Here is a 57671-nt window from a genome sequence, read left to right as displayed (position 1 = left end):
TTGAATTAGGCAGAGTGCTTGACCGCGCGAACAATTCCTTTAGTCATTCAAATGAATTTTGCAGAAATGAGTTTGTATGATCACTCGGGTTCGGACAGTGGCCTTTCAGGGTGTTGAGGCCATTGCAGTTGATGTTGAAGTCATGATCGCGCCCGGCAGGGTCGGGGTGCAGATTGTCGGGCTTGCCGACAAAGCGGTTACCGAAAGTCGTGAGCGGGTGCAGGCTGCTCTGCATGCATCCGGGCTGGCGATGCCGCCCAAACGGGTCACCATCAATCTGGCGCCAGCGGATTTGCCCAAAGAAGGCAGCCACTATGATCTGCCCATCGCACTTGGTTTGATGGCAGCGCTCGGGGCAATTCCCAAAGAGGCATTGGTGGGCAATGTCGTGCTGGGTGAATTGTCGCTGGACGGCAGCGTCATGCCGGTCAGCGGGGTTCTGTCTGCTGCGATGGCTGCCAATGCCAATTCCGAAGGCCTTGTCTGCCCGCATGCCTGCGGCGCGGAAGCAGCCTGGGCCAGCATCGATATGCCAATTGTTGCGGCGAAAAACCTGATTCAACTGGCCAATCATTTTCGAGGTACGCAAATTCTGGCACGGCCGGAACCTGCCATGCGCAAGCAGATTGAGACTTTGCCTGACCTTGCCGATATCAAGGGGCAAAGCAGCGCCAAGCGAGCATTGGAAATTGCCGCGTCCGGCGGGCACAATCTTCTGTTCTGCGGGCCACCGGGTTCGGGGAAATCCATGCTGGCGCAGCGCCTCCCCTCCATCATGCCGCCGCTTGAGCCGAAAGAACTGCTGGAAGTTTCCATGGTTTCCTCCATTGCCGGGGAACTGGCAGATGGTTGTCTTTCTGACCGCAGGCCGTTTCGCGCGCCGCATCACTCTGCATCCATGGCAGCCATGATCGGCGGCGGCCAGCGCGCCCGCCCGGGCGAGGTGTCACTGGCCCATCACGGCGTTCTGTTTCTCGACGAATTCCCCGAGTTTTCGCCCGCAGTGCTGGATTCCCTGCGCCAGCCACTGGAAAATGGTGAAGCGGTGATTGCCAGGGTCAATCATCGCGTCAGCTATCCGGCAAAATTTCAGTTGATAGCCGCCATGAACCCTTGTCGCTGCGGCATGGCGGGAGAGCCGGGGCACAGCTGTGCGCGTGGCCCACGCTGCCAGACGGATTATCAGGCAAGAATCTCCGGACCATTGCTGGACCGTATAGATATTCGAATGGATGTCCCCGCAGTATCGGCCAGCGACCTTATCCGCCATGAAGCTGCAGAACCTTCATCCACAGTTGCCGCTCGCGTGCTGCAGGCCCGTCAGCTACAGGCCCAGCGCTACAATGCGCTGGGTATGCCTGCGGGATATTTGAACGCTCATTGCGCGGCATCATTGATTGAAAAGGTGGCGGCCCCTGATCAGGCCGGAAGCCGCCTCTTGCAGGAAGCAGCGGAAAAACTGCGCTTTTCCGCCAGAGCTTATCATCGCATTCTGAAGGTTGCTCGCACTCTTGCCGATCTGGCTGGAGACGACCTGGTGGGCCGCATCCATCTGGCAGAAGCCATTTCCTATCGCGCCAGCCCGGAACGTGCCAGCTAAAGCAGCGCCTTCACGGCTGGCAGTTCTGTCAGCAACGTAGCCGGGCGCGGGCCTATCTGCTGGATGATGTGGGCCGCAGCAGAAGCACCCAGCGCTGCGCTGGTGGCATGGTCGCGTCCGCTGGTGTAGCCGCGCAAAAAGCCGGCGGCAAACAGGTCGCCAGCGCCTGTTGTATCCACCACCCGTGCCACAGGCTCAGCCGCATAAGCGGTCTGGCCAGCTTTTTCCACCACCACGCAGCCCTGCGCACCACGCGTTACCACGGCCAGTTTGGCAACATCCTGCTGAAGCCGCAGCAGTGCCTGCGAGAAATCCTCGGTCTCATAAAGTGCCAGTGCCTCTGCTTCATTGGCAAAAACAATGTCCACCGTTCCAGACTGCATCAGACCCAGAAACTCGTTGCGATAGCGGTTGACGCAAAAGGCATCTGAAAGCGTCATCGCCATTTCGCGCCCATGGGCGTGGGCAATGTCGGCAGATTTGACGATGGCCTCCTTGGCCAGTGGCGGATCCCACAAATATCCCTCGAAATATGAAACCTGCGCGCCGGCAACCAGCTCCGGCTCAATATCTTCCGGGCGCAGTTCCACGCAGGCTCCCAGGTAGGTGGACATCGAACGCTCACCATCAGGCGTCACGAATATCATGCATCGTGCGGTCGGCGGATCACCGATAAGCTGCGACGTGGCAAAAAACACTCCAAGCGAGCGAATGTCATGGATGAAGATTTCACCCAGCGTATCGCCCGAAACCTTGCCGATGAATGCGCCTTTGCCGCCAAGCGCCACCAGACCGGCAACCGTGTTGGCCGCGCTGCCGCCAGACGTTTCAATAGCTGGCCCCATATTGGCGTAAAGCTGCAGGGCCCGCTCTGCGTCAACAAGCGTCATTGCGCCTTTCTGCACATTCAGCGCCTTCAAGGTGGCATCATCGGTTCGGGCAATAATATCGACAATAGCATTGCCAATGGTCAGAACGTCGAATTTCGGCATAGGGGCCTCAGCGCAGATTCATGTCAGGCTGTTCCTTAGAGCATTTCCTGTTGAAACGGAATCGTTTCAACCGCAGCACAATGCGGCGGCAAAGCATCGAGTTGGAACGCTGCAGGTGATCGAAAGATCGGCGGAAACGCCTTGATCCGGCCATGCCGTAAACGCGAGTGGTTGCAGAAGAACCCGGCCTGTCTTAAATCCGGTTGACCGCAGTTATCCGGGGCTTGGATCATGATTTTCTCATCTGCCAGTCTGGCGCTTCGCGATATTTTCTCGCCGCCATTTCGCTCTGCACTGTGGAAGGTTCTGGGCCTGACCGCGATATGCCTCGTGGCGCTCTGGTTTGCTGTGCGCTGGCTGTTTGAAATTCTGGTTATTCCATTTTTTGCCGGTTTTGCGCCGGACATGCCGTCTTGGGTCGACAATGCAGGCACGTTTGCCGGCTTTGCCGCCAGCATTGCCCTGGCGTTTTTACTGGCATTTCTGATCGCGCCAGTCAGCGCCATCATCGCCGGGCTGTTTCTCGATGATGTGGCAGAAACGGTCGAGGTCAAGGACTATCCCCAACACGCACCCGGGCGTGCTCTGCCTTTCTGGCAAAGCACGGTCCTTTCGATTAAATTCTTCGGCATCGTTGTTCTGGGCAATCTGATCGCCTTTGCCCTGCTCTGGCTGCCCCTTGTCAATATCGTCGCGTTTTTCATCGTCAACGGCTATCTTCTTGGGCGGGAGTATTTTCAGTTTGCTTCGCTGCGCTTTCGCACCATTGACGAAGCCGCCGCACTTCGCGACCGGCATGGCGCGCGCATTTTCATGTCCGGGTTGCTGATCGCGGCGTTTCTGGCAATTCCGGTCCTCAATCTTTTAACGCCGCTGTTTGCCGCCGCCATGATGGTGCATCTGCATCAGAAAATATCCATCAAGGAAGGTGGCCTCGCCATTGTGAGGCCAGACAGCACTTCCCGTTAAATTCTCATCCTTCCTTCACCAGGGACAGCGCAACGAGAAATGTGTCAGAGCACTGCCCCGCCAAATGCGGTAACCGGCGGGCGCGCCTGCTCACCCGCGCCGCGCACTTCCAGCGGCACCAGTGGGGCGGGAACATTTGTGGTTTTCTCATCCGCCTTGCACAGGTCGGCAATAATGCAGGCCGCGCAATCCGGCTTGCGCGCCTTGCACACATAGCGCCCATGCAGAATCAGCCAGTGATGGGCATGCCGCAGATAGCCATCGGGAATGATGCGCAGAAAATTACGCTCGACCTCTTCCGGCGTTTTGCCGGGGGCAATTTTCAGTCGATTGCCAATGCGAAATATATGCGTGTCCACCGCCAGCGTTTCTTTTCCAAAAGCGGTGTTCAAAACGACATTGGCGGTTTTCCGCCCGACGCCGGGTAGCGCTTCAAGCGCTTCACGACTGTCTGGCACAACGCCCCCATAGTGCTCGACCAGCCTTTCTGCCAGCAAAGCGACGTTTTTCGCCTTGTTGCGAAACAGTCCAATGGTGCGAATTTCTTCGCGAATGGCGTCTTCGCCCAAAGCCACCATTGCGCTGGCAGTGCTGGCCTTGGCAAACAGGCCGCGTGTGGCGCGGTTAACGCCCATATCCGTTGCCTGTGCGGAAAGCACCACCGCGACCAGCAGAGTGAATGCATCGGAATGTTCCAGTTCCGGCTGCGGCTCAGGCCTCTGCACGGCAAAGCGCCGGAATATCTCCGTTACCTCAGCCGTCGTGTATGGAATTCGAACAGCTTTCCCGGATTTTGCCGTTGTGCTGACGGGCTTGGATTTTTGACGCATTGCCGCCATCTTATATCCTGTCTGCTGCCACTGCCCGAAAGAGTCGCGCCATGCACCCTGAGGAAGAGCCAAACATCAACGAGCAACTCCTGTTTCGTGCTTTGCTGACGCCCTATCGCTCGCTCGGCAAACTCGGCTTTACCCTTATGATGCTGACCTTCGGTTTTGTCAGCCTTGTAACAGGGCTTGTGTTTCTCTCACACGGGGCGTGGCCGGTTTTCGGCTATTTCGGGCTGGACGTCCTTCTGCTCTGGCTGGCCTTTCGTTACAACAACCGCGCAGCGCTGGCGAGCGAAGAGGTCAGCATTTCACGCACGCTGCTGTTGATTCGCAAAACCTCTCCACGCGGCAAGGTGCAGGAAATCACTTACAACCCGTTCTGGACACGGTTCGACGTGCGCCGCCACCATGAATATGGCGTTACGCATATGGCAGTCTCCGGCAGTGGCAACACCACCGAAATTGGCGCTTTTCTAAACCCGGAAGACCGGGAAACCTTTGCTACCGAATTTGGCCGGGCCCTTGCCACAACCAAACTCGGTTGAAGCAAGTGCCATTTGGCCAGAACTGGTTCGACGGCAACGAACAGACTTACACCGTTACAGGAAATCCAAAGATCAATTGCAACGGTGCAAGTGCGTTCAGGCCTCCAGAACGTCTTTGGATGCCACGGTGGAATCGGCATTCAGGCGGTAGACAATCGGTACGCCGGTAGCAATTTCCGCAGCCACTATCTCTTCCGGCGAAAGCCCTTCGAGCGCCATGACCAGCGCGCGTAGCGAGTTGCCATGCGCCGCCACGATAACCGTGCCGCCCGCCAGCACTTTGGGCTGAATGGTATGAATGTAATAAGGCCAGACACGTGCGCCGGTGTCTTTCAGACTTTCACCACCTGGCGGCGGCACGTCATAGGACCTACGCCAGATGTGCACCTGGTCTTCACCCCATTTTTCGCGTGCATCATCCTTGTTCAAACCGGAAAGCTCGCCATAGTCGCGCTCGTTCAGCGCTTCATTGCGAATGGTTTCCAACCCGCTCTGGCCCTGCGTCTCCAGCAGAAGCTGAAGCGTGCGCTGCGCGCGGGAAAGATTGCTGGTGAAGGCAATGTCGAAATGCAGCCCGGCAGCCTTCAAACGCTCCCCCGCTGCACCAGCTTCCTCCACACCCTTGTCTGTCAGGTCCGGATCGCGCCAGCCGGTAAACAGGTTTTTCAAATTCCAGTCACTCTGGCCATGCCGAACCAGAACAAGAGTTCTGCTCATATGTCTTCCCTTCTCCTCACAGTCCCAAAACATCGCGCATGGAATAATAGCCGGCGGACTGATCCTTGGCCCACAAGGCAGCTTTCACTGCGCCACGGGCATAGATGCTGCGGTCATCTGCACGATGCGTCAGTTCAACCCGCTCGCCCTCGCCGGCATAAACCACGGTGTGATCGCCAATTACCGAGCCGCCGCGCAGGGTGGCAAAGCCGATGGTGCCGGTGCTGCGCGGGCCTGTGTGCCCATCGCGCACGCGCACGCTGGCTGAGGGCAGGTCAACCTCACGCCCGGCAGCCGCCGCCTCGCCCAGAAGCAGTGCCGTGCCGGATGGCGCGTCCACCTTGTGGCGGTGGTGCATTTCCACCACCTCAATATCGAAGTTTTCCGCTGACAGCGCCTTTGCCGCGCGTTCAACCAGCAGAGCCAGCAAATTGACACCCAGGCTCATATTGCCGGATTTGACAATTCTGGCGCCCGCTTCTCCACACCGGGCAATTTCGGCTTCCTCTTGCGCAGAAAAACCTGTGGTACCGACGATATGCACCAGACCATGTTCCCGCGCATGTTCAGCCACGGCAACGCTGTTTGCCGGTGCGGTAAAGTCCAGAATGCCATCTGCATCCACCAGAAACGGTGTCAGATCATCGGTCACGTCAACGCCGATTGTGCCAACACCGGCAACCTCACCGGCATCCCGCCCGAGAATGGGTGAACCAGCCCGCTCAATCGCTGCGCAAAGCGTTGCGCCGGGCGTCTGTTCGATCACCCGAACCAGATTTTGGCCCATACGCCCCGCTGCGCCCAGAACAATGAGTTTCATCCGCCGTCTCCCAACACGAGAGCCTGTCAGCTTGTCTTTCGACGACCTGACAGGCTCTTACTCTATGTTTCATCGCATTGTCCTGCCGTTGAAACCATTTCAGTTCAACGGGAAATGCTCACATGCCAAGCGGGCATCACCCCGCCAGATCAATTTCAGGAACCTGCTGCCCCGACGCTTGCAGATTGTGAAACCTCGCATACAACCCACCGGCGCGACCAACAAGATCGGCATGTGAGCCACTTTCGGCAATTGTGCCGTTCTCCACCACCAATATCTGATCGGCACCGACAATGGTCGACAGTCTGTGCGCCACGACCAGCACGGTCTTTTCCTTCATGATTTCGGTCAGGGCTTTTTGAACCAGCGTTTCAGAGCGGGTGTCCAGCGCCGAGGTCGCTTCATCCAGCAGCAGAACCGGCGCGCCACGCACCAGCGCGCGGGCAATGGAAAGACGCTGCCTTTGCCCGCCGGAAAGCGTCATGCCATTTTCACCGACCGGAGTGTCATAGCCGAGCGGCTGCGCCAGAATAAACTCTTCCGCCTGAGCCAGCCGCGCTGCCGCCTCAATTTCGGCATCTGTGGCATCCATTCGCCCATAGCGAAGATTTTCACGGATTGTGCCTTCAAAAAGGGTCGGCTGTTGCGGCACATAGGCCACCTGCTGGCGCAGGGAGGCTTTTGTAACCCCGGCAATATTCTGACCGTCGATCAGAATGTTGCCTAAATCAGGTTCATAAAACCGCTCTATCAGCGCTATCAGCGTGGATTTTCCACCGCCCGACGCGCCGATGATGGCCGTTGTGCGCCCGGCATTGGCAGTAAAGCTGATATTTTTCAGAACGGCTTCACCCGGATGATAGCCAAAGCTGACATTTTCAAACCGGATCTCGCCGCCAGACACATGCAAGGCCGGCGCATCCGGCGCATCCGGCTGGCGAGGCTTCAGATCCAGAATCTCATAAATCATCTGCGCATTGACCAGTGCCCGCTCCATCTGCACCTGCAAACGCGCCAGGCGGCGCGCCGGGTCATACGCCAGAAGAAGCGCTGTGATGAAGGCAAACATCGCGCCGGGTGAATGGCCGTATTCTATGGCGCGATAGCCCGACCAGGCAATAACCGCCGCAATGGCAATACCGGCGATGATTTCGACAATCGGGCCGGACCGCTCGGTGATCACCGCAATGCGGTTGGCCCTTTCTTCTGCTGCCTCGACCAGAAGCGAGGTGCGCGCGCGCAACGGCTCTTCCAGCGTGAAGGCCTTGACCACCTGAATGCCCTGGGCCGTTTCCTGCATGGAGCCGACAACGCGCGAGTTGAGGTCAATGGATTGCCGGGTAGCCTTGCGCAATTTACGGGACAGACCAGCAATCATGATGGCAATTGGCGGCCCACCCAGCAGCGCGATGGACGACAGAACCGGGTCCTGCCAGATCATCACGCCAATCAGGAACAGCAGCGTCAGCAAATCTCGCGCCAGCGAGGTGACAGTCAGGTTCAAGGTGTCCCGGACACCGGTGACATTCTGGTTGATGCGTGCCGCAAGCTGGGCCGAGCGATTTTCGCCAAAGAAATCAACCGACAGCTCCGTCAGGTGACGAAAAAGCCGCTGCTGGTAGCGCGCCACAACATCATTGCCGATTCGGGCCAGTATGACGCCCTGGAAGTAGGTGGCTATGCCGCGGATCAGAAAAGTGACAAACACGGCAAGCGGCAGAGACAGCAGCATGGCGGGATTTCTGTCTACGAAAATGTCGTCAATCACATCTCGCATGATCCAGGCCAGAAAGGCCGTGGTCAGCGCCACCATGACAAGACACACGATCGCAACCGCATAACCCTTGATGTGGTCACGTCCGTTTTCTGCCAGGACCCGCTTCAACAGGCGAAATGCATGGCCCCGTTCCTGCCCATCGGCCAGCGACAGGCCCTTTTCATTGCCCACTGTCAGTACTTTCACTTGCTTTTGCGATCGGTCTATAAAGGCTGCAAAGCCATCTGCCTAGAGCGTTTCAACCCGACCCACGATCGGTTGAAACGACCTAACCCTTTGTTTTATTGAATTTTCCTGCCGTTAAACGGCTCCGATTCAACAAGAAATGCCTTTGAAAACCCGCTTATGCGCCCCAACGACGCCCATTGGTTTCCAGCCCGAAGAAGCGCGGATTGCGGGCATAGGCAGCCAGGCCGGTCAGCGCCGCAAGTGGTTCGGTGATGATGAACAAGGGCGTTTCACGCAAAAGCGCAGAATGCGGCGCCTTGTCCTCAAACCCTGCTCGCAGGTCGTCCGCCTTCAGCAATGGAATGATTTTCTGGATGATGCCGCCACCCAGATACACGCCGCCACGTGCCATGAACACCAAAGCCAGGTCGCCCGCCAGCCTGCCGAGATAGGTTGCAAACAGTTGGATGGCTTCATATGCCGCCGGATCGCTGCCGTCAGCAGCAGCCTCGGTTATCTTTGCGGGCGTATCCTGCACGGGCGTGCGCTCATCGGTGATGCAGATTGCGCGATAGAGATTCACCAGCCCGCGCCCACACAGGATCTGCTCGGCTGAAATGCGGCCTTCAATCGGTACCAGATTGGGCCAGATCGCCAGATCGCGCGGAGTTCTGGGCCCAAGGTCAACATGTCCGCCCTCGCCCGCAACGGGAATCCACATGCGCCGTGCACGCACCAGCCCCGCAACGCCAAGGCCGGTACCGGGGCCAAGCACAATGCGGCTTGCGCCTTCCCGCGCAGTGCCGGAACCGATCTGCTTCTGGCCGCTGGCCGGCAAGGATGAGATTGCCAGCGCCTGTGCCTCGAAGTCATTCATCACCACGACCTGCTCAAAGCCGAGCTTTTCAATCAGCACTCGCGGGCGAACAACCCAGGGGCTGTTGGTCAGATCAATCTCGTCACCATCCACCGGTCCGGCAATTGCCAGGACGGCAGATTTTGGCTGTATGGACGTTTTGTCGAGAACTGCAGCCTGAATGGCGTCGTCAATATTGGCAAAATCTGCTGTTTGCACGACTGGAAAGGTCTTCGGATCCGCATAGGCATCCAGAAGCAATGCAAATCGCGCGTTGGTACCACCAATATCGGCAATCAGAATTGGAAACCGCAGTAATTCGGAACTGTCGAGGATCGGTGTCATAACCATCACGCTAAATCGATTAAAATTTCTGCTTGTGTAACGCGCATCGCGCTCGGTTTAAAGCACCTGTGGTTAATTAACCGGGCGCATTGTTGGCATTGGCAGACGTTCTGGTACTGGAAAATAGCTTTGAGCCACCGGGGCTGCCGCAGCTATACCTGCCCCGCCACCAGCAGCCAGCACCGTGCGGCAGGCATTTGGCAGGTCTGCCATTTGTAGTGGCGGTTTGGGTTTGTAGGGCTTCGCGTCTGGCGGCGGCGGTTGCAAGGCAACGTTGAACCACCAGTCCAGGTTGTCGCAGCCGTCCCCGGTGCCCGTGGCTTCCTGCTTTTCACACTGGCCGGACCCCGGTTGGCAGAACAAGCGAATGTGAAAATGATAATCATGGCCATAGGTTGGCCGCACCTTGTTCAGCCAGCCTCTATCGCCCCGCACAGAGGAGCAGAGTTTCTGCTTGATTCCCGGATGCACAAAAATCCGCTGCACCATGGGCGAAGACGCCGCACGCCGCAGCAATTTCAGGTGTTCCGGTCGCCAGTAACGCTCGTCAACTCGCAGCGTCCTTGTATCAATCAGGCTTTGTGGCTGCAGTGTCTCGCGCTCTGCATCGCTGAGCCGCCGCGAAGGCATTTCCGTGAAGTAAATGTCGGCATCCAGCCCGATCTGATGTGACGCATGGCCGGACAGCATGGGCCCGCCGCGCGGTTGCGAAATATCGCCCAGAAGCAGGCCGCGCCATCCATCCTGACTGGCAGCATCAGCGGCGAACTTCTGCAGAAACTCAACCATTGCCGGGTGGCCCCACGCCCGATTGCGAGACAGGCGCATCATCTGCCAGGCCGGGCCATCTTTAGGCATGGCAACGGCACCCGCCACGCAGCCGCGCGAGTAGAAGCCAATGCTCTGGCTGGCAAGGGCGGCTGGTGATGATTGAGCGCCAAAAAGATTCCGCGCGGGCGGCTCGGCCCTCGCCGCCGTGCAGGCACCCATGGCCATCAAGACAAGGGCCAGCTTCCAGACAAGCTTCATCATTCGCGCTCCACCTTTTGCGGGAGGAGGTTGCATCATGGCATGCTAACACTGCGCAAAGCTTAATTTGTGGTTTAACTCGTGGCAGCCACATCAAATGACGAGTGGTAGGCTACCGAGCCGGACGGTGCCTTGCCGGCGAGAACCAGTCTCTGAAAATATTGAACCGGAACATCGCCATAGCGCAGTCCCGCATCTGCCACAAAACCAAAACGGCTGTAATAATCCGGATCGCCCAGAACAACGCAGCCGCCTGCCTCGATGGCCACAAGCTCTTGCAACCCGGCCTTCACCAAGCGGGCGGCAATTCCCTGCCGCTGGCAGTCAGGGTGCACCGCCAGCGGGCCAAGTCCGAACCAGCCAGCTTTTGCATCCGAAATGGTGACAGGAGAAAAAGCCACGTGCCCTACCAGCTCGTGATTGAGCTCCGCTACGAGTGAAACAGTCAGGGCCTGCGCGTGACGCAAGGCGGCAACAATGGCCGCCTCCGTACCTGAACGATGCGGCGCATGCTCAAAGGCAGCACAGATCAGCGCAGAAATCGCCGCAGAATCATCCGGTTTTTCCGCTCGAATCCTCACCAGTGCTCACCCGCAGGCATGTTGAACTCCGGGATCAGCAAATTGCACTCAACATCATTTGCCGCGCAATTCACCGCCGGTTGCCTTCGCCACAGCCGCAACAATCTTTGCCGACACGGCTTCCAGATCATCATCGGTCAATGTGCGCTCCAGCGGCTTCAACGTTACCTCAATGGCAACAGATTTGCGCCCCTCGCCAAGAGCTGCACCGGCGAAGACGTCGAACACCCGCACATCGCCCACAAGTTTGCGGTCTGCTCCCTCTGCTGCACGCACAAGCTTGAGCGCCTCAACATCGCTGTTCACCACAAAGGCAAAGTCGCGCTTCACCGGCTGAAACGCCGAAAGGGTCAGCACAGGCCGTGTTTTGGTGGGCTTGCGTTTCTGTTCCGGCACGGCATCCAGATAGACCTCGAACCCTGCCAACGCGCCACTTGCCTTCAGCTTTTTCAGCACTTTGGGGTGAAACTCGCCAAATTCTGCCAGAACCACTTTCGGTCCAAGCTTGATGCGCCCGGAACGACCGGGGTGGAACCATGGGCTGGCTCCTGCCTCAACCTGCAATTTTTCTACGGCAACGCCCGCTGCTTCCAGCGCCGCGATGGCATCAGCCTTGGCATCATAAACGCCAACATCGGCGCTGTTTCCTGCCCAGTCCCGGCCAGCACCGGCCAGCACGGCAGTGCCGCGCCGCAGCCCGCCGGCAACCCGTATCTGCCCTTCCGGCAAATCAGATCGATAAACATGGCTGACCTCGAACATTGCCGTGTCGCCATAGCCACGAGCGGCATTGCGCCCTGCGGCGGCCAACAGACTTGGCAGCAGCGATGGTCGCATATCAGTCAGATCCGCAGCAATCGGGTTTTCCAGTTGCAGGGCTTCATCACCTCCGCCAAAGGCCTCTGCTTCTTCATGCGGAATGAAGGAATAGGTTACCGTTTCCAGCATGCCACGCGCAGCAAGTGCCCGCCGCACCGAACGATCACGGATCTGCGCAACGGTCAGAATGCGGCCACCCACCGTGGCGCTGCGCGGCAATGGTTGCGGCGCAATAGCGTCCACACCTGTCAGCCGCATCACCTCTTCAACCAGGTCCGCCTTGCCCTCAACATCCGGGCGCCAGCTTGGCGGCGTCACATCTGCGTAATCTTCGTGGTGGACGACCCGGAAGCCCAGCCGCTCCAGCAACTCTGTCTGCCGTTGTGGCGCCACATCCAGGCTGGTCAGGCGCTTGACCTCGCCAAAAGGCAGACGAACAGACGCTGCAGCCGCCCCGCTATACGGGGTAAGCGACATTTCGGTAGGCTGGCCACCGCATAGCTCGACAATCATCTGCGTCGCCAGGTCCAGACCGGGAACCATCATGTCCGGATCAACGCCGCGCTCAAAGCGATAACGCGCATCGGAGTGGATGCCCAGCGCCCGACCCGTGCGCGCAATGTCCAGCGGCTGCCACAACGCCGATTCCACCAGCACATCCACTGTGGCCTCGTCGCAGCCGGAATGCTCGCCGCCCATAATGCCACCGATCGATTCCGGTCCATGATCATCGGCAATCACACAGACAGAATTGCTCAGCGCATAAGTCCGGCCATCCAGTGCCAGAATTTCCTCGCCCTCACGCCCCTGCCGCACCACCAGTGCGCCGGACACTTTGGCAGCGTCAAACACATGCAATGGCCTGCCCTGATCAAATGTCAGATAGTTGGTGACATCCACCAGCTTGTTGATCGGCCGCAAACCAATTGCCCTCAGCCGTTTCTGCAGCCATTCCGGCGAAGGGCCGTTTTTCACGCCGCGAATGAGCCGCAGGCCAAAGCCCTGGCATGTTGACGATTCCAGCCGCACCGTGACCGGGCATTCGCCCTCACCCGCAACAACAGGCACCGGCCTGGTCTTCAAAGTGCCAAGCCCCGATGCCGCAAGGTCGCGCGCAATGCCAAAAATGCTGGTGGCATCTGGCCGGTTTGGCGTCAGGTTGATTTCAATGACCGGATCCGCAAGACCTGCATAGTCGGCAAAGGAAGTGCCAACCGGCGCATCTGCGGGCAGGCTTATGATGCCATTGTGTTCGTCCGAAAGCTCAAGCTCCCGCTCCGAACACATCATGCCGAAGCTTTCCACACCACGAATTTTGCCAACGCCCAATGTTGTATCGATGCCCGGCACGTAAGTTCCAGGCTGCGCCAGAACGCCGATCAGACCTTCCGCCGCATTGGGCGCACCACACACGATCTGCAAAGGCTTGCCGCCATTCACAGAAGGCCCCGCATCCACCGTCAGCACCCGAAGCTTGTCTGCATCCGGGTGCTGCACTGCCGTTAAAACCCGCGCGATGGTGAAGGGCGCGAACACCGCCCTGTCATCAACATTTTCGACTTCCAGACCAATTGCGGTCAGCCGTTCGGTAATCTCGGCAAGACCAGCCTGGGTTTCCAGATGATCCTTCAACCAGGACAAGGTGAATTTCATGGGTTTTGTCGCAGTCTTTGTAAGAAGAAAATGGCAGGGCAGAGGGAAGGCAGGGCAGACTTAACGATGGCCCTGCCGCACCACCGCATTGGCATGGACAAAGCGGTAAATGGCCAAAGCCAGAACCGCAAAAACAATGTTCAGCAGAAAAATTGCCTTCCAGCTCAGCGGATCACCCAGAATGAACCGGTCGACCAGCGTTGGCAGCACCACGCCAACCGCAAGGCTGGCCATGGCCGCCGCCAGCCTGTCCAGCTGATGGTACAGGAATGCGAAAATGGCCACGGTGACCAGCCCGAGGAAATAGACCCCTGGCGAACCAATCGCCGTCAACAGTGGTACCCCGGCAAACAGCCAGGCAACCAGCCCTGTCACAAACGTCGCGACGATGGCACCCGCCAGCACCGCAATGCACTCCAGAAACGTCATCTTCATTGCACGTCCCCCGCCGTGAACATCATCCGCTCAAGCCGCCGAACAATGTCGGCATATCCAGCGGGCGAAAACCATAATGCTCGATCCACCTCGTGTCGGCATCAAAAAATGCCCGAAGATCCGGCATACCGTATTTCAACATGGCGATACGGTCGATCCCCATGCCCCACGCAAAGCCCTGATATTCGTCCGGATCCAGCCCGCCAGCTCGCAGAACATTGGGATGCACCATGCCGCAGCCCAGAATTTCCATCCAGTCCGTGCCTTCACCGAACCGCACCTCGCCGGGGCGTGAGCGGTCGCATTGAATATCCACTTCCATGGATGGCTCAGTGAATGGAAAAAAGCTTGGCCGGAAGCGCATCGTCAGGGACGGCACTTCGAAGAAGCTTTTGCAGAATTCTTCCAGCACCCACATCATGTTGGCGATGTTGGCGGTACGATCAATCACCAGCCCTTCGACCTGATGGAACATCGGCGAATGCGTGGCGTCGGAATCCTGCCGATAGGTTTTGCCCGGAATAACAATGCGAATTGGCGGCTTCTGCGCTTCCATGGTGCGCACCTGCACGGGTGAAGTATGCGTGCGCAGAAGCTTGCGGTTGCCATCGGCACCCGGCTTGAAAAAGAAAGTGTCGTGCATTTCACGCGCCGGATGGCCTTCCGGAAAATTCAACGCGGTGAAATTGTAATAATCGGTTTCGACATCCGGGCCTTCAGCAATGGCAAATCCCATATCGGCAAAAATTGCGGTGATTTCTTCAATCACCTGGCTGATCGGATGCAGGCGCCCGCGCGTTACCGGCGATGTGCGCACCGGCAGAGAGATATCCACCGTCTCCTTGCGAAGCCGTGCCTCGATTGCTGCATCGGCCAACGCTTCGCGACGTTCGCCCAGCGCCGTTTGCAACCTGTCACGCAAACCATTGAGCACAGGGCCAGCCTCGCGCCGCTCCTCATCACTCATTCTTCCGAGGCTTTTCAGCCGTTCGGAAATTTCGCCCTTTTTACCCAATGCAGCCAGTCGCACATTTTCCAACGCCGCTTCGTCCGTTGCGGATTGAATGTCTGTCAGATAGTGCGCCTCGAGCGCGGCAAGATCGCTCAACGTCATTGGTTCCAGATCTTTCATTTACGCAGATATAGCTGCTTCAAGCACAGGTTGATTAAACGCGACAAGGCCCGCTCGCGAATTTCGCGGCGGGCCCTGATCGATCCTGCTGCAAAATGTTCGATTTCGCCGCCTAAAACGGCAAAACACGACTCATTCAGGCAGCGCGCTTTTCACCGACTGCACGCTCGTAAGCGTTGTCATTGCCATCTTTCAGGTAAGCCAGAGCCGCTTTGGACTGTTCTACCAGCGCGGCAAAAGCTGCCGGCTCATGAATGGCGATGTCGGAAAGAACCTTGCGATCCACTTCAATGCCAGCCTTGTTGAGGCCATCCATAAAGCGGGCATAGGTCATGCCATGCTCACGCACACCAGCGTTGATACGCTGGATCCAGAGCGAGCGGAAATTCCGCTTCTTAACGCGACGGTCGCGCGTGGCATATTGCTTGGCGCGATCCACTGCGGCCTTGGCTGCGCGGATGGTGTTTTTACGACGGCCGTAAAAGCCTTTGGCGGCCTTCAGAACCTTTTTATGCTTGGCGTGGGACGTAACGCCCCGTTTTACACGTGCCATGATCGATCTCCTTGAAAATTAAGCCGAATACCGATCAACGGTCGTAAGGCATGTAAATTTTGACGATCCGCTCGTCAGGCTTGGACAAAATCATTGTCCCGCGCGAGTCGCGAAGAAAGTCGTTGGAGCGTTTGATCATGCCGTGACGCTTGCCAGCCGGCTGCGCCTTGACCTTGCCGGTCGCGGTCATGCGGAAGCGCTTCTTGGCGCTCGATTTGGTCTTCATCTTGGGCATTTTGCTCTCCTGTCTGGACGTTGCAAGCCAAAGGCCGGGGTGAAACCCTCTTCATTCAGAACAAGGAATGAAGTGCAACAGCATTCAGAACCGCCACGGCATGCCCTGCCGGACGGCTCAATTGAACGGGCGGTTTGTAGACGATGGCCACCTTCTATGCAATGGGGCACTGGCTGTTAAAACTAGCCTTTTACAGTTTTGGCTATGCAAAAACGTCTCTGACAACCATGAAAAAAGCGGCCGCAAAGGCAGCCGCTTGTTCCTGTTCAAATGCCGAAGGCCCGCGAAGTGTGAAAAAGCCTCGCGATTCGCCAGACAGCAGATCAGCCGCGAGGCGCCAGAACCATCATCATCTGGCGACCTTCAAGCTTGGGCTCGGCTTCCACCTTGGAATATTCGGCGGTTTCTTCACGAACCCGGTTCAGAAGCTGCATGCCAAGTTCCTGGTGCGCCATTTCACGGCCACGAAACCGCAAAGTCACCTTCACCTTGTCACCATCATCAAAGAATCGGCGAACCGCCTTCATCTTTGTCTCATAGTCATGATCGTCGATATTCGGACGCATCTTGATTTCTTTGACTTCGATGATTTTCTGACGTCGGCGCGCTTCCGCCGCTTTCTTCTGGCTTTCGTATTTCAGCTTGCCAAGGTCGAGGATCTTGCACACCGGCGGGTTGGCGGTCGGCACAATTTCCACGAGGTCCAGGCCAGCTTCTTCAGCAAGCGCCAAAGCCTCGGCTGTCGAGATCTCGCCACGATTCACGCCATCAGCATCAATCAGCTGAATTTGTGGAACCCGAATATCCCTGTTGGAACGAGGTCCCTCCTTTTGGCTGGGCGGCGCACGAAATGGTCTGCGAATGGTCGTTTACTCCTGATGTTGACGACGAATTTGCGAATACGCAAAACCCCTGTAGCCGCCATGGCATTTCATGCCTCTGGCAGCGACTGGAGCCAAATTACAGTGTAGATATAACACGTCATTGATCCAGTTTCACCAGCCCGTCACAGAAATTGGCAATATATCTTGCATCGAACTGAAAGCAGCAGCCATGTCTCACGTACCTCCCGCCGACTTTTTGACTGTAAAAAGCGACAATGGCTCCCACCGTCTGGCATTTCTGCAAGTGGTCGGTGATGGGCCAACCATCGTCTGGCTGGGCGGCTTCAGGTCCGACATGCGCGGCTCCAAAGCAGAGAGGCTGGCCGAATTCTGTCAGAGCAATGGCCGTTCCTATCTGCGCTTTGACTATTCCGGCCACGGCGAATCAGATGGGCGCTTTGTCGATGGCACGATATCGCAATGGACCGCGGACGCCCGCGCCATGATTGAGGCACGCACCAGTGGCCCCCTGATTCTTGTCGGCTCATCCATGGGCGGCTGGATCAGCCTGCTTCTGGCCCGCCAGCTTGCCGGCCGCGTCAATGCCATGCTGCTGCTGGCCCCCGCGCCAGACTTTACAACAAAGCTGGTTGAGCCCTCCCTAACCCAGCGTGAACGCGAAGATCTGGTTGGTCAGGGCTATGTTGCGCGCGCATCGGAATATTCACCTGAGCCGACCATCTATACACAAAAGCTGATGCAGGACGGATTGACCCAGAGCCTGATGACCGGGCCAATCGACACCGGCTGCCCCGTGCACATCATACAGGGAATGGCTGACCCCGATGTGCCCTACACCCACGCGCTGGAACTGACGGAGCATCTGCCCGGTGATGGTGTGGTGCTGACCCTGGTGAAGGATGGCGACCACCGCCTGTCGCGGGATGAAGATCTTGCCCGCATGGAAGAGGCAGTGAAAAATCTTCTTTAGGCCATTTCAGGCGAACTTATGATCGCCCGAAACGGCTTTACTCTCTGCTTTGGCGCATTGTCTTGCCGTTGAAACGTGGCCGTTTCAACGAAAAATGCTTTAGTCATTGTCTTCCGGAGTGGACGGCTCTTCCTCGCTGCCGGGTATGACATAGGAGCCCGATAGCCAGCGGTTGAGGTCAACCGCCTTGCAACGTGGAGAACAGAACGGATAAGTCGCCCGTACAGACGGGCGGGAACATTCGGGGCAATTGCGCTTGACGCGCAACGGCGTCACCTCCCCGGTCATTCCACCGGCCCCGGTGCAGCAACAAAGCCTTCGCCTTCCAGAAGCGTAAGCGTTTCATACAGCGGCAACCCAACAACATTGCTGTAAGAGCCAATCATCCGGACAACAAAGCCGCCCGCGCGCCCCTGGATGGCATAGCCGCCAGCTTTGCCCCGCCACTCGCCACTGGCCAGATAACGGTCAATATCATCGCGTGTCAGCCGCTTGAAACGCACCCGCGTTTCCACCAGCCGCTGACGCAGCTTGCCCGAAGGTGTCAGCAGGCAAATGCCGGTATAAACCCGGTGCGTTCGGCCGGAAAGAATGCGCAGATTGTCATGCGCTTCTTCTATCAACTCTGCTTTTGGAATAATGCGCCGGCCAACTGCAACCACCGTATCCGCCGCCAGAACATAGCGCCCGGCAGTATCGCCCAGCGTCTGCAGCATACGTCCAGCGGTTTCCGCCTTGCCGCGGCTAAGTCGCTTTGCCAGAGAGCGCGGGTGTTCGGCGCGCTCGGGCGTTTCGTCCAGCTCTGCCGGCAACAGACGCTCAGGCTCTACGCCCACCTGCTGCAGAAGAGCCAGACGGCGCGGAGAGGCAGAGGCAAGAACCAGATGCAGTTGTTTGTCCATGAGCGCGTCGCAAACCCTACTTGAAGCGGTAGGTGATGCGCCCTTTGCTCAGATCATACGGTGTCATTTCGACAAGCACCTTATCGCCTGTCAAAACGCGAATGCGATTCTTGCGCATGCGCCCTGCCGTGTGAGCAATAATTTCATGATCGTTCTCGAGCTTGATGCGGAAAGTCGCGTTCGGCAAAAGCTCGATAACGACTCCGGGAAACTCAAGAACTTCTTCCTTCGCCATGCGTGGTCCTGACCTTGGAACGAGGGCCGGCGCGTCTGAGCGCGCCGGATCAAAAATAAGCCAACTTCCGGCAAGCGGCAGTCAGCGGGAATGACTGAATGTGCGCACTAAATCGTGCGGATCGAGAAAAAATGCAAGGCGAAAGAATGCAAACCACTCTCAGCCCGAGATTCTTTCCACCTCCGCGCCGCAGGCAACCAGCTTTTCTTCAAGCCGCTCAAACCCGCGATCGAGATGGTACACGCGATTGACGGTGGTTTCACCCTCCGCCACCAGACCAGCAATAACCAGTGAAACCGAAGCACGCAAATCCGTGGCCATAACCGGCGCTCCGGCAAGGCGTTTCACGCCCTCAACCTTTGCCACCTGGCCGGACAGTGATATGCGGGCACCTAGCCGCGCCAGTTCCTGCACATGCATGAAACGATTTTCAAAAATCGTTTCCGTAATGGACGACACGCCGCTGGAGCGAGTCATCAGCGCCATGAACTGCGCCTGCAGATCAGTGGGAAAACCGGGAAACGGATCTGTCACCACATCAACCGGCAGAATATCGCCGCCATTGCGCCGGATACGTATGCTGTCTTCCAGCTCTGTCACTTCAGCGCCTGCCTGGCGCAAAACGTCCAGCGCAACCGGCAGAAGCCCGGCTCGTGTGCCGGCTATCGTCACGTCTCCACCAGCCATGGCTGCCGCAATCGCGTAAGTTCCGGTTTCTATCCGGTCTGGCAGAACGCGGTGGCGCGCGCCGGAAAGGGCAGTAACCCCCTGAATGGTGATGGTCGGGGTGCCTGCCCCCGAAATACGAGCGCCCATGGCGTTCAGGCAATCCGCCAGATCCACCACTTCCGGCTCACATGCGGCATTTTCAATAACGGTTTCGCCCCGCGCCAGCGATGCAGCCATCAACATGACATGCGTTGCACCAACCGAAACTTTCGGAAAGCTGTACCGCCCGCCAACGAGCCCGCCTTTGGCTTCTGCAACGACATAGCCGCCATCAATATCAATTGTGGCGCCCAGCGCGCGCAGCCCGTCGATGAACAGGTTGACCGGCCGTGTGCCAATGGCGCAGCCACCCGGCAGTGAAACCCGCGCCTTGTGCATGCGCGCCAGAAGCGGGCCGATGACCCAGAAACTGGCTCGCATTTTGGAAACGAGCTCATAAGGTGCCGTGGTGTCGACAATGGTGCGGGCGGTAAAGTGAATGGTGCGTCCCTGCGCGGGGTTCTGCACCAGCCGTTTGCCGGACACCGTGTAATCAACGCCATGATTGCCAAGAATGCGAATCAGTTGCTCCACATCGGCCAGATGCGGCACGTTTTCCAAAGTCAGCGTATCATCGGTCAACAAGGCAGCGATCATCAGCGGCAAAGCCGCGTTCTTGGCGCCGGAAATCGGGATCGTCCCGACAAGGGCGTTGCCGCCACGAATGCGTATGCGATCCATCAGCTTCCAGTCATCATCATAGTGCCAAACTCAACCCCTGCACGAGAGGTTTTTTAATGCCGTATGCCGGATTGCACCGCATAGTCAAATTCCAGCGTGACAGTCTGCTGCCCAAAACCTGACGCAGAGGAAGAGCATTTAAATCGGAAGCTCTGAAAATTCCGTCAAGATGCGGTGTCGAGCATCATGTCTTGAATGGACTCCGCAACCTCAGATAGCACCCACGACGGAACCATAATCCCGCCAACAACAGCAACAGAGGTAACACCTTCAAACCACTGGCGTTGCAACGGCATGTTCGTACCGGTTCTGTACACCCGCTCATTGGCGCTCTGCACCGCTTCCAGCACGCTTATGGATGCGCCGCCGCCATCGTCCACCAGAACCACGATGTCAGACGCAGCCGCCAGCCGTCTGGCTTCGCCTTGGCGGTCGTGCGAGTCGGTGCACACCGTGTCCACCAGATGAATGGGTATACCGCGCAGCTTCAACGCTTGCGCAAACCGGGTCCATTTCTCGACATTGCCGGTCACCTGCCCGACGCAGGCCCAGTTTCGCGCCGGGTCGTCCAGCAGCGCATCAATTTCATCAATGTCTTCGGCAATCAGGCCAACCCGGCCCAATCGCTCGGCAGCACGCTGGCAAAAGGTTGTGTGGTGGTTCAGCAGCTTGCCAAAGGCAATGATATCAAACCCCTCACCGGCCAGTTTTTCTGCAGTGTCATGCATTCGCGAGATGAAAGGGCACATATAGTCGTGCAGTTTAACGCCACGCTGGCGCAAATCGGCCATCCGCTCGGGGGTAAAACCGTGATAGCCAATGGCCAGTTCATCGCCGTCGCTCAATTCTGAATCATCGTGAACAATGGTCAGCTTTTTGAGATTGGGGTAGCGCTCAAGCAAAACCTTGTCGCCCCGCTCAATACGGTTGAACGTGTCCCAATCGGCATTTTTATGCTCGCCCGAGCATTTGTGGCCCGCATGCAGGCGCGGTGTTTTTGCCGCCAGCCTGTCGGTCATTTTATAGGCCCGCTCTATGCCGAAACACATGCCTGCCTGTGCGACGTTCAATTTCATAGGGCTCATCTTTCGTAAGAAATCAGCATGTTGCGGTGAATTTGCGTGCCGTTTTGCCAGTCCGACAGGCAGACCTTCACTGAATAGAGATGCGATAAAGCCGCCTCGGTCAGCACGTCATGCGTGGGACCAAGTGTAAATCCGGCATGACGGTCCAGCAGCAAGGACCGGTCAGCTATGGCAAAGGCATGATCGGGATTGTGGGTGGAAAACAGTATGCTCAACTGGCTCCGGCCAGTCAGTCGCCTGAGCAAGCCAAGCACAAGCGCCTGCCGGTCCAGATCCAGGCTGGAACATGGTTCATCCAGAATCAGCACTCGTGCATCTGTGGCCAGCGCCCGGGCTATCAACACCATCTGCCGCTCACCACCGCTGAGCTTTTGAAACGGGCGTTTGGCAAAATCGGCCATGCCGGTTGTGGCAAGCGCTTGCTCAACTGCCAGCCAGTCGGCAGAGCCAAGGCTGGAAAACAATCCCTTTTTGGCCGAACGCGCCATGGCCACAACTTCCGCCACAGTGAAATCCATACTGATGGCGCTTTTTTGCGGCACATAGCCAACTGCGCCGCTGCGCAGCACCACGCCCTCTGCCACGGGGCAAAGCCCCAGAAGCGCGCGAAACAAGGTTGATTTCCCAGCACCGTTCGGACCCAGAACCGCAAGGCATTCACCGGGTTGCAGCGACAGTGAAAGATTTCGCCAGAGCCAGCGATCTGCAATGTTGAACCCGATGCCAGCGGCCTCAATCATGGCTCCACTCCCGGCTTTTGCTGCGCCAGAGCAGTGCCATGAACAGCGGTGCGCCAATGAGAGCCGTTACCGCGCCAATCGGAAATTCGGCTGCGGTTGCTGTTCGACAGAATGTGTCGATGCACACCAGAAATGCCGCACCCAGCGCCGCCGAGGCAGGCAGAACGGCGCGGTGCCCGGTGCCAACGATGAATCGTGCAAGATGCGGCACGATCAACCCCACCCAGCCGATAATGCCCGCAATGGAAACCACCGCGGCGCAAATGGCGGCAACCAGCAGCAAAAGTCGCCTGCGCAGCCGGGCAACCGGCACGCCCATCGCTTCAGCCTCATCATCACCACTGGCCAGAATGTCGATCAACCCGGCATGACCGATCAGAAGGATGATTGTGGGCAGAATGACAAGAAACACCCACCACACATCGAAGGCCCGCACCTGCGCAAAGCTGCCCATCAGCCAGAAAACAAGATGCGGCAATTGTCGCTCGGGATCTGCGAAAAATTGCAGCATGGTTGTCAGCGCCGCGCAAAAGGCAGAAATGACAATTCCCGCCAGAACCAGCATCAGAATGCTGATTGTTCCGCCCATACGCGCCAGAAGCATGGCCAGCAGCACGGCTACAAAACCAAAGCCGAAGGCCGATGCCAGCATCAACAGTGGCCCGGCACCCAGAAAGATCATCAGCGAACCGCCCAGCCCGGCACCGCTCAACACACCAATTGTTTGCGGACCCACCAGCGGGTTGCGAAAAATGCCCTGCAGGACCGCGCCAGCGCAGCCAAGCCCGGCGCCAGTGCAGGCGGCAGCCAGCATACGTGGCAGCCGCGCATTCATAATCACTGTCTGGTGCAGGCTGGGCGCTCCTTCCGTCAAACCAGATGCGGTGAACAATGCCGACATCACCTCCGCTGGTGACAGGGCAATCCGCCCGAGACCAAGACAAACGATCATGGCTAGCGGAACAAGCGCAAACAGCGCCCATTCCGCCCCGGCACCTGGTCCGTATCTGAAGCCGCTGCCAAACACTGCTCTAGCGCGTGAAACGGTCATACCCGGCCATTCCGGCATTTTCATTCAATGCCAGAATCTGATCGATCTCATCTTCGGTCAGTGCGTGGTTGTAGAAGAACCGGTAGCTGTCACGCATGGCTTGCCGCAGGTCGAAGTCAAACTCTTCCGGGTGCATCACCATGGCAGCCCATTGCATTGTCAGATGTGATTCATGGCTGCCCGGATCCCAGCGATAACCGCCATGCGGCATTTTGTAGACGCGCTTGTTTTTCACTGCTGAAGTCTCGGCCAGCAAAGGATTGGCAGCAATATCGGCGGGTGTTGCGGCATCAAACGCGCCCAGAATAATAACGTCGGGGTTCCATGCCAGAATCTGCTCGGCATTCACCTCTGCGCTCATGCCTCGCAGCTCAGCCGCTGCAACATTGGTGCCACCCGCAAGCGTAAGCCAGAAATCCTGATATACATTGGCTCCCGCCGGGCGAAAGCGTTCTTCAGCGGCGTGGAGATACATGGCCTTGGGCCGCAAACCCGGCTCCATCCCATCCGTTACGCCTTGAACGCTTGCCAAAGCCGCATCATGCCAGGCCAGCACCTGCTCCAGCCGGTCCTGCCTGCCAATCAGCTTTGCAACAATGGCAAGGTTCTGCTGGTTGATCTCTTCATTTGGCGGACTGTTGATCAGGCCAATGGCATTCAGCCCGGCGGAATCCAGCGGCTCCAGCAGATTATCCGGCTCACGCCATTGGATCACGGCATCCGGCTCCAGCGCAAGAATGCTTTCCAGATTGGGGGTGAACTGCCCGCCCCTTGTCACGTCCGTCGAAAGCTCCAGAGCGCCCGGAAAGACTTTGCCAAGGAAGCCTTCCTCAACAGATTTGCGAGCGGAAGGGTGAATGGCCACCAGCCGGTCTGAACTGCCATCCAGCGCCATAACCACGGATGCCATGGGCAGCGGAATCACCACAATGCGGCTGGCGGGCTCGGCCAGCTCAAACTGCCTGCCGCGCTGGTCTGTCAGTGCAACCGGATCCGCAGATGCGGCGCCCAATGTCAGAAAGGCCGTGGCAAGCACGGCCGTCAAAGATTTTCTCACGCAAGTTCCCTCGCATTCAATCGCCCTGTTCAGGGCAAAATGTCCGGGAAGATTGCCTCCGCAGACGATGAACATGTCACCGCTACGGACGGCCGCGCCAGATCACACCCCGTAATCCAGCAAAGGTGACTGGAATTGGCAGGTCTCCTGACTTCCGTTTCATCGCGTTTCTTCCACCTTCCCGGCTTTTGGCCAGTGGCATAAATGAAGACCGCTCAACGGCTACAGTTGCGGGGGCAGTTGCGGCATTGGCCAGATGGCCGCACCGCATTCCCTTTTCATTCACCTGACGGTGAAACCAGTTCCGCCGCAATCATGGAAAATCACAGTTGCACTGTCAACAAGGTATAGCAGCGCCAGCCTGGACAGCGCCTATTGCGGGCGGATCAGAGCCGCAAGGCCAAAGACCACCAGCGCGAACACCGCAATCTTCCAGAAGTCACTTCTCCGCCGCAGACCCGGCAGGCCGATTGGCCGCACAAGTTGCACGATCATGGCAATGATCAGCAGAACGGACAGTACTTTGGTCATATGTGGATTCGTCCCCCGTCAGGAAGATAGTTAAAACTATCCCGGCCGCGAAAGATCAAGTAGGAGTTCTTGAATGAACGCCGGAGCTTCCATGCAGCCGATCCTCACTATCGACAATGTCGGCAAGACTTATTCCAACGGTTTCACAGCGTTGAAGCCGGTCAGTCTTGCAATTCGCAAGGGTGAAATCTTCGCTCTGCTCGGCCCGAATGGCGCGGGCAAAACCACCCTGATCAGCATTATATGCGGGCTGACCAGCGCAAGCAGCGGCAGCGTGCATGTGGCCGGCCATGATATTGAAACGGCCTATCGGCAGGCACGCTCGATCATTGGACTTGTGCCGCAGGAGCTGACGGCCGACGCGTTTGAAACGGTGTGGGCAACTGTCAGCTTCACCCGCGGCCTTTTCGGCAAGAAGCGCAATGACGCCTATGTGGAGAAGGTTCTGAAAGACCTGACACTCTGGGACAAGCGTGATTCGAAAATCATGACTCTTTCGGGCGGCATGAAGCGGCGGGTGTTGATCGCAAAAGCGCTGGCACATGAGCCAGACCTGTTGTTTCTGGATGAGCCGACCGCCGGCGTGGACGTGGAACTGCGACGCGACATGTGGCGAGTTGTTCAGGATCTGCGCAATTCGGGTGTCACAATTTTTCTGACGACCCACTATATCGAAGAAGCACAGGAAATGGCCGACCGGGTTGGCGTTATCCGCAAAGGTGAGCTGATCCTGGTGGAAGAAAAAGCCGCCTTGATGGAAAAGCTGGGCCGCAAGGAACTGACCGTGCACCTGCAAACGGCCATCGATGCAGTTCCGCCGCAACTGGCAGAGTTCGGATTGCTGCTGGCAGATGACGGTGCCAGCCTGACCTACACCTACAAAACCGGCCATGAGCGAACCGGCATCACCGCATTGTTGCGCGCGCTGGATGATGCAGGATTGCGGCTGCGTGACCTGGAGACACGGCAAAGCACACTGGAAGACATATTCATTGATCTGGTGAGGACGCAGGCATGAACTGGCGCGCAATCATGGCTATCTATCGCTTTGAAATGGCGCGCATGTGGCGCACGCTGTTTCAGAGCATCCTTTCCCCGGTCATTTCCACATCGCTTTATTTTGTGGTGTTCGGCGCGGCAATCGGCAAAAATATCGGCCAGATTGACGGCGTGGAATACGGGTCGTTCATTGTACCGGGCCTGATCATGCTGTCGCTATTGACGCAAAGCCTGTCCAATGCTGCGTTCGGCATCTATTTTCCCAAATTCACCGGTACAATTTACGAGATCATGTCCGCCCCCATTTCCACACTGGAAATCGTGCTTGGCTATGTTGGCGCGGCGGCCTCAAAATCGGTTCTGCTGGGGTTGATTATTCTGGCAACTGCCTGGCTTTTCGTGCCCCTGCACATAGACCACCCGGTTTTCATGTTCCTGTTTCTGGTGCTGACCGCCATCACCTTCAGCCTGTTCGGCTTCATCATCGGCATTTGGGCAGACGGGTTTGAAAAGCTGCAACTTGTGCCCTTGCTGATCGTGACGCCATTGGCATTTCTGGGTGGCAGCTTTTACTCGATCCGCATTCTGCCGCCATTCTGGCAGGATGTGTCGCTGCTCAATCCCGTGATGTATCTTATCAGTGGTTTTCGCTGGAGCTTTTTCAGCCAGTCTGATGTGCATGTCGGCGTCAGCCTTGGCATGACCCTGGTGTTCCTGACGCTGTGCATGGTGGCAATAACCTTCATATTCCGCACAGGCTACCGGCTGCGGCCCTGATACCACAGGCAGTGCAAAAGCAACCTGCTCCGCCAACTGCACGCAGCGCGTGCTTGCGGCTGACCAGTGCTGCCTCTAAGACCAGGGGCGACGGTTCCCGCAAGGGATCCAAAGGGAATGCGGTAGGGGCCAACGGCCAGATGCCGCAGCTGCCCCCGCAACTGTGAGCGGCGACTGAACAGCCACAATGCCACTGAGGCCACAAGCTTCGGGAAGGCGGCTGAACGGAAAGACCCGCAAGCCAGGAGACCTGCCGTCAAAAGTGGTCACACGCGATCACATCGGACGGGGTGAGCCGGTGGTTGACGAGATTTGGCAGCTCAGGCTGACAAATTCGCCTTCATTCGTGGTGACGTGTACCCGACGAAGGTTTGTTGCAATGTTTTTTCGATTTTCCACCCTTGCCGCCGGGCTGCTTGCAATCACGCCCCTGGCTGCGATTGCCCAGGAAGCCCAGGACCGGGACTCCATTCTGCTGGACCCTGTGGTCATTGCCCCCAATCGCATGCCAACGCCGGAACGGCAGGTTGGCAGCGCAGTCAGCATCATCACTGGCGAAGATCTGGAAAGGCGGCAGATACGGCTGGTGTCGGATGCACTGCGCCAGGTACCGGGTGTGACCGTCGGGCGCAGCGGCTCAGTTGGTTCGCAAACGCAAGTGCGCATTCGTGGCGCGGAAGACAATCAGACTCTGGTGCTGATAGATGGTGTGGAGGTGAACGATCCAGCGTCCGGCAATGCTTTTGATTTCGCCCACCTGCTGACCCAGGATGTGGAGCGTATTGAGGTGTTGCGTGGTCCACAAAGTGCGCTTTACGGCTCTGATGCCATAGGCGGCGTGGTTAACATCATAACCCGCAGGGGCGAAGGTGTGCCCGGCATGTCGATACAGGTGGAAGGTGGCACACGCGGCACGGCTGCAGGTTCAGTGTCGGCAAGTGGAGCAGACGACAGGGCAGATTTTTTCATCAGTCTTGGCGGCTACCGCACGGACGGCTTTTCCTCTGCCGCGCAATGGCGCGGCAATGCTGAACGCGACGGTTATCGCAACACCACGGCCTTCGCCAAACTTGGGGTCAATCCGACAGATGCGCTGCGGCTGGACCTTGTCGGCCGGCTTGTCGATTACCGGCTTGAAAGCGATGACTTTATCGGTGGTGCCGGCGCAGTGGATGCTGACACCGGAACGCGTGGTCAGCAGATGTTTGGCCGGGCGCAGGCAAAGCTGGATCTGCTGGAAGGGCGGTGGCAGCACATTGCCGGAATATCGCGCACGCACAGCGATATGGATTACCAGACCGCCCGGATCACCGATTCCACCTATGCCGGGGAGAAAACCCGCCTCGACTATCAGACGAATCTGACACTGAATTCGGCCGAACTGGTACCTGCCACGCACATACTGACATTTGTGGCTGAACATGAAGATGACTCCGCCACTGTCGGCAGCGAGTATTTCGATTTCGACCGCTCGATCGGCCAGACGGGTTTGGTGGGCCAATACCAGCTCGGCCTGTGGGATGATCTGTTCATTACCGGCAGCATTCGGCATGACATGAATGACCTGTTCGGCGACTACACGACGTGGAGGCTAACCAGCGCTTACAACATCGAAACCAGCGGCACCAAGCTGCGCGGATCCTATGGCACGGGCATCAAAAATCCGTCGCTGTTTGAACTTTATGGCTACACTGACACTTATCGAGGCAACCCGTTGCTGGAGCCGGAAAAGGCCAAAGGCTGGGATGTGGGCGTTGACCAATGGCTTCTGCGCGACGTCGTGATGATCGAGGCGACTTATTTCGACCAGAGAATCAGCAATCTGATACAGGGATCAGGCGAAACATCCGTCAATCTGGCAGGGACATCGCCAGTTCACGGAATTGAACTGGGTGTCAGTCTGACCCCGATGGAGAATCTGGCGATACGCGCCGCCTACACCTGGCTGAAGGGCGAGGATGCTGATGGCATTCAGCTGGTTCGCCGTCCTGCCGACAGCGCCAGCCTGGATATAGGCTACAGCTTTTTCGACGATCGTGCGCAGCTGGATCTCGGCGTCATATACACCGGCGGTCGCACAGACATTGCCTTTGACGAGTTTTACGACCAGTCCACGGTGGAGCTGGAATCCTATATTCTGGTCAACATTGCAGGTTCGTGGCAACTGAACGAAACGGCATCGCTGTTTGGCCGGGTGGAAAATGTGTTCGATGCTCACTATGAGGACGTTTACACCTATGGTGGCACTGGCCGCACAGCAGTGGCCGGGCTGAAGCTGACATTTTAAGCTGTGGATGGCGTCTGGAACAGTTGACTCCAAGTCGCTATCAACACAAGATATAGTAGTCACGGTCTTTCATATGTCTATATATGCAAGCTAAGAGGGAATTCGGTGAGCTGTAAGGCAAATCCGGAACTGCCCCCGCAACTGTAGGCGGCCAGCCTTTTGCCCAACCATGTCACTGAGGCTTTCGCCTTGGGAAGACCGGGCAAAAGGCCATGATCCGCAAGTCAGGAGACCTGCCGCGACAAACTAACTTTCCCTCGGCGGGGTGTCCGAAGCGGATCGTGTTGTTGCGGCTGTCTGCATGCCCGCTGGCATGCGCGCTCCAGGCACGTTTTCGCCCGGCCTCTGCCAGTTTTGCCGGAGCACACGATGTCCTTGTCTTCCCCATCTCAACCAAAGCCTGTTGGCGCGCCCGTTACCGCTATGGCAGATGCCCCGGCAAATGACTTTGCTATCCGGGTTCTTCGTCGCAACGGCTCGGTATCGCAATTCGACGCGACCAAGATTTCCATTGCCATGACCAAGGCCTTTCTGGCAGTGGAAGGCCGCCCCGCCGCAGCATCAACCCGCGTGCATGACATTGTGGCGCAGTTGACGCGAGAGGTTGTCTCGGCGCTGGAACGCCGCCCCGGTCAGGGCCGGGTCATCCATATTGAAGATATTCAGGATCAGGTGGAACTGGCGCTCATGCGCTCCGAACACCACAAAGTGGCACGCGCTTATGTTCTGTACCGTGAGGAGCATAACCGGCAGCGTGGAGCGAAGGAAGCGGCTGTTGAGGCAAGTCCGGCCATTCACGTGCGCCGGGCAGACGGCAGCCGCGTGGTGCTGGATGAGGCGCGGCTCAAGGCCATTGTTCAGGAAGCTTGCGAAGATCTGCAAGGCACCGATGTGGACGCCATTCTGGCAGGCACACGCCAGAATCTTTACGATGGCGTCAGTGAGGCAGAGCTTGCAGAGGCACCCATTCTGGCCTCACGTGTGTTGATTGAGACTGAGCCCAATTATGCCTTTGCCAGCGCAAGGCTGCTTCTGGACAAATTGCGCACAGAAGCTCTTTCGCATGTCAGCGGAGTTTCGCAGAGTGCGACAGAAGCCGAAATGGCTGCGCGTTATGCTGATTACTTTGCCGACTATCTGACCTGTGGCGTTGAGGCCGGGCTGATTGACGCAGAATTGGCGCGATTTGACGTTGCCCGGCTGGGCGCTGCCATTCAACCTGAGCGTGACAGAAATTTTCAGTTTCTGGGCCTGCAAACCCTGTATGACCGATATCTGCTGCAAACCGGTGGCGTGCGTTTTGAAATGCCGCAGGCATTTTTCATGCGTGTGGCCATGGGTCTTGCGCTACGTGAGGTGGACAGGGAAAGCCGGGCCATCGAGTTCTATGAACTGCTGTCCTCTTTCCGCTTCATGGCGTCCACGCCAACATTGTTCAATTCCGGCACGCAGCGGCCGCAGCTTTCATCCTGCTTCCTCACCACAATCGGTGATGATTTGGGAGCCATTTTCAAAGCGGTGAAGGACAATGCCCTGCTGGCAAAATATTCCGGCGGGCTGGGCAATGACTGGACACCGGTTCGCGGCCTTGGCGCGCACATCAAGGGCACCAACGGCCAGAGCCAGGGCATTGTACCCTTCCTGAAAGTGGCCAATGACACAGCGATTGCGGTGAATCAGGGCGGCAAACGCAAGGGTGCGGTGTGCGCCTATCTGGAAAGCTGGCATATCGATATTGAAGAGTTTCTGGACCTTCGCAAAAACACCGGTGACGAGCGCCGCCGCACGCACGACATGAACACCGCCAACTGGGTGCCGGACCTGTTCATGCAGCGGGTTGAGACCAATGGCGATTGGACGCTGTTTTCGCCGGATGAAGTGCAGGGACTGCACGACCTGACCGGGACAGCGTTTAAAACGGCTTATGAAGCGCATGAGGCGCGGGCGGATCGGGGTGAATTAAAGGTGTTTCGCCGCATCAAGGCCAGTGATCTATGGCGCAAAATGCTGACCATGCTGTTTGAAACCGGCCATCCGTGGATCACTTTCAAAGATCCGTGCAATCTGCGCTCGCCGCAAAGCCATGTCGGTGTTGTCCACTCGTCCAATCTTTGCACCGAAATCACGCTGAACACATCGGACAGTGAAGTTGCCGTCTGCAACCTCGGGTCGGTCAATCTGGCACAGCATATCGGCCCGAACGGACTGGATCAGGGCAAGCTGGCCGCCACAATGCGCACTGCCATGCGCATGCTCGACAATGTGGTGGACATCAATTTCTACACCATTCCGGAAGCTCGCCGTTCCAACCTTCTGCACCGGCCGGTTGGACTGGGCCTGATGGGTTTCCAGGATGCGTTGCATGTGCTTTCGCTGCCCTATGCCAGCGAAGCGGCGGTGACTTTTGCCGATGAAAGCATGGAACTCATCAGCTATCACGCCATCTCCGCCTCCGCCGATCTGGCAGAGGAGCGAGGCCGCTATCCATCCTTTGCCGGGTCTCTTTGGTCACGCGGTATTTTGCCAATCGATTCCATTGAACTTCTGGCGGAAGCGCGCGGGGGACTGGAGATGGACCGGCAGACCCGACTGGACTGGCAGACCCTGCGTGAACGGGTGATGCGGGTCGGGCTGCGCAATTCCAACATGATGGCCATTGCGCCAACCGCAACAATTTCAAATATTTGCGGCGTTTCCCAATCGATTGAGCCGGCCTATCAGAACCTGTTTGTCAAATCCAACATGTCCGGCGATTTCACTGTGGTCAATGCCGCTCTTGTGCGGGATCTGAAGGCCCGCGACCTGTGGGATGAGGTGATGATCTCCGACCTGAAATATTATGATGGCTCGCTGGGGCCGATAGCCCGTGTGCCGGAAGAGCTCAAGGCACTGTATGCCACGGCCTTTGAGATCGACAGTTCGTGGTTGATCGAAGCTGCATCGCGCCGCCAGAAGTGGATTGATCAGGGCCAGTCACTCAACCTCTATCTGGCCAATCCCAGCGGCAAGGCGCTGGACAGCTTGTACCGGCTGGCGTGGAACCGGGGGCTGAAAACCACCTACTACCTGCGCACCCGATCTGCCAGCCATGTGGAAAAATCCACCCTCAGCGGTACGGATGGCAAGCTGAATGCCGTTTCGGCAACCGTGCCGATGGCCTGCTCGATTGATGACCCGACCTGCGAAGCCTGCCAGTAATTGCCGGAGATCAGAACAATGTTGAACTGGAACGAAACTGCTGTGTCCAACGCAACCATCGCCGACGCCACTGGCCTTGGCAGCATAGACCGAGGTGGCGCGCGCGTCAGCGTTGACGAAAAGCGCATGATCAATGCCCGGGCCGATGTGAACCAGCTTTTGCCCATGAAATATGGTTGGGCCTGGGAGAAATATCTCGCCGCCTGCAACAACCACTGGATGCCAACCGAAATTTCCATGCAGGCCGATATTGCCCTGTGGAAGTCGGCTGATGGCCTGACTGAGGATGAACGGCGCATGGTCAAGCGCAATCTGGGCTTTTTTGCCGCCTCGGAATCGCTGGTTGCCAACAACATCGTTCTGGCAATTTACCGCCACCTGACCAACCCGGAATGCCGGCAATATCTGCTGCGGCAATCTTTCGAGGAAGCGGTCCACACCCATACATTCCAGTACATCGTTGAAAGCCTTGGGCTGGATGAGGGCGAGCTTTTCAACATGTACCGCGAGGTGCCATCCATCACGGACAAGGCTGCATGGGCGCTGGGCCACACCCAGAGCCTGGATGACCCGGCATTCAGCACCGGCACAGATGCTGCCGACCAGATTTTCCTGAAGGATCTGGTGGCGTTTTACGTCGTGTTCGAAGGCATGTGGTTCTACACCGGTTTTGCGCAGATTCTTTCGCTGGGCAGACGGGGCAAAATGGCCGGCATTGCAGAGCAGTATCAATATATTCTGCGTGATGAATCGCTCCATCTGAACTTCGGCATAGACGTGATCAACCAGATCAAAGCGGAAAATCCGCATCTGTGGACCAGCGCTTTCCAGGAAGAAATCCGCGCCATGCTGCGGCAGGCGGCAGAGCTGGAGGCTGCCTATGGCCGGGACACGATGCCAAGAGGTTTTCTGGGGCTGAATGCCGAAAGCTGTGAGCGCTACATGCACTTCATAGCCAACCGGCGTTGCGCTCAGCTTGGGCTGGAGCCGGTGTTTGCCGCAACGGAAAATCCCTTCCCGTGGATGTCGGAAACCATGGATCTGAAAAAGGAAAAAAACTTTTTCGAAACCCGTGTTATCGAATATCAGAATGGCGGCAGCCTGAGCTGGGACTGATCAGGCTGCAGCCCTGCCATGCAAAAATTTGAAGGTCTTTCCGCGTGATGACAGCCCCGAAAACCTGCCTGATCGATATTGTGTTTCCGGGCGACACCAACCACCACGGAACATTGTTTGGCGGCGTCGGCCTTGCCCATATGGACAAGCTCGCTTTCATCACCGCAGGCCGCTACGCCCATTGTGACTTTGTAACGGCGTCCTGTGAACGGATAGACTTTCGCGCGCCCTGCCGGCTTGGCGATATTGTCGAGCTGGAGGGGCGTATACACCGTACCGGCCGCCGGTCTCTGGGTGTGGAAGTTGAATTGGTAGCGGAAGACCCTCTTTCCGGGGAGCGGCGCTCCTGCGCAACCGGTATTTTCAACATGGTTGCGGTTGGCACATTCGATCCCCCCGCCAAAATAACTGAGCATGGCGATTTGCCCGGAATGCTGCGTGTGGTTGACTTCGTGTTTCCCGGCAGCACCAGCCATTATGGCAGCCTTTATGGAGGAGAAGCGCTTGCATCCATGGCAAAGGCAGCCTTCGTCTGCGCCACGCGGCATTGCCGCAAGGCGGTTGTCCTTGCCTCTACCCGGCGGATTGATTTTGAAGACCATATCCAACCTGGCGAGGTTATGGAGATTACCGCATTTGTTGAGACCGTGGGTCGCAGCGCCATGACAATTGCGGTTGAACTGCGTGCAGAAAACTTGCACACAGGTGTCGCGCGCCGGTGTGGTGGCGGCCAGTTCGTCATGGTGGCCGTCAATTCAGATCACCGGCCGGTAGCAGCAGACACGGCAGGATAGTATGAGTTTCCCCACAGGCCGAACCAACTGGACACTGCGTCGCTTTCTGGACGCTGAATCCTCGGGCGGAATTTTGCTGATGCTGACGTCGCTGTTGGCAATTCTGGTTGCCAATTCCGGTCTGGCCTCCTCTTACTTCAGCTCACTTCAAAGCTATATCGGCCCACTCAGCGTACAGCACTGGGTCAATGACGTGCTGATGGCACTGTTTTTTCTGATGGTTGGCCTGGAAATCAAGCGCGAGGTGCTGGATGGCCAGCTTTCAAGCTGGGCCAGACGCACTCTGCCCGGATTTGCCGCACTGGGCGGCATGCTGGTACCCGCCCTGATTTTTATCAGCTTCAACTATTCCGACCCGCAGGCGGTGCATGGCTGGGCCATTCCTTCTGCCACCGACATCGCTTTTGCGCTTGGCGTGCTGTCATTGCTCGGCCCGCGTGTGCCCACATCGCTGAAAATATTTCTCGCGGCACTGGCCATTATCGATGATCTTGGTGCGGTGGTCATCATTGCGCTTTTTTACAGCGGTGGAATTTCCTGGCTGGATCTGGCCGGGGCAGCGCTGGTGTTCGCTGTGCTGATCGGCCTCAACCGCCGCAATGTCGGTTCGCTGTTGCCTTATCTGCTGCTGGGCGCTGTGTTGTGGTTGTTTGTCTACCGTTCGGGCGTGCACGCCACAATTGCCGGTGTGCTTCTGGCACTGACAATTCCGCTGAAGCGCACTCCGGCAAAGCCCGAGGCATCGCCTGATGTTTCGCCATTGCACCGGCTGGAACTGGGCCTTCACAAGCCGGTGGCGTTTTTTATTGTCCCGCTGTTCGGCTTTGCCAATGCCGGAGTTTCCTTTGCCGGAATTACACCCGCTGTCCTGGTAGAGCCATTGACACTGGGCGTCGCAGCCGGGCTGTTTTTCGGCAAGATGATCGGCGTTTTTGGCTCGGTGTGGCTGCTGGTCAAGACTGGCTTTGCCGAATTGCCCGCTGCCGCCAGTTGGAGCCAGGTTTTCGGCGTTTCGCTTTTATGCGGAATTGGCTTCACCATGAGCCTGTTCATCGGCCTTCTGGCCTTTGATGATCCGGGCCTGCAAGACCGTGTGAAGTTCGGTATCCTTGCTGGTTCGCTGGTTGCCGGACTGTGCGGCTATGCCGTGCTGCGTTTTTCAGACCGCCGGAAGATTGCGACCTGATTGAAGCTCCTGGTTCAATGGTCGTCGAAGCGTATTGGTTTCAACGACACGACAAGGCCCCAGAATAAAACCCCGAAAGTTGATGTCCAACTTCCGGGGTTTATGGAGTGTCAGCCTCTGGCCGGGTGATCAGACGTCAAGATTGGCAACCTGCAACGCATTTTCCTGAATGAACTCGCGTCGTGGTTCGACCTCATCACCCATCAGGCGTGAGAACAACTGGTCGGCATCCGTTGCATCGTTGATTTTCACCTGCAACAAAGTGCGCACTTCCGGATCCAGCGTGGTTTCCCAAAGCTGTTCGGCATCCATTTCGCCAAGGCCTTTATAGCGCTGGAGCGAAAGACCCTTGCGCCCGACCTCAAACACCGTCGTCAACAATTCCAGCGGGCCGAAAATTGCCTTGTGCGTTTCCTTGCGGTGCAGAACCGGAGAATGCGGATAAACCTCAGCCAGCCGCGGTGACAGACGATGCAATGCAATCGCGTCGGCAGAGTGAATCAGCGCAGCATCGATGCTCTGCACTTCGTTCACGCCGCGCACCATGCGGGTGAAGCGATAGCCACCTTCTACGGTAGCCTCACCCGTCCAGCCCCGCTCCGTTTCTTCCGAAAGCAGGTCCAATGCACGCGCAATCCGCTCTGCCATATAGGGTGCATCCGCGCCGCTCTCTGCCACCTCTGGCGAAAGCGCACCGGCAATTGCCGCCTGTTCCACCACCATGCGGTTGTAGCGCGTGTGCAAACCGCTCAGGATCTGGCGCAGTGTCAGCGCATCATCGACAACGCTGCGCAGGTCCATCCCCGTGCGGCTTTCGCCATTGCCAAGCTTCAGAACAGCATCTTCCAGACCGCCGATGACCAGATAGTCCTCCAGCGCCCTTTCATTTTTGAGATACTGGCTCTGCTTGCCTTTTGTCACCTTGAACAGCGGCGGCTGCGCAATATAGACATAGCCGCGCTCAATCAACTCCGGCATCTGCCGGAAGAAGAAAGTCAGAAGCAGGGTTCGAATATGCGCGCCGTCCACGTCGGCGTCCGTCATGATGATGATTTTGTGGTAGCGCAGCTTATCGGGGTTGAATTCGTCTTTGCCGATTGATGTGCCAAGCGCGGTGATCAGCGTGCCGATCTGGTCTGATGCCAGCATTCGGTCAAACCTTGCCCGCTCCACATTCAGAATTTTGCCACGCAGAGGCAAAATCGCCTGGTTCTTGCGCGAGCGCGCACCCTTCGCTGAACCACCTGCCGAGTCACCCTCCACCAGGAAGATTTCGGACTTGGCCGGGTCACGCTCCTGGCAATCGGCCAGTTTCCCAGGCAAGGAGGTGATGTCGAGAGCGCCTTTGCGCCGCGTCAACTCACGCGCCTTGCGCGCAGCCTCACGGGCAGATGCGGCTTCAACCACCTTGCTCATCAAAACGCGCGCTTCCTGCGGGTGTTCCTCAAGCCAGGTTGAAAGTGCCTCATTGACCAGCCCTTCAACAACCGGGCGAACTTCCGAAGAAACCAGCTTGTCCTTGGTCTGCGACGAAAATTTCGGGTCTGGAACTTTAACCGACAGCACGCAGGTCAACCCTTCCCGGCAATCATCGCCAGTCAGTGTCACCTTTTCCTTTTTCAGCGTGCCGGAGCTTTCTGCGTAACCGGTGATCTGACGCGTCAGCGCGCCACGGAAACCGGCCATATGCGTGCCGCCATCACGCTGCGGAATGTTGTTGGTGAAGGCCAGAACGTTTTCCTGATAGGAATCATTCCACCACATCGCCACTTCAACGGTCATGCCATCCTTTTCACCGTGCAGAACAATCGGCTCGCCAATCAGCGGCTTGCGTGCCCGGTCAAGGTAGCGAACAAATGCATGAAGCCCGCCTTCATAGAAAAGCTCAACCCGCTTTTCATCCACCGGGCGCCTGTCCGTCAGCACAATGCGGACGCCGGAATTCAGAAATGCCAGCTCCCGAAGCCGATGCTCCAGCGTTCCAAAATCAAACTCGGTTTTGGTGAATGTGTCTGTTGACGGCAGGAACGATATCGCCGTGCCGGTTTCCTGACCGGCTTCTCCGGTGATCGCCAATGGCGAATCCGGAACGCCATGGGTGAACGACATTTCATGGATCTCGCCATTGCGGCGGATCTTCATGCGCAGCCAGACCGAAAGCGCGTTCACCACAGAAACGCCAACGCCATGCAGGCCGCCGGAAACCTTGTAGGAATTCTGGTCGAATTTTCCGCCCGCGTGCAGTTGGGTCATGATGACCTCTGCCGCTGAAACTCCCTCGCCAGTGTGAATGTCTGTTGGAATACCGCGCCCATTGTCGGTCACCGTGCATGAGCCATCGGCATTCAGCGTCACGGTAACAAGGGTGGCATGCCCGGCAAGCGCCTCATCAATGGCGTTGTCCACCACCTCATAGACCATATGGTGCAGGCCCGACCCGTCATCGGTGTCACCAATATACATTCCGGGCCGCTTGCGAACCGCGTCCAGCCCCTTCAGCACTTTGATGGAGTCAGCTCCATATTCGGCTGCGGCACCAGCGTTCGTCTGCTCAGCTTCTGACATGGGATTCCTTCATTCGCACGACATGCGCATAGCTTAATGAAACACCGTGGCGAATCACCATGACCCTGCCTCCGCGCTGTCGTTTTCACGAGGCTTTATATAGTCGTTTTGCTCTGGAATTAAAAGCTTTACCCGTCCATCTGGACCTGTGCCGGCCGGCACCCCATATCAACCGCATGGACAGTATGACCCAGCCGTTCCTGGCACCCGCACCGGTGCCGCACACCCGCCCCCTTGGCATGCTTGGCTTTGTCTGGACCGCGTCGCGCAATCCAATAGAGATCTGGGGCAGCCGTGCCTTCAAGGAGCCATATCTGCGGGCCAACTGGCTGCGTGTTCCCACCATCATTGTCAATGATCCGGAAGGCATTCGCCATTGTCTGGTGGAAAACGCTGCCAACTATGTCATGCAGCCTCTGCGCCAGAGGGTCTTGCGCCCCATGCTTCGCGATGGGCTGCTGACAGCGGAAGGCGAGTTGTGGAAACGCACGAGGCGCTCGCTTGCGCCGGTGTTCACCCCGCGCAATATTGCAGCTCTGACCCCCGCCATGCAGCAGAAGAGCCAGTCATTTGCGCAGGAGCTGGCCGCGCGCTCCGGCGAAACAATAGACGTGGCGTTTCAGATGACGCTTCTGACCTACGGCATTTTGCAGGCAACGCTGTTTTCCGACGACATTACCGGAGAGCCAGAAGAATTTGCGCATTCCATGGACAAATTTCTGGCGCGCATGGGCCGTGTTGACCCGCTGGATATACTGGATGCACCTGCCTTTCTGCCGCGCATCAACCGCTTGATTGGCCGCCGCTCGACCAATTATTTCCGCCGCCTGATTGCCGGAACAATGGAAAAGCGTGCCGAGTTGCTGCGCCAGCACCCCGACCGTGCGCCGCAGGACTTTTTGACACTGTTGCTGCAGGCCGATGGTTTGTCCCGGTCCGAGATTGAAGACAACATCATTACCTTCATTGGTGCGGGCCATGAAACGACGGCCCGTGCGCTGGGCTGGACGCTGTATCTTTTGAGCCAGTCCCCGGCGGAACGCCAGCTCGTGGAACAGGAAATCGACGCGCAGCTTGCCAGCCCGGGTGATCCGGCAAGCTGGCTGGACAGACTGCCACGCACCCGCGCCGCGCTGGAGGAGGCCATGCGCCTGTATCCACCGGCGCCTTCGCTGAACCGCACCGCCCTTCAACAGGATCGTGTCGGCGACATGGATATTCCGGCTGGGGCTTCGCTGCTGGTCATGCCGTGGCTGGTGCACCGCCATGAACTGCTGTGGGACAGGCCTGGCCACTTCATGCCCCAGCGCTTCCTGCCAGAGGCACGAAGCCAGATTGACCGCTACCAATATCTGCCCTTTGGCGTCGGCCCGCGTGTCTGCATTGGCTCAAGCTTTGCAATGCACGAAGGGGTCATTGCCCTCGCGTGTCTGATGCAACATTTGCGTTTCGATTATGTGGGCGCGACAGCACCTTATCCAGTGCAGAAAATCACTGTTCAGCCGCGTGGGGGTCTGCCTATGCGGGTCAGTCTGCGGAAGACGCAGGGAAGACTGCCCGAACATGAAGCCCGCCCAGCAACACCGATCGGGCAAGGCTGACCTGCCCGCCGTAGCGGCCAGCGATTGAGCTCACAATTGAAAGACCCAGACCCGAGCCGCTGCCTCTGGCGGATGTGCCGCGCCAGAACCTGTCAAACGCAGTGCTCAGCTCTGCCGCATCCATCCCGTCGCCGGAATCCTCAACCTGTACCCAGGAAAACTGCTCATCAGCGCCAGTGGAAACGACCACCTGCGCTCCCGGTCCTGAATGGCGTATCGCATTGTCAATGAGATTGCGCACCAGAACCGATATTTCCGTTTCCCTTGCCATGATCCGTGCCGGCATGCCGGAATATTCCAGTTCCACATCCAACGCGACGGCATTCGGAAAGCTCTCTGCAACTTCCAGCCCCGCAACATGATCCAGATCGACAAGTTCTGCTGCATGCGCGCCCTGCAGCGCCTCAATCCGGGCCAAGGACAGCAATTGCTCCACAAGCCGGGTGGCCCTGTCCAGGCCACTGTGCACCTTGTCCAGTGTTGCCAGCATTTCACCGTCGGCCTGCGAACGGTCAACCACCTGCAACTGCGCTTTAATGGCCGCCAGCGGCGTGCGCAGCTCGTGCGATGCGTCGGCAATGAACCGGCGCTCTTTATCCATCGCTGTTGCCAGCCGGGCAAAAAGATCGTTGAGACTGTTCATGATCGGCTGCAGTTCTGCGGGTGCTTCCGCCGCGCTCAGCGGCTGCAACTGGCGCGCAGAACGCCCGGTGATCTCCTCGCTCAACAAAGTCAGCGGGCGCAGCCCCCATGTCACTGCCAGCACTGTCGCAGTTAAAAGCGCGGCAAATCCAAGCAGCATTGGCAGCGCAACACCCAGCATTGTGCCCAAAGCATCAAATTTCGCTTCCCCGGCAGACAAGCCCACAGTGACCAGCACATCGCCGTTGGGGCTGGCTCTTGTCGAAGTTCGCCAGTCCAAACCTGCACTGTCGATAATGCGCGCGGTGCTATCCGATGGGATCGGTCCATCCGGGGTGTTGCTGGACCTGTAGATTTCCTGAGCCCCTCGGCGCACAACCACAAAGTAATTATCAACGCCATCCCGCATATATTCGTCATCGCCCACCACCTCTGCGGCAGGTGCCGTTTCGCTTGAGAAGCTGGTGGCCAGCGCAGTGGCAAAATGGGCAGTTTGCCCCCGGTCCGCCTCGTCAACCGCGCCCAGAGCGGCCCAGAGAACCAGCCCTGAAGCGGCGAGCCAGACCGCCGACAATATGCCGAACAGCCATACAAACAGCCTGCGGCGCAGCGAGTAAGCCGGGAGCATTTTCATAAAAGCATGTACCCCACACCCCGCAATGTCCGGATTCTGCTGACCCCGATTTTCTTGCGAAGCTGCGAAATATAAACCTCGATGGTATTGCTTTCCGCTCCCTCATCCCAGCCATATAACAGATCGGTCAATTGGCCTTTGGTCACCACACGCCCTGCACGCTCCATCATGAACTGGAGCACGGTGAATTCATGTGGCGATATGGCCGTGCCGACACCATCCACCTCAAGGCTGTGCGTATCAACGCTCAAGGAAATTCCACCGATTGCCAGCCGGATCTCCGGCAGGCCGAACTGACGTCTCGCCAGCGCATTGCAGCGCGCGAGCAGCTCCTGCATGTCAAATGGTTTGACAAGATAATCGTCCGCCCCACTGTTCAATCCGGTAATTCTGTCTTCAACAGAATCTCGTGCTGTCAGCGCAAGCAGCGGCACGCGATTGCCCGCCGCGCGAGCGCGCGCCAGCACTTCAAGTCCATCCATGCCCGGCAGCCCCAGATCCAGCACAACCAGGTCAAACGCGTCGGTGAGCAAAGCGTCGGCCGCATCCACGCCATTGCGCAGCCAGTTCACCGCATGACGCTCGCGCATCAACATGGTTTTCACCGCATCGCCAATCAGGGCATCATCTTCGATAAGCAGAATTTTCAAAGGTGCGATCCAGTGCAGCGGATCAATAAAAGGCAAACAGCGGCTGAATGATCTGCGCGCTTTGCAGCCGCTGTATGACATTTATTGCTGGCAGCGCCATCAGAAAATATGACGCGTCAATTGCGGTTCGGCGCAGAGCGGGCGGACTGAATTCGACCAGATCAACTTGCGTGGTTCTTTGTGCCTCGGGAAGTATTCGCGGGAAGAAACGCGGCACCGCAGTTTGGTAATACAGATATTCCGTACCGAAAATGGCCTGCAGTGCCACCTCTTCCCTGGCGATCACAAATCTGAAAACTGCGTATGCCAGTGCAAACAGCAGGAAAGACAGCAACAGAGACCCATATAGAAGCCCGACGCCAGCCAGACCAAAGGCTGAAAAAAGATAGAGCGGGTTTCGTGAGTGGGCATATGGACCAGAGGTTACCAGATGCCGGTTTTTCCGCCCGCCGACATAGAGAGACGCCCAGCAGCGCCCGGCAATGCAGAGAAGTATGAGGACCAATCCGCTGAACCGGAGAAGGTCCGCCGTAACACTGCCCGCGGGCCATGCGCTGCGTGAATAGAGCGCGAGAAAAACCGCCAGAGGCGATATCAGCCAAAGAAATTGAATTCTTTTGCGCTGTTGAAAAACTGCAATCATGACTCTGCCTGCCACTTCTGGACCTGAAAGGCAGGTTTGAAGTGGCAAGCTGAAATTTACCTGAAGGTCAGCGCAAGCCGGATTGGTTTGGCGCTTTGTCTTCCGCGCTGAAACGTGACCGTTTCAACGACAGGTGCTTCAGGTCAGATGGACGGTGCCGGTGATGGTGGTGCGGGGTCGTCACCCAGCCCGTCAAACAATGCCGTTGAAAGATATCTTTCGGCGAAAGACGGGATAATGATGACAATGTTTTTGCCGGCATTTTCCGGCCTGCTGCCAACCTCAACGGCTGCCGTCAGCGCTGCACCCGAAGAAATGCCAACAGGTATGCCTTCAAGCCGTGCCAGCAGACGCGCATTTTCAAAGGCGGAATCGTTGGAGACTTTGACGACCTCGTCAAAAATTCCTGTATCCAGAACCCCTGGCACAAACCCCGCGCCAATGCCCTGAATCTTATGCGGGCCAGGATTTCCACCCGACAGGATGGGTGACGCTTCGGGTTCGACAGCAACCACGCGCACATCCGGCTTGCGTGCCTTAAGCACCTGCCCGACGCCGGTGATGGTACCGCCGGTGCCAATGCCCGAAATCAGAATATCAACATTGCCGCCCGTGTCGTTCCAGATTTCTTCCGCCGTTGTGACCCGATGAATCTGTGGATTGGCAGGATTTTCAAACTGCTGCGGAATGACGGCATCCGGCAATTCGGCCTTCAACTCTTCGGCCTTGGCAATCGCGCCTTTCATGCCTTTGGCACCTTCCGTCAGCACAAGGTCTGCGCCCAGAAGCCGCAGCATCTTGCGCCGCTCCACCGACATGGTTTCCGGCATGGTCAAAATCAGCCGATAGCCCTTTGCTGCTGCGGCAAATGCCAGCGCAATTCCGGTATTGCCGGATGTTGGCTCAATCAGCACCGTTTTGCCTGGAATGGCAATTCCATCTGCTTCAAGCTTTTCCAGCATGGCAACGCCAATCCGATCCTTGACCGAGGCGATGGGATTAAAGAATTCAAGCTTGGCCAGAAGAACCGCCTTCACACCCTTGTCAGCGGCAAAACGATCAATCCTGACCAGCGGTGTATCGCCAATCGTGTCCAGAATGGAGTTGTAAACACGTCCGCGACCATGCGTGCGGGCCTGTTGGTTGTTGATGGCGTCGCTCATAAAGCGTCCTCTCCGGTTTTTTCTGCGGCTTAATCTAGGGTATGACCCGCGCCTTGCCGAGGATCAACCATCCAATCCCTTACGGGATGACGCAAAATTTTTCCGGTGGAAGAACTTTACGTCCCGCGGCTTGCTGTCCAGAGTGCCGCGCCAGCCAGAATAGCGGCTGCGCCACGGTTCATGCGTTTCAAAGCCCTTGGCGTGCGTAGAAAGTACCGCGCACGCGCGGCAAGCGCCGCATAGGGCAGCAATGCAATATATACAATTGCAAAGCTGACAACCGCCAGCACGGAAATATCCATGCCATCAATCGCTCGCAGATCAATCAACGTTGGCAACAGAGCCAGATAGAAGAAAATGGTTTTGGGGTTGGCCAATGTGACGGCAAAGCCGGACAGCATGCTGGCCAAGGGCTTTTCCCTGACCGATTCCGCAACAACCAGCTTGTCACCTGATGCCCGCCACAGCCGTATGGCCAGATACAAAAGATAGGCAGCCGCACCATAGCGAATAACGGTGAACACATCGCCCAGAACTTCGGCCAGAAGCGACAGACCGAAACATGCGGCCATGAGATAAAAGACATCGCCCAACGCCAGACCCACAAGAAAGGTGAGCGACGAGCGAAAGTCCGACCCCAGCGCCCGGCCGACCAACGCGATGATTCCCGGGCCTGGAATGGCAGCAGCGATTCCCAGAGCAAGGCAGTAGGCAAGAAAAGCAGCAATGGTCACAGCACAGGCACCTTTGTACTATACGATATTATTTATAGTTATACACAATTGCCGGTCACAGTGCACGGGCTTCAATCAATGCGACATCCAGCAGAAAAGAGCCATCCGGCTCAATCGCGAAATGCTCCCGCACCGGCTTTGGCGCAGCATTCTGCAATGCGCGTATCGCATCCACCAGGCCGGGTGGTGTGCGCATTCTCTCAATCCAGACCGGGAAATCCATTCTGACACGAAAAATTCTGCTGGACTGTGCTGCAAAGCCTGCCTGCCCCAAAGCCGACAGCCACTGGGCCAAAGTGTAATCACGAACGTGGGACGTGTCGCGCAACAGCTCAACTGCCTGCAAATGCGTGTCCAGCAACGCCGCCCCGGGGGCAACAACATCAATAAACACCGCTGGGGCATCGGTGGCCAGTACGCGCCTTGCCTGCCGCAAACCGCCCGCAAAATCTGCCCAGTGATGGGCGGAATAGCGGCAGGCCAGCATATCAAAATGGCCCGGCGCAAAAGGCAGTGCCTCGGCAGCGGCCTGCACAGTTTCAATATTGCCCAGTCCGCGTTTTGCGGCAGTTTGTGCCACGGCAGCCAGCATTTCGGCAGACAGGTCAACCGCGGTGACATTGGCAGCATGATCGGCCAGAAGATAAGCAACATGCCCACCTCCAGTACCAAGGTCGATTGCCCTTGACGGGCGAACCTGAGCCGCCATGTGTCGCAAAGCTTCCAGATCTTCACCGCTGGAGTGTACGCTGCTGGCCACATAGGCTTGAGCCTGCGGGCCAAACTGGCTCTCAACATTGGTTTCGTGCGCCTTGGCCATCACCATATCCTGAATTAGCGACCGGTCGAGCCGAACCCCCCAGCGCCACGCGCGGTTTCGTCCAGCGATTCAACCTCCAGATAATCCGCCTGCAAAACCGGCGCAATCACCGCCTGAGCTATTCTTTCGCCCCGCGTGACAACAAATGGTTCAGCTCCGAGATTGATCAGAATGACCTTAACCTCTCCACGATAATCCGAATCAACCGTTCCTGGTGTGTTCAGCAAGGTGACGCCATATTTGGCGGCCAGCCCGGAGCGTGGTCGCAGTTGCATTTCAAAGCCCGGGGCAATCTGAAAGCACAGACCGGTCGGCACCATGGCCCGGCCCAGCGGAGGAATTGTCAGCGGTTCTTCCAGAGCTGCAACAATATCCGCTCCGGCGGCCTGCATGGTCTGGTAGTGAGGCAGCGGCAAACCTTCCGCATGAGGCAGACGCAAAACACGCAGAACAGTGGTCATTCAGATAGTCTCCAGCATTTTCGCGAAGTGGCGGGCAAGGCGCAACGCCACCTCATCCTTTGAAAGATCGGGCCATGCCTCCACGCCGTTGCGGGATACGAGCTGCACCTGATTTCTGGTCCCGCCCATGATGGTACCCGACACATCATTGGCCACAATCAGATCGGCACCTTTTTTGTCCAGTTTGATCCTAGCATTTTCAAGAAGATTTCGAGTTTCTGCTGCAAAGCCAACCACCAGCGCAGGTCGGTTTGCTGCGTGGCCAACCGTGGCCAGAATATCGGGATTTTCGACAAGTTGCAGGACCGGCGGCTCATCGCCCTGCTTTTTGATTTTGTGAGCCGCGTTTTCCGCCGTACGCCAGTCGGCCACCGCTGCAACGAACACGCCAATATCGGCAGGAAGCGCATTCTGCACCGCTGCCAGCATGTCTCTGGCTGTTTCCACCCGAACAACATCCACACCGCGCGGATCGGCAAGTGCCACCGGACCGGAAACAAGAGTCACCTGCGCCCCAAGGCGCGCCAATGCAGCCGCCAATGCGTGCCCCTGCTGCCCGGACGAGCGATTGGCAATATAGCGCACCGGGTCCACCGGCTCATGGGTCGGGCCGGATGTCACGACTGCGCGCCGGCCCGCAAGCGGCTTGTCTTCCGGCTCCAGCAAAGCTTCAACCGCGGCCACGATTTCCAGCGGTTCGGACATGCGCCCTTGTCCGCTCTCTCCGGCTTCAGCCATCTCACCCACCGCCGGGCCAATGAAGTGCGCGCCATCCGCCTGCAGGCTGGCGACATTGCGCCGGGTTGCAGCATGGGCCCACATGGCCGGGTTCATCGCCGGGGCCAACAGTATCGGGCTTCGCGTTGCAAGCAGCACAGCCCCCGCCAGATCACCTGCCAGACCTGCCGCCATTTGTGCCATGCGGTCAGCGGTTGCTGGCGCAACCAGCACAAGATCAGCCTCACGCGCCAGTCGGATATGGCCGACATCCTGCTCATCCTCGCGGGAGAAAAGCTCGGTGTAGACTGGTGTTGCAGACAGGGCACCGACCGCCAATGGTGTGATGAACTGCGCACCGGCTTGCGTCAAAATCGGCGTTACTCTGGCGCCACGCTCGCGCAGTCGCCGGATCAGGTCCAGCGATTTATACGCTGCAATGCCCCCGCCTATGATCAGGAGCACACGCTTGCCGGACAGAACCATCAGCCACCTCCGAACACCAGCTTGAGTGCAATGACACCCAGACTCAATGCAATAATCCAGTGTGCAACGCGCCCGGAAACAATGCCGATGCGTGATTCTTTCGACAGCTCGCGGACGGAACTGTCGTTCAAGCGAATGCCATTCTCGACCAGATCCGGCAAATGCTTGCCCAGCACCTCCAGCCCGTCGGCATAGTCTGGCAAGCGACGCGCCATGCGCACCAGCGATTGCAGGATATCGCCCGCTTCCTCAAGCTTGGCGGCGGGCCCAAGCTCGGCACGAATATAGTCTGTGACCACCGGCTCCGCCGCCACCCACATATTGAATTTCGGGTCATATGTGCGGGCCACGCCCTCCACCACGACCATGGTCTTTTGCAAGAGCACCAGTTCAGGGCGGGTTCGCATGTCAAAAAGCTCTGTCACTTCAAACAGAAGCGTCAGCAGATGCCCCATGGAAATGGTTTCTGCCGGCTGGCCATGGATGGGCTCACCAATTGCGCGCAAAGCCTGAGCAAAGGACAAAACATCCTGATGCCGTGGCACATAGCCCGCCTCAAAATGCACCTCCGCCACGCGCTGGTAGTCGCGCTGGATAAAACCATAGAGAATTTCGGCAAGAAACCTGCGGCTGTCGGCAGACAGCCTGCCAACAATTCCAAGATCCACCGCGACAATTGCACCATCAGCCGCAACGAACAAATTGCCCTGATGCATGTCTGCATGGAAAAATCCGTCCCGCATGGAATGGCGCAAAAAGCTTTGCACAAGCCGCACACCAAGACCTTTCAGGTCATGCCCTGCAGCTGCGACACCTGCGACATCGCTCATTTTGATGCCGTCTATCCATTCCATGGTCAGGACATCACGTCCGGTGCGCTCCCAATCCACAGTTGGCACACGAAAACCCGGATCATCCGCGATATTGGCTGCCATCTCCGAAGAAGCGGCAGCCTCCATCCGCAGGTCCATTTCAATCCGTGTGCTTTGCGCCAGCGTTTCCACCACGGCCACGGGCCGCAACCGGCGCGAAGACGGCACAAACCGCTCCATGGAGCTGGCTATGAAGGCAAAGGAATCAAGCTCGCGACGAAATTTCTGCCGCACGCCGGGGCGAATGACTTTGACCGCCACCTTCTGTTCTGTGCCGTCCGCAAGGCGCACCCTTGCCGCATGCACCTGTGCAATGGACGCCGCACCCACAGCATCGCCGAATTCCACAAAAAGATCGTCTATGGTCCGGCCGAGCGAGGCCTCGATAGTGGCGATAGCCTGAGCTTTGGGAAAAGGCGGCACATTGTCCTGCAGAAAGCCAAGCTCAAGTGCGATGGATGAGCCGACAATGTCGGGCCTCGTGGCAAGAAACTGGCCCAGCTTGACATAGGATGGCCCCAGCCGGTGCAAGGCCTGCGACAGGCTCTCCGACCGCGCACGACGACGAGATGAGCGCCGCGCAATCAACCCCGCAAGTCGATGCGCCAGGAGCGGACCAGGCGGCATGCCTTCAGACGGAAGGGCAGAAATCACCCCTTCCCGCGCAAGGACATAGGCCGCGCGAATCATCGCAATGATGCCGTAGATCGGACCTGCCAAACCCATTGCTCCCTACAGCTTCCAGCCGGAATGCATGGCTGCAATACCGCCTGACAAGTTGCGATAGGTCACGCGTTCAAAACCTGCCTCGCGGATGGCGGCGGCAAAATGTTCCTGATCGGGAAAACGGCGGATGGATTCCACCAGATATTCGTATGACGCGCGGTCTTTGGTCACCAGATCGCCAATGGCCGGAATGGCCTTGAATGACCAGAGATCATAGAACCGGTCAACCAATGGCATATCGACTTCCGAGAATTCCAGGCACAGAAAGCGGCCTCCCGGTTTCAGCACACGATAGGCTTCGGCCAGTGCCTTATCGATGCGCGGGACATTGCGAATACCAAAAGCAATTGTGTAGGCATCAAACTCGCCATCGGGCAGCTTCAGCTCTTCTGCATTGCCTTCCACGAAGGTCAGATTGCCATCCAGCTTGCGCTTGCCTGCGCGCTCTGCGCCCACACCCAGCATGGATGCGTTGATGTCCAGCACTGTGCCCTGTGCCGCCCGGTGGGATGCTTCGACAATACGAAAGGCCACGTCGCCGGTGCCACCGGCCACATCAATGAATTTCCAGCCGGGGCGGCGCGAAGGTGCGAGCCAGTTGACGAGGGCATCCTTCCACAACCGATGCATGCCGGCTGACATGAGGTCGTTCATCAAATCATAGCGGCTGGCGACACGATGAAACACCTCATCGACCCGAGCCTGCTTTTCTTCCCGTCCGGATACGGTTTCAAAACCGTAGGAGGTTTCCATACCGTCGGGGTTGTTGATGCGGCTCTGCGACATGATAGCCAGACCTCTCGATTCGAAAAGAGTCACTGATCGATCTCCATAGAGCATTTCCCGTTGAAGCGGTACCGCTTCAACGACAGGACAATGCGACCAGAAAAGTGCCGGTGCGGTTCAGGTGATCGACAGATCACATGAAGCGAACGGTAGCATTTCCCGTTGAAGCGGTACCGCTTCAACGACAGGACAATGCGACCAGAAAAGTGCCTGGGCGGTTCAGGTGATCGACAGATCACATGAGGCGAACGGTAGCATTTCCCGTTTAAGCGGTACCGCTTCAACGTCAGGACAATGCGACAAAGGAAAGTGCCGAAGCGGTTCAGGTGATCGACAGATCACGTGAAGCGAAAGGCAGCATTTCCCGTTGAAGCGGTACTGCTTCAACGTCAGGACAATGCGGACAAAGTCAGTGCCGAGGCGAGTCAGATGACAGGCAGATTATATAAAGCGAACTGCGCCATATCACGGCGCGGTGGAAACGCGTAAAAGCACTCTGTCATGTTCAAATTACCGGATGACTATGCCCGAATTGCCTGAAGTTGAGACTGTCCGCCGTGGGCTTGAGCCTGTCATGGAAGGAGCGCTGGTCGAGCGGGTCGAGCTGTTTCGCCCGGATCTGCGCTTTCCTCTGCCTGTGGATTTTGCCAGCCGAATGGCCGGGCGGCGCATCATCTCGCTTGGCAGGCGGGCAAAATATCTCATGGCCGAACTGGATGGCGCAGAAGTTCTTGCCATGCATCTTGGCATGTCTGGCTCGTTTCGAATTGTGCGGCCGGACAGGACGGACACCACACCCGGTGTGTTTCATTATGAACGGTCACAGATCAGCAAGCATGACCATGTGATTTTTCACCTTGTAACGCGTGACGGTAAAACTCTGTGCGTCATATTCAATGACCCGCGCCGTTTTGGTTACATGAGTCTGGTGGCAAATGCCGATTTGCCCAGCCATGCCCATTTCAGCAGGCTTGGGGTGGAGCCCACGGGCAATGCTCTTTCTCCGGAAGTGCTGGCTGAGCGATTCTCTGGCAAGACGGCGCCGCTGAAGGCGGTTCTGCTGGACCAGGCCATTATTGCCGGACTTGGCAATATATATGTGTGTGAGGCACTTTGGCGGGCACGCCTGTCTCCGCTGAGAAAGGCCGCAACACTCGTGCATGCCGACGGAACGCCAACCCCACAGCTTGTTGAACTGACGGGCCATATTCGGCAGACCATTGCCGATGCCATCGAGGCTGGCGGCTCTTCCTTGAAGGATTATCGGCAGGCAGATGGCAGTCTGGGCTATTTCCAGCACAGTTTTGCGGTCTATGGCCGTGAGAAACATCCGTGTCCGCGCCCCGGTTGCAAGGGGCATATAGACCGGATCGTGCAATCTGGGCGATCCACATTTTTCTGCGCCGTTTGCCAAAGCTGACGCGCATCAACAGGGGGCTGGAAAGGTGTTGACGATGCGGCGGCCTTTCCCTATAAAGCGCGGCATGTTCAGCCGCTTCAAGTGAGGCGGCTTTTAACTTCTGTGCATTTCAATCGAACTGCTCAGGGAACACAGATTTTGACGTGCGCTGCCGATCTGCCTGTTTCAGGTGGTATGGAGCGCGACAGACGAAAGAGACCCTAGGATGGCCAATACCCCTTCGGCCAAGAAGGCTACGCGTAAGATCGCGCGCCGTACGGCTATCAACAAGGCGCGTCGTTCGCGCGTTCGCACATTCCTCCGCAAGGTTGAAGAAGCGATCCTATCCGGCGATGCAGAGGCTGCGAAGACAGCTTTCCGCGCCGCTGAGCCAGAGCTGGCCCGCGCAGTATCGCGCGGCGTTATGCACCGGAACACTGTTTCACGGAAGATTTCGCGTCTTTCCAGCCGCGTTAAGGCAGTTGGCGCTGCCTGAGGTTTAGCCTCACCCAAAAGTAGTATTCAAGGCTCGCTTCGGCGGGCCTTTTTGATTCCCGCATACTGTGGCGCACATTGTCACAGGCTTGACATGAATCAATTGCACGATTCGGCATGGAATCATTACTAGACAGTTTTTATTTCGCAATTTCAGCAGTTTACCGCAGGTCATCACGACTCTTTTCCGACATATTCGCGGCACTCCCCCCTCAGTGAGAGTCAAGCGACTGATGCAAAAATAAACTCAAATATTCTTGTAGCCATTTTTGACGCTACGCCGACCAAACGAAACCGTAAGTGAATCAGCCCATTAAAGAATTTGCCTCCAACGGGGCTTTGTCATCCGTGCCACACTAGACATGTCTCGCTGACATTTTTGGTGATTCGAAGCTTGCCCCAACCTGCCCTAATGCGTAGCTTCCTCTCAGCGACAAGAGCTTGCGAAGACAAAGTGTGGGGACAACGCGTGTTTTCCAGAATAATTTTAAATTAGCTGGAATTCTTATTGATACGCTGAAGTTTCGCATAAATTGACGCTATTCCCTTTTGTGCATCGCCGCGTAGAGCGGATGAGTGCTGCTTTAGTGAACAATTTTTTTTACTGCCCTTCGTCTATGCGACGGGCAACGGGAGAGTATTGTCGTGAGCCATGGCTACGAAGACGACGTGACGGTGCGTCAATGCTGGGACGCGCTGAGCGGCAGTGAAGATGCCTTCCTGATTGACGTGCGCACTGGCGCAGAATGGAACTATGTGGGCTTTCCGCTTGTGTCTGGCGCAGCCAGCCCGCTGTTCATCGAATGGCTGACCTTTCCAACCATGACGGTCAATGCCGCTTTTGCCGAACAGGTTTCGGCAGAGGTGCTGCGCCGCGGGGGCAGCAAACAGTCGAAACTTTATTTCCTGTGCCGATCCGGGGTTCGCTCTATTGCGGGGGCAATAGCGGCAACTCAAGCCGGGTTCGAGCATTCTTATAACGTGCTGGACGGCTTTGAGGGTCCGGCGGACACAGATGGACACAGAGGCAACATCGCCGGCTGGAAGGCGGCCGGATTGCCATGGGTACAGAAATGAGCGGTCAGTTCCCTGCCCGCCTGAGCGGAAAGACACATGCTTCAGCCATGCCAGAAATGAGCCTTCAAAACGGAGTGGACAATCAGATGCGGACAGTGCCGGTGCGCAATGATGATGAGGTGATGGAACGTGTTCGTGCGCGGTTGAAAGCCCAGCTGGGACAGGACATCTACGCTTCATGGTTTCAGCGCATGAAACTGGATACTGTTTCTCGCGGTTCGGTTCAGCTTTCGGTGCCGACAGCATTTCTGAAAACCTGGATCAACGGCCACTATAAAGACTTTCTGCAGCAGATTTTTGCCGAAGAGATTCCCGGGACCATCCGGGTGGACATTCATGTGCGCAGTGCCATCCGCACGGCGCCAGCCGTAGCGCCAGTTGCAGCGATGCCGGTTCCTGCGCCAGCCAACGACGGCGATGTGATGCCGCCGGTGGTGTCGGAGCGGATTGTGCCGCGCACCGGTGCAGATTTCGGCTCGCCACTGGACGGGCGGTACGTGTTTGAAAGCTTTGTTGAGGGTGCAAGCAACCGCGTGGCTCTGGCTGCAGCCCGCTCTATCGCCGAGAACGGCCCGCATTCGGTTCGGTTCAACCCGCTCTTCGTTCATGCCTCTGTCGGGTTGGGTAAAACCCACTTGTTGCAGGCAATAGCCAATGCCGCGATTGAGCGGGCCGACAATCCGCGTGTGGTCTATCTGACTGCCGAATATTTCATGTGGCGGTTTGCCACTGCGATTCGTGACAATCAGGCACTGAACTTCAAGGAAAACCTCCGCGGCATCGACATTCTGATCATTGACGACATGCAGTTTCTGCAGGGACGCTCAATTCAGCAGGAATTCTGCCATCTGCTCAATGCCTTGATTGACAGCGCCCGGCAGGTTGTGGTGGCCGCAGACAGGCCTGCTTTCGAGCTGGAATCGCTGGACCAGCGGGTTCGATCACGGTTGACCGGAGGCGTTTCCATCGAGATGGCGTCGCCTGACTATGATATGCGTCGCGATATTCTCATGACCCGCGTCAGCGCCATGCGCAATGACGATCCGACATTTCAACTGCCCGAGGAAGTCATCGCAACAATAGCTCGCCGGGTTGATGGCTCGGGCCGCGACCTGGAAGGAGCTTTCAACCAGATTGCCTTCCGCCATTCCGTCGGCCAGCCACTATCCTCCGAACATCTTGATGATCTGCTCAATCAGTTGACACGCAGCAATGCGGAAAAGCGGGTTCGGATTGAAGACATTCTGAAATTCGTCTCACGCCATTACAATGTCTCTCGCACCGATATTCTTTCAGCCCGGCGCACGCGCACCATTGTTCGGCCACGTCAGATTGCCATGTATCTTGCCAAGACCATGACCCCGCGCTCTCTGCCGGAGATTGGCCGCAGGTTTGGCGGGCGCGACCATACAACCGTGTTGCACGCCGTTCGCAAAATCGAGTCTGAACGGTCCAATGACCTTAAGCTTTCAGAGGAACTCGACATTATTCGCCGCATGATCGAAGAGTGATTGGCAAAGTTGCGACAGGGAAGCCGGCAGAAATGCTTAAAGTCTTTCAATTCGCAGCCAATGCTCTAAAAGATTGTCATTAAAGGGTCGGCTGCGGCTGCAAAGCGGCGCAATCCGTTCCCAGCTTTTTGAACCGCATCCTGCCGCATAGGGTTTTATCCTTTGGGGCGGGGTGCTTTCGGGCCTCCTGGTCCGCCCCAGAATTGAAACGGTCTGTCGTAAAGCCATGCGTATCATTATCGAGCGTTCCAATCTCCTCAAGGCACTCGGCCATGTGCATCGCGTTGTCGAGCGGCGCAACACGATTCCAATTCTGTCCAATGTTCTCTTGAAAAGCGAAGAAGGTGCGCTGCGGCTCAAGGCAACAGATCTTGATATTGAGGTCACCGAGCGCGTGGTGGCAATTGACGAGCAGCCAGGCGCAACCACTGTGCCCGCCTATCTGCTCTATGACATTGTGCGCAAATTGCCGGATGGCTCTGAGGTCAACCTGACCACCAATGAAGAGGGCAGCCAGCTCGTTGTCAGCTCCGGTCGCTCGCGGTTTCGCTTGCAGTGCCTGCCGGAAATCGATTTTCCGGACATCACGACCGGTGTTTTCAGCCACAGTTTCAAACTGCCTGCTGCTGCCCTTGCGCGGCTGATAGAGCGCACGCAATTTGCCATTTCAACGGAAGAAACGCGCTATTATCTGAACGGCATTTTCTTCCACACGATCGAATCCGAGGGCAGCCTGAAGCTGCGGGCCGTTGCGACTGATGGCCATCGCCTGGCACGCGCCGAGGCAGATGCGCCTTCTGGATCCGAAGGGATGCCCGGCATCATTGTGCCACGCAAAACTGTGAGCGAGTTGCAGAAGCTGATTGGCGATGCTGATGACGAAAGCGCTGTGGATGTTGAGCTTTCCGAGTCGAAGATCCGGTTCACCATCGGCGACGTGGTTATCACTTCCAAACTGATTGATGGCACATTTCCTGACTATCAGCGGGTCATTCCAACCGGCAACGACAAGGCACTGGTCCTGGACCGTCAAAGCTTTGCACAGGCGGTTGACCGGGTGTCGACCATTTCATCCGAACGCGGCCGCGCTGTTAAGCTGGCCGTTTCGCAGGGTCAGTTGGTTCTGACCGTCAACTCACCCGATTCTGGCACGGCGACCGAAGAACTGCCCGTTGGCTACGATGCGGATGAGATAGAAATCGGCTTCAACGCTCGTTACCTGCTGGACATAACCAGTCAGCTTTCGGGTGAGGAATCAGTGTTCATGCTGGCTGATCCCGGCTCACCGACGCTGATCCGGGACGGCGGCGATTCTGGAACGCTTTACGTCCTGATGCCGATGCGGGTCTGAGATTCAGGGCCGGGTCGCGCAAATGGCGCGGGACGGAAACCGCATCACGCAACTGCGTCTGGTTGATTTTCGCAACTATTCCAGCCTGACCCTGGACGTGGAATCGCGCTTTATCGTTCTTGCGGGCGACAATGGCAGCGGCAAAACCAATCTGCTGGAGGCAGTCTCTCTGCTGACACCCGGGCGTGGATTGCGACGCGCCACCTATCCGGAAATGGCGAATTTGACCGGCAGCGGTGGTTTTTCTGTGCGCGCCGGTGTGCTGGATGAGCAGGCTGACAGTGTTGATGTGCTGACAATGATGCGTCCCGATACAGCATCCGGCCCGCAACGGCAGGTGCGAATCGACGGCACAAATGCCCGCAGCGCCGACGAGCTTCTGGCGCTTGTTCGGCTGTTGTGGCTGACACCTGCAATGGACGGGCTTTTCACCGGCCCGGCGGGCGATAGACGCCGCTTTCTTGATCGCCTTGTCCTGACCTTGCATCCTGAGCACGGGCGCCATGCCACAGATTACGAGCGGGCAATGCGCAGCCGCAACCGGCTGCTGGCGGAAGACCGGCGTGATGAAAGCTGGCTTTCCGCTATCGAATCGCAAATGGCTGAAACCGGGCTGGCCATTGCGCTTGCACGGGCAGAAACCGTGCACCGTTTGAAGGCTGCGGTATGCGAAGGCTTTGGCGCCGGTGCCGGTTTTCCCATTGCCGGGCTGGAACTGGCCAGCGGTTATGGCCCGGTGGACCTTTCACGCGCGGCAGTGGATGTGGAAGACGAGGTTGCCGGCCGGTTGCGCAGCAACCGGCCCCTGGACCGTGCGGCAGGGCGAACATTGGAAGGGCCACATCGCTCGGACCTGCTTGTAACCTATCTGGCAAAATCCATGCCGGCAGCACTGGCTTCCACTGGTGAGCAGAAAGCGCTGCTTATCGGGCTGATTCTTGCACATGCAGAGCTTGTTCTTGCAACCAGCGGCATTCCCCCTATCCTGCTGCTGGACGAAGTCGCTGCGCATCTGGATGCAGGCAGGCGCGCGGCGCTTTTCGACATTCTCGACCATCTCGGGGTACAGAGTTTCATGACCGGAACGGACTACGCGCTGTTTTCAACTCTGGAAGGACGGGCGCAGATTCTGTCCATAGCCAACGGGTCTTTGACGTGAGCTTGTCCACCCCATTCTCTCCACCGGAACTGGAGCGTTACGCCCGGCATATTATGCTGCGTGAATTTGGCGGACCGGGTCAGCAGGCTCTTAAACGCGCCCGAATACTGCTGATTGGCGCCGGGGGCATCGGTTCACCGGCGGCGCTATACTTGGCAGCAGCAGGCGTGGGCACCCTTGGAATTGTTGATGATGACACGGTGTCACTGTCCAACCTGCAACGCCAGATCCTGCACGCAACCGATGATATTGGCCGTTCCAAGCTGGACAGTGCGCAGCACAAGCTTGCAGCGCTCAATCCGCATGTAAAAGTTGAAGGCCATGCCGTTCGGCTAAGTGAAGCCAATGGCAGTGAAATAGTCGCGGCCTACGACATCGTGCTGGACGGCTCCGATAATTTTGCGACGCGCTACCTGGTGGCAGACCTGTGCGAAGATGCCAAAAAACCGCTGGTGCAGGCGGCAATCGAGCGCTTTTCCGGTTCGTTGACGGTTTTTGCTCCTCATTTGCGCAACGCTGCGGGAGAGCCTTACCCTACGCTGCGCGATCTGTTTCCGCATGCGCCACCACCGGGTTCTGTGCCAAGCTGTGCAGAGGCAGGCATTCTGGGGGTCATAGCCGGAATTCTCGGCACTATGGCAGCAACGGAAGCAATCAAGCTGGCATGCAATCTGGGAGACCCGCTTCTGGGTCGCCTCCTGCTGGTTGACGCCCTGCGAATGCGGTTTGAAGAAATTTCCTATGGGCGGCAAAATCCCGCTGCGGAATGATCCAGGTCTGTGTCTGTTGCATTGTGCTGCCGGTCAATCGATCCCCGTTCCAGCGGGAATTGATCTAGGCCCGGTTCGGCAAAATTCGGTCCGGCGGGCGGTGCCCATCCATGAAGGTGCGGATGTTGATGATCACTTTCTCACCCATATCAATCCGCGCCTCACGTGTGGCCGACGCCATGTGTGGCAGCAGAATAACGCGGTTTTCCTGAGCAAGCCGCACCAGACGCGGATCCAGTGTTGGCTGCGCCTCAAACACATCCAGCCCGGCGCCACCAATCTTTCCCTGCTCCAGAAGATCAATCAGCGCAGGTTCGTCGATAATTTCCCCTCGCGCCGTGTTGATCAGGAAGGCTTCCGGCTGCATGAGGCTCAAACGTCTGCGTGACAGCAAATGATAAGTGGCAGGCGTGTAAGGGCAATTGACCGACAGAATGTCCACCTTCGGCAACATCTGGTCCAGGCTGTCCCAATAGGTTGCCGCCAGTTCAGTTTCCGTTTTGCTGCTGACGGGTGAACGGTTGTGATAGTGAATCTCCAGACCGAAAGCCCTGGCGCGCCGGGCCACCGCAGTGCCAATACGCCCCATTCCCAGGATTCCGAGCTTTTTGCCCGACAGGCGTTTGCCCAGCATGAAATCTGGCGACCAGCCCGGCCAGGCCCCGTCGGACAGAAGTTGCCGGCTGCCTTCAACCAGGCGGCGTTGACCCGCCAGAATCAGGGCCATAGTCATATCCGCCGTGTCTTCGTTCAGAACATTGGACGTATTGGTCACGGTAATGCCAGCGCGGTGTGCGGCGTCTATATCGATATTGTCTGTGCCGGCACCGTACTGGGCAATCAGTTTCAACCGGGGGCTGGCATGGCTCAAAAGCTCTGCGTCAATTGAGTCTGAAAGCGTGGGCACCAGCACATCCGCGGTTTCCACAGCAGTCTGCAATTCCCGACGGGTCATTGCCCGATCATGCCGGTGCGCAATCAGGTCAAACAATTCTGCCATACGCTTTTCAATGCCTTCCGGCAGTTTGCGCGTCAGGGCAACAACCAATGTACTGTTTTCAGTCATCCGCGGGCACGGCCTCCTCTACGCGTACACTTGCGCCCTGAATAGCACAGGATCAATACAAAACG

55 protein-coding genes and 3 riboswitches are annotated in these 57671 nt (G+C 57.5%); of the genes, 19 read left to right on the top strand and 36 right to left on the bottom strand.

Going from position 1 to position 57671, the window contains the following annotated elements; all coding sequences use genetic code 11:
* Nucleotides 1–76 precede the first annotated feature (76 nt).
* Nucleotides 77–1600 (top strand): YifB family Mg chelatase-like AAA ATPase, encoded by a 1524-nt coding sequence (locus FPY71_RS00860; protein ID WP_149296686.1) that lies wholly within the window; start codon nt 77–79, stop codon nt 1598–1600.
* Here the strand turns inward: FPY71_RS00860 and FPY71_RS00855 are convergent.
* Nucleotides 1597–2592, bottom strand: coding sequence for an adenosine kinase (locus tag FPY71_RS00855; RefSeq protein WP_149296684.1), 996 nt, complete (start codon nt 2590–2592; stop codon nt 1597–1599). The two genes, FPY71_RS00860 and FPY71_RS00855, sit on opposite strands and share 4 nt — an antisense overlap.
* Nucleotides 2593–2627: 35 nt before the next feature.
* The gene (locus tag FPY71_RS00850; RefSeq protein ID WP_149296682.1) at nt 2628–2825 is read right to left on the bottom strand and encodes a hypothetical protein; all 198 of its coding nucleotides are present in this window, start codon (nt 2823–2825) and stop codon (nt 2628–2630) included.
* Here FPY71_RS00850 and FPY71_RS00845 point away from each other — a divergent pair.
* Entirely contained in the window at nt 2824–3561 is a 738-nt protein-coding gene (locus FPY71_RS00845) for a sulfate transporter family protein (RefSeq protein ID WP_149296680.1), read from the top strand. The genes FPY71_RS00850 and FPY71_RS00845 overlap by 2 nt on opposite strands.
* A 44-nt stretch (nt 3562–3605) precedes the next feature.
* Here the strand turns inward: FPY71_RS00845 and nth are convergent, their stop codons facing one another.
* Nucleotides 3606–4400, bottom strand: coding sequence for an endonuclease III (gene nth / locus FPY71_RS00840; RefSeq protein WP_149296678.1), 795 nt, complete (start codon nt 4398–4400; stop codon nt 3606–3608).
* Between the two features lie 41 nt (nt 4401–4441).
* Between nth and FPY71_RS00835 the strand changes: the two genes are divergently transcribed.
* Nucleotides 4442–4936 (top strand): DUF2244 domain-containing protein, encoded by a 495-nt coding sequence (locus tag FPY71_RS00835; protein WP_149296676.1) that lies wholly within the window; start codon nt 4442–4444, stop codon nt 4934–4936.
* 96 nt (nt 4937–5032) lie between these two features.
* Here FPY71_RS00835 and FPY71_RS00830 read toward each other — a convergent pair whose 3' ends face one another.
* The 12 genes from FPY71_RS00830 to infC all read right to left on the bottom strand — a co-directional run bounded on the left by FPY71_RS00830 (nt 5033) and on the right by infC (nt 16919).
* Nucleotides 5033–5653 carry a 2,3-bisphosphoglycerate-dependent phosphoglycerate mutase gene (locus tag FPY71_RS00830; protein ID WP_149296674.1) on the bottom strand — a complete coding sequence of 207 codons (621 nt, stop codon included), beginning with the start codon at nt 5651–5653 and terminating at the stop codon, nt 5033–5035.
* Between the two features lie 16 nt (nt 5654–5669).
* On the bottom strand, nt 5670–6473 hold the full coding sequence (dapB, locus tag FPY71_RS00825) for a 4-hydroxy-tetrahydrodipicolinate reductase (protein WP_149296672.1): 804 nt from the start codon (nt 6471–6473) through the stop codon (nt 5670–5672).
* A gap of 136 nt (nt 6474–6609) precedes the next feature.
* A complete protein-coding gene (locus FPY71_RS00820) occupies nt 6610–8403 on the bottom strand; it encodes an ABC transporter ATP-binding protein (protein WP_246160150.1) in 1794 nt (597 codons plus the stop codon).
* Nucleotides 8404–8593: 190 nt separating this feature from the next.
* Nucleotides 8594–9619, bottom strand: a complete 1026-nt coding sequence (locus tag FPY71_RS00815; protein ID WP_149296668.1) for a glucokinase — start codon at nt 9617–9619, stop codon at nt 8594–8596.
* Nucleotides 9620–9691: 72 nt separating this feature from the next.
* Nucleotides 9692–10651: a penicillin-insensitive murein endopeptidase gene (mepA, locus tag FPY71_RS00810; RefSeq protein WP_246160081.1), complete on the bottom strand. Its 960-nt coding sequence runs from the start codon at nt 10649–10651 to the stop codon at nt 9692–9694.
* Between the two features lie 71 nt (nt 10652–10722).
* Nucleotides 10723–11229: a GNAT family N-acetyltransferase gene (locus FPY71_RS00805; protein WP_149296666.1), complete on the bottom strand. Its 507-nt coding sequence runs from the start codon at nt 11227–11229 to the stop codon at nt 10723–10725.
* A 54-nt stretch (nt 11230–11283) separates the two neighbouring features.
* Nucleotides 11284–13701, bottom strand: a complete 2418-nt coding sequence (gene pheT / locus FPY71_RS00800; RefSeq protein WP_149296665.1) for a phenylalanine--tRNA ligase subunit beta — start codon at nt 13699–13701, stop codon at nt 11284–11286.
* Between the two features lie 60 nt (nt 13702–13761).
* On the bottom strand, nt 13762–14136 hold the full coding sequence (locus tag FPY71_RS00795; protein ID WP_149296663.1) for a hypothetical protein: 375 nt from the start codon (nt 14134–14136) through the stop codon (nt 13762–13764).
* Between the two features lie 22 nt (nt 14137–14158).
* A complete protein-coding gene (gene pheS / locus FPY71_RS00790) occupies nt 14159–15250 on the bottom strand; it encodes a phenylalanine--tRNA ligase subunit alpha (RefSeq protein ID WP_149296661.1) in 1092 nt (363 codons plus the stop codon).
* Nucleotides 15251–15404: 154 nt separating this feature from the next.
* A complete protein-coding gene (gene rplT / locus FPY71_RS00785) occupies nt 15405–15821 on the bottom strand; it encodes a 50S ribosomal protein L20 (protein ID WP_149296659.1) in 417 nt (138 codons plus the stop codon).
* Between the two features lie 34 nt (nt 15822–15855).
* Nucleotides 15856–16056: a 50S ribosomal protein L35 gene (gene rpmI, locus FPY71_RS00780; RefSeq protein WP_149296657.1), complete on the bottom strand. Its 201-nt coding sequence runs from the start codon at nt 16054–16056 to the stop codon at nt 15856–15858.
* Between the two features lie 323 nt (nt 16057–16379).
* Entirely contained in the window at nt 16380–16919 is a 540-nt protein-coding gene (gene infC / locus FPY71_RS00775; protein ID WP_149296655.1) for a translation initiation factor IF-3, read from the bottom strand.
* Nucleotides 16920–17109: 190 nt separating this feature from the next.
* Here infC and FPY71_RS00770 point away from each other — a divergent pair, with 190 nt between their 5' ends.
* Nucleotides 17110–17871, top strand: a complete 762-nt coding sequence (locus FPY71_RS00770) for an alpha/beta hydrolase (RefSeq protein ID WP_149296653.1) — start codon at nt 17110–17112, stop codon at nt 17869–17871.
* A 99-nt stretch (nt 17872–17970) separates the two neighbouring features.
* On the opposite strand, the gene yacG is transcribed toward FPY71_RS00770, so the two are convergent.
* The 9 genes from yacG to FPY71_RS18400 form a co-directional block, all read right to left on the bottom strand.
* Complete coding sequence (gene yacG, locus FPY71_RS00765; RefSeq protein WP_149296651.1) at nt 17971–18159, bottom strand: DNA gyrase inhibitor YacG; 189 nt, start codon at nt 18157–18159, stop codon at nt 17971–17973.
* Entirely contained in the window at nt 18156–18773 is a 618-nt protein-coding gene (locus FPY71_RS00760) for a Maf-like protein (RefSeq protein ID WP_149296649.1), read from the bottom strand. Before FPY71_RS00760 ends, yacG begins: the two co-directional genes overlap by 4 nt.
* A 16-nt stretch (nt 18774–18789) precedes the next feature.
* Nucleotides 18790–19008: a translation initiation factor IF-1 gene (gene infA, locus FPY71_RS00755; RefSeq protein ID WP_149296647.1), complete on the bottom strand. Its 219-nt coding sequence runs from the start codon at nt 19006–19008 to the stop codon at nt 18790–18792.
* Between the two features lie 159 nt (nt 19009–19167).
* A complete protein-coding gene (gene murA / locus FPY71_RS00750) occupies nt 19168–20457 on the bottom strand; it encodes a UDP-N-acetylglucosamine 1-carboxyvinyltransferase (protein WP_149296645.1) in 1290 nt (429 codons plus the stop codon).
* Between the two features lie 164 nt (nt 20458–20621).
* Nucleotides 20622–21533: a hypothetical protein gene (locus tag FPY71_RS00745; protein ID WP_188052164.1), complete on the bottom strand. Its 912-nt coding sequence runs from the start codon at nt 21531–21533 to the stop codon at nt 20622–20624.
* A 5-nt stretch (nt 21534–21538) separates the two neighbouring features.
* Nucleotides 21539–22282: an ABC transporter ATP-binding protein gene (locus tag FPY71_RS00740; RefSeq protein WP_149296641.1), complete on the bottom strand. Its 744-nt coding sequence runs from the start codon at nt 22280–22282 to the stop codon at nt 21539–21541.
* Nucleotides 22275–23333, bottom strand: a complete 1059-nt coding sequence (locus tag FPY71_RS00735) for a FecCD family ABC transporter permease (RefSeq protein WP_188052163.1) — start codon at nt 23331–23333, stop codon at nt 22275–22277. The genes FPY71_RS00740 and FPY71_RS00735 overlap by 8 nt, the downstream gene beginning before the upstream one ends.
* Nucleotides 23314–24390: an ABC transporter substrate-binding protein gene (locus FPY71_RS00730; RefSeq protein WP_188052162.1), complete on the bottom strand. Its 1077-nt coding sequence runs from the start codon at nt 24388–24390 to the stop codon at nt 23314–23316. Before FPY71_RS00730 ends, FPY71_RS00735 begins: the two co-directional genes overlap by 20 nt.
* A gap of 120 nt (nt 24391–24510) precedes the next feature.
* Nucleotides 24511–24708, bottom strand: a riboswitch (cobalamin riboswitch).
* 54 nt (nt 24709–24762) lie between these two features.
* Nucleotides 24763–24921: a hypothetical protein gene (locus FPY71_RS18400; protein WP_188052161.1), complete on the bottom strand. Its 159-nt coding sequence runs from the start codon at nt 24919–24921 to the stop codon at nt 24763–24765.
* A 91-nt stretch (nt 24922–25012) separates the two neighbouring features.
* On the opposite strand from FPY71_RS18400, the gene FPY71_RS00725 reads away from it, so the two are divergent.
* The 7 genes from FPY71_RS00725 (at nt 25013) to nhaA (ending at nt 35278) form a co-directional block, all read left to right on the top strand.
* Nucleotides 25013–25939 (top strand): ABC transporter ATP-binding protein, encoded by a 927-nt coding sequence (locus FPY71_RS00725; protein ID WP_149298557.1) that lies wholly within the window; start codon nt 25013–25015, stop codon nt 25937–25939.
* Nucleotides 25936–26697, top strand: a complete 762-nt coding sequence (locus tag FPY71_RS00720) for an ABC transporter permease (protein WP_149296635.1) — start codon at nt 25936–25938, stop codon at nt 26695–26697. Before FPY71_RS00725 ends, FPY71_RS00720 begins: the two co-directional genes overlap by 4 nt.
* Before the next feature lie 74 nt (nt 26698–26771).
* Nucleotides 26772–26969: riboswitch (cobalamin riboswitch) on the top strand.
* A 107-nt stretch (nt 26970–27076) separates the two neighbouring features.
* Nucleotides 27077–28984 carry a TonB-dependent receptor plug domain-containing protein gene (locus FPY71_RS00715; RefSeq protein WP_149296634.1) on the top strand — a complete coding sequence of 636 codons (1908 nt, stop codon included), beginning with the start codon at nt 27077–27079 and terminating at the stop codon, nt 28982–28984.
* A 45-nt stretch (nt 28985–29029) separates the two neighbouring features.
* A riboswitch (cobalamin riboswitch) is annotated at nt 29030–29239 on the top strand.
* Nucleotides 29240–29353: 114 nt separating this feature from the next.
* Nucleotides 29354–32182: a ribonucleoside-diphosphate reductase subunit alpha gene (locus tag FPY71_RS00710; RefSeq protein WP_149296632.1), complete on the top strand. Its 2829-nt coding sequence runs from the start codon at nt 29354–29356 to the stop codon at nt 32180–32182.
* Between the two features lie 18 nt (nt 32183–32200).
* Nucleotides 32201–33298 (top strand): ribonucleotide-diphosphate reductase subunit beta, encoded by a 1098-nt coding sequence (locus FPY71_RS00705; RefSeq protein WP_149296630.1) that lies wholly within the window; start codon nt 32201–32203, stop codon nt 33296–33298.
* Nucleotides 33299–33345: 47 nt separating this feature from the next.
* Complete coding sequence (locus tag FPY71_RS00700) at nt 33346–34092, top strand: acyl-CoA thioesterase (RefSeq protein WP_149298555.1); 747 nt, start codon at nt 33346–33348, stop codon at nt 34090–34092.
* A gap of 1 nt (nt 34093) precedes the next feature.
* Nucleotides 34094–35278 (top strand): Na+/H+ antiporter NhaA, encoded by a 1185-nt coding sequence (nhaA, locus tag FPY71_RS00695; RefSeq protein WP_149296628.1) that lies wholly within the window; start codon nt 34094–34096, stop codon nt 35276–35278.
* Between the two features lie 129 nt (nt 35279–35407).
* On the opposite strand, the gene gyrB is transcribed toward nhaA, so the two are convergent.
* Nucleotides 35408–37843 carry a DNA topoisomerase (ATP-hydrolyzing) subunit B gene (gene gyrB / locus FPY71_RS00690; protein WP_149296626.1) on the bottom strand — a complete coding sequence of 812 codons (2436 nt, stop codon included), beginning with the start codon at nt 37841–37843 and terminating at the stop codon, nt 35408–35410.
* Between the two features lie 176 nt (nt 37844–38019).
* Here gyrB and FPY71_RS00685 point away from each other — a divergent pair, with 176 nt between their 5' ends.
* Nucleotides 38020–39444 (top strand): cytochrome P450, encoded by a 1425-nt coding sequence (locus FPY71_RS00685; protein WP_149296625.1) that lies wholly within the window; start codon nt 38020–38022, stop codon nt 39442–39444.
* Here the strand turns inward: FPY71_RS00685 and FPY71_RS00680 are convergent.
* From FPY71_RS00680 to ubiE, 10 genes are all read right to left on the bottom strand, one after another.
* Nucleotides 39371–40720, bottom strand: coding sequence for an ATP-binding protein (locus tag FPY71_RS00680; protein WP_149296623.1), 1350 nt, complete (start codon nt 40718–40720; stop codon nt 39371–39373). The two genes, FPY71_RS00685 and FPY71_RS00680, sit on opposite strands and share 74 nt — an antisense overlap.
* On the bottom strand, nt 40717–41370 hold the full coding sequence (locus FPY71_RS00675) for a response regulator (RefSeq protein ID WP_149296621.1): 654 nt from the start codon (nt 41368–41370) through the stop codon (nt 40717–40719). The genes FPY71_RS00680 and FPY71_RS00675 overlap by 4 nt, the downstream gene beginning before the upstream one ends.
* Before the next feature lie 22 nt (nt 41371–41392).
* Nucleotides 41393–42013, bottom strand: a complete 621-nt coding sequence (locus FPY71_RS00670) for a methyltransferase family protein (RefSeq protein WP_149296619.1) — start codon at nt 42011–42013, stop codon at nt 41393–41395.
* 143 nt (nt 42014–42156) lie between these two features.
* Complete coding sequence (gene cysK / locus FPY71_RS00665) at nt 42157–43176, bottom strand: cysteine synthase A (protein WP_149296617.1); 1020 nt, start codon at nt 43174–43176, stop codon at nt 42157–42159.
* A 116-nt stretch (nt 43177–43292) separates the two neighbouring features.
* The gene (locus FPY71_RS00660; RefSeq protein WP_149296615.1) at nt 43293–43910 is read right to left on the bottom strand and encodes a LysE family translocator; all 618 of its coding nucleotides are present in this window, start codon (nt 43908–43910) and stop codon (nt 43293–43295) included.
* Nucleotides 43911–43965: 55 nt separating this feature from the next.
* Nucleotides 43966–44730, bottom strand: coding sequence for a class I SAM-dependent methyltransferase (locus FPY71_RS00655; RefSeq protein ID WP_149296613.1), 765 nt, complete (start codon nt 44728–44730; stop codon nt 43966–43968).
* 14 nt (nt 44731–44744) lie between these two features.
* Complete coding sequence (dut, locus tag FPY71_RS00650; protein ID WP_149296611.1) at nt 44745–45191, bottom strand: dUTP diphosphatase; 447 nt, start codon at nt 45189–45191, stop codon at nt 44745–44747.
* Nucleotides 45192–46394 carry a bifunctional phosphopantothenoylcysteine decarboxylase/phosphopantothenate--cysteine ligase CoaBC gene (gene coaBC / locus FPY71_RS00645; protein ID WP_149296609.1) on the bottom strand — a complete coding sequence of 401 codons (1203 nt, stop codon included), beginning with the start codon at nt 46392–46394 and terminating at the stop codon, nt 45192–45194. It lies immediately after the preceding gene.
* Nucleotides 46394–47992 (bottom strand): 2-polyprenylphenol 6-hydroxylase, encoded by a 1599-nt coding sequence (gene ubiB, locus FPY71_RS00640; protein WP_188052160.1) that lies wholly within the window; start codon nt 47990–47992, stop codon nt 46394–46396. Before ubiB ends, coaBC begins: the two co-directional genes overlap by 1 nt.
* A 6-nt stretch (nt 47993–47998) precedes the next feature.
* On the bottom strand, nt 47999–48778 hold the full coding sequence (ubiE, locus tag FPY71_RS00635; protein ID WP_149298551.1) for a bifunctional demethylmenaquinone methyltransferase/2-methoxy-6-polyprenyl-1,4-benzoquinol methylase UbiE: 780 nt from the start codon (nt 48776–48778) through the stop codon (nt 47999–48001).
* Between the two features lie 523 nt (nt 48779–49301).
* On the opposite strand from ubiE, the gene mutM reads away from it, so the two are divergent.
* The 7 genes from mutM to FPY71_RS00600 all read left to right on the top strand — a co-directional run bounded on the left by mutM (nt 49302) and on the right by FPY71_RS00600 (nt 56540).
* Nucleotides 49302–50198, top strand: coding sequence for a bifunctional DNA-formamidopyrimidine glycosylase/DNA-(apurinic or apyrimidinic site) lyase (gene mutM / locus FPY71_RS00630; RefSeq protein WP_149296607.1), 897 nt, complete (start codon nt 49302–49304; stop codon nt 50196–50198).
* A gap of 205 nt (nt 50199–50403) precedes the next feature.
* Nucleotides 50404–50673: a 30S ribosomal protein S20 gene (gene rpsT, locus FPY71_RS00625; RefSeq protein ID WP_149296605.1), complete on the top strand. Its 270-nt coding sequence runs from the start codon at nt 50404–50406 to the stop codon at nt 50671–50673.
* A 644-nt stretch (nt 50674–51317) separates the two neighbouring features.
* Nucleotides 51318–51749, top strand: coding sequence for a rhodanese-like domain-containing protein (locus tag FPY71_RS00620; RefSeq protein ID WP_149296603.1), 432 nt, complete (start codon nt 51318–51320; stop codon nt 51747–51749).
* Complete coding sequence (gene dnaA / locus FPY71_RS00615; protein ID WP_149296601.1) at nt 51746–53260, top strand: chromosomal replication initiator protein DnaA; 1515 nt, start codon at nt 51746–51748, stop codon at nt 53258–53260. The genes FPY71_RS00620 and dnaA overlap by 4 nt, the downstream gene beginning before the upstream one ends.
* Before the next feature lie 226 nt (nt 53261–53486).
* On the top strand, nt 53487–54611 hold the full coding sequence (dnaN, locus tag FPY71_RS00610; RefSeq protein ID WP_149296599.1) for a DNA polymerase III subunit beta: 1125 nt from the start codon (nt 53487–53489) through the stop codon (nt 54609–54611).
* A 22-nt stretch (nt 54612–54633) separates the two neighbouring features.
* Complete coding sequence (gene recF / locus FPY71_RS00605; protein WP_149296597.1) at nt 54634–55770, top strand: DNA replication/repair protein RecF; 1137 nt, start codon at nt 54634–54636, stop codon at nt 55768–55770.
* A gap of 2 nt (nt 55771–55772) precedes the next feature.
* On the top strand, nt 55773–56540 hold the full coding sequence (locus FPY71_RS00600) for a HesA/MoeB/ThiF family protein (RefSeq protein ID WP_149298550.1): 768 nt from the start codon (nt 55773–55775) through the stop codon (nt 56538–56540).
* A gap of 64 nt (nt 56541–56604) precedes the next feature.
* Here FPY71_RS00600 and FPY71_RS00595 read toward each other — a convergent pair whose 3' ends face one another.
* The gene (locus FPY71_RS00595; RefSeq protein WP_149296595.1) at nt 56605–57606 is read right to left on the bottom strand and encodes a 2-hydroxyacid dehydrogenase; all 1002 of its coding nucleotides are present in this window, start codon (nt 57604–57606) and stop codon (nt 56605–56607) included.
* Nucleotides 57607–57671 lie beyond the last annotated feature (65 nt).

The organism is Aureimonas fodinaquatilis, from assembly GCF_008369445.1.
GTDB lineage: Bacteria > Pseudomonadota > Alphaproteobacteria > Rhizobiales > Rhizobiaceae > Aureimonas > Aureimonas fodinaquatilis.
The sequence above is the reverse complement of the archived record's forward strand: the minus strand, read 5'-3'. Positions and strand labels throughout refer to the sequence as shown.

Coding starts and splice junctions, on each gene's coding strand:
- FPY71_RS00860 (WP_149296686.1), top strand. CDS start 77: ATGATCACTCGGGTTCGGACAGTGGCCTTTCAGGGTGTTGAGGCCATT.
- FPY71_RS00855 (WP_149296684.1), bottom strand. CDS start 2,592: ATGCCGAAATTCGACGTTCTGACCATTGGCAATGCTATTGTCGATATT.
- FPY71_RS00845 (WP_149296680.1), top strand. CDS start 2,824: ATGATTTTCTCATCTGCCAGTCTGGCGCTTCGCGATATTTTCTCGCCG.
- FPY71_RS00850 (WP_149296682.1), bottom strand. CDS start 2,825: ATGATCCAAGCCCCGGATAACTGCGGTCAACCGGATTTAAGACAGGCC.
- nth (WP_149296678.1), bottom strand. CDS start 4,400: ATGGCGGCAATGCGTCAAAAATCCAAGCCCGTCAGCACAACGGCAAAA.
- FPY71_RS00835 (WP_149296676.1), top strand. CDS start 4,442: ATGCACCCTGAGGAAGAGCCAAACATCAACGAGCAACTCCTGTTTCGT.
- FPY71_RS00830 (WP_149296674.1), bottom strand. CDS start 5,653: ATGAGCAGAACTCTTGTTCTGGTTCGGCATGGCCAGAGTGACTGGAAT.
- dapB (WP_149296672.1), bottom strand. CDS start 6,473: ATGAAACTCATTGTTCTGGGCGCAGCGGGGCGTATGGGCCAAAATCTG.
- FPY71_RS00815 (WP_149296668.1), bottom strand. CDS start 9,619: ATGACACCGATCCTCGACAGTTCCGAATTACTGCGGTTTCCAATTCTG.
- mepA (WP_246160081.1), bottom strand. CDS start 10,651: ATGATGAAGCTTGTCTGGAAGCTGGCCCTTGTCTTGATGGCCATGGGT.
- pheT (WP_149296665.1), bottom strand. CDS start 13,701: ATGAAATTCACCTTGTCCTGGTTGAAGGATCATCTGGAAACCCAGGCT.
- FPY71_RS00795 (WP_149296663.1), bottom strand. CDS start 14,136: ATGAAGATGACGTTTCTGGAGTGCATTGCGGTGCTGGCGGGTGCCATC.
- pheS (WP_149296661.1), bottom strand. CDS start 15,250: ATGACGTTGAGCGATCTTGCCGCGCTCGAGGCGCACTATCTGACAGAC.
- rplT (WP_149296659.1), bottom strand. CDS start 15,821: ATGGCACGTGTAAAACGGGGCGTTACGTCCCACGCCAAGCATAAAAAG.
- rpmI (WP_149296657.1), bottom strand. CDS start 16,056: ATGCCCAAGATGAAGACCAAATCGAGCGCCAAGAAGCGCTTCCGCATG.
- FPY71_RS00770 (WP_149296653.1), top strand. CDS start 17,110: ATGTCTCACGTACCTCCCGCCGACTTTTTGACTGTAAAAAGCGACAAT.
- yacG (WP_149296651.1), bottom strand. CDS start 18,159: ATGACCGGGGAGGTGACGCCGTTGCGCGTCAAGCGCAATTGCCCCGAA.
- FPY71_RS00760 (WP_149296649.1), bottom strand. CDS start 18,773: ATGGACAAACAACTGCATCTGGTTCTTGCCTCTGCCTCTCCGCGCCGT.
- infA (WP_149296647.1), bottom strand. CDS start 19,008: ATGGCGAAGGAAGAAGTTCTTGAGTTTCCCGGAGTCGTTATCGAGCTT.
- murA (WP_149296645.1), bottom strand. CDS start 20,457: ATGGATCGCATACGCATTCGTGGCGGCAACGCCCTTGTCGGGACGATC.
- FPY71_RS00745 (WP_188052164.1), bottom strand. CDS start 21,533: ATGAAATTGAACGTCGCACAGGCAGGCATGTGTTTCGGCATAGAGCGG.
- FPY71_RS00740 (WP_149296641.1), bottom strand. CDS start 22,282: ATGATTGAGGCCGCTGGCATCGGGTTCAACATTGCAGATCGCTGGCTC.
- FPY71_RS00735 (WP_188052163.1), bottom strand. CDS start 23,333: ATGACCGTTTCACGCGCTAGAGCAGTGTTTGGCAGCGGCTTCAGATAC.
- FPY71_RS18400 (WP_188052161.1), bottom strand. CDS start 24,921: ATGACCAAAGTACTGTCCGTTCTGCTGATCATTGCCATGATCGTGCAA.
- FPY71_RS00725 (WP_149298557.1), top strand. CDS start 25,013: ATGCAGCCGATCCTCACTATCGACAATGTCGGCAAGACTTATTCCAAC.
- FPY71_RS00720 (WP_149296635.1), top strand. CDS start 25,936: ATGAACTGGCGCGCAATCATGGCTATCTATCGCTTTGAAATGGCGCGC.
- FPY71_RS00715 (WP_149296634.1), top strand. CDS start 27,077: ATGTTTTTTCGATTTTCCACCCTTGCCGCCGGGCTGCTTGCAATCACG.
- FPY71_RS00710 (WP_149296632.1), top strand. CDS start 29,354: ATGTCCTTGTCTTCCCCATCTCAACCAAAGCCTGTTGGCGCGCCCGTT.
- FPY71_RS00705 (WP_149296630.1), top strand. CDS start 32,201: ATGTTGAACTGGAACGAAACTGCTGTGTCCAACGCAACCATCGCCGAC.
- FPY71_RS00700 (WP_149298555.1), top strand. CDS start 33,346: ATGACAGCCCCGAAAACCTGCCTGATCGATATTGTGTTTCCGGGCGAC.
- nhaA (WP_149296628.1), top strand. CDS start 34,094: ATGAGTTTCCCCACAGGCCGAACCAACTGGACACTGCGTCGCTTTCTG.
- gyrB (WP_149296626.1), bottom strand. CDS start 37,843: ATGTCAGAAGCTGAGCAGACGAACGCTGGTGCCGCAGCCGAATATGGA.
- FPY71_RS00685 (WP_149296625.1), top strand. CDS start 38,020: ATGGACAGTATGACCCAGCCGTTCCTGGCACCCGCACCGGTGCCGCAC.
- FPY71_RS00680 (WP_149296623.1), bottom strand. CDS start 40,720: ATGAAAATGCTCCCGGCTTACTCGCTGCGCCGCAGGCTGTTTGTATGG.
- FPY71_RS00670 (WP_149296619.1), bottom strand. CDS start 42,013: ATGATTGCAGTTTTTCAACAGCGCAAAAGAATTCAATTTCTTTGGCTG.
- cysK (WP_149296617.1), bottom strand. CDS start 43,176: ATGAGCGACGCCATCAACAACCAACAGGCCCGCACGCATGGTCGCGGA.
- FPY71_RS00655 (WP_149296613.1), bottom strand. CDS start 44,730: ATGGCCAAGGCGCACGAAACCAATGTTGAGAGCCAGTTTGGCCCGCAG.
- dut (WP_149296611.1), bottom strand. CDS start 45,191: ATGACCACTGTTCTGCGTGTTTTGCGTCTGCCTCATGCGGAAGGTTTG.
- coaBC (WP_149296609.1), bottom strand. CDS start 46,394: ATGGTTCTGTCCGGCAAGCGTGTGCTCCTGATCATAGGCGGGGGCATT.
- ubiB (WP_188052160.1), bottom strand. CDS start 47,992: ATGGGTTTGGCAGGTCCGATCTACGGCATCATTGCGATGATTCGCGCG.
- ubiE (WP_149298551.1), bottom strand. CDS start 48,778: ATGTCGCAGAGCCGCATCAACAACCCCGACGGTATGGAAACCTCCTAC.
- mutM (WP_149296607.1), top strand. CDS start 49,302: ATGCCCGAATTGCCTGAAGTTGAGACTGTCCGCCGTGGGCTTGAGCCT.
- rpsT (WP_149296605.1), top strand. CDS start 50,404: ATGGCCAATACCCCTTCGGCCAAGAAGGCTACGCGTAAGATCGCGCGC.
- dnaA (WP_149296601.1), top strand. CDS start 51,746: ATGAGCGGTCAGTTCCCTGCCCGCCTGAGCGGAAAGACACATGCTTCA.
- dnaN (WP_149296599.1), top strand. CDS start 53,487: ATGCGTATCATTATCGAGCGTTCCAATCTCCTCAAGGCACTCGGCCAT.
- recF (WP_149296597.1), top strand. CDS start 54,634: ATGGCGCGGGACGGAAACCGCATCACGCAACTGCGTCTGGTTGATTTT.
- FPY71_RS00595 (WP_149296595.1), bottom strand. CDS start 57,606: ATGACTGAAAACAGTACATTGGTTGTTGCCCTGACGCGCAAACTGCCG.